Annotated in this window: 54 protein-coding genes (2 of these 54 only partly in view); 30 read left to right on the plus strand and 24 right to left on the minus strand. The window is 64.0% G+C overall.

Translation table 11 applies throughout. The features are described 5' to 3' along the window. On the minus strand, positions 1 to 26 hold the 5' end (the start) of the coding sequence (gene msrP / locus JHX87_RS11350) for a protein-methionine-sulfoxide reductase catalytic subunit MsrP (protein WP_271886651.1). 871 nt of this gene lie to the left of the window's left edge; the window shows 26 of its 897 coding nt (coding positions 1–26); the start codon lies at positions 24 to 26; its stop codon lies off the left edge, out of view. 206 nt (positions 27 to 232) lie between these two features. Next, a complete protein-coding gene (gene hmpA, locus JHX87_RS11355; protein ID WP_271886650.1) occupies positions 233 to 1,423 on the minus strand; it encodes an NO-inducible flavohemoprotein in 1,191 nt (396 codons plus the stop codon). A 236-nt stretch (positions 1,424 to 1,659) separates the two neighbouring features. On the opposite strand from hmpA, the gene JHX87_RS11360 reads away from it, so the two are divergent. Further along, positions 1,660 to 2,085, plus strand: a complete 426-nt coding sequence (locus JHX87_RS11360; protein WP_271886649.1) for an RrF2 family transcriptional regulator — start codon at positions 1,660 to 1,662, stop codon at positions 2,083 to 2,085. Here the strand turns inward: JHX87_RS11360 and recQ are convergent. Both recQ and JHX87_RS11370 read right to left on the minus strand, forming a co-directional pair. Beyond that, positions 2,082 to 4,115: a DNA helicase RecQ gene (gene recQ, locus JHX87_RS11365; protein WP_271886648.1), complete on the minus strand. Its 2,034-nt coding sequence runs from the start codon at positions 4,113 to 4,115 to the stop codon at positions 2,082 to 2,084. The genes JHX87_RS11360 and recQ overlap by 4 nt on opposite strands. Beyond that, the gene (locus JHX87_RS11370) at positions 4,115 to 4,408 is read right to left on the minus strand and encodes a YggT family protein (RefSeq protein WP_271886647.1); all 294 of its coding nucleotides are present in this window, start codon (positions 4,406 to 4,408) and stop codon (positions 4,115 to 4,117) included. Before JHX87_RS11370 ends, recQ begins: the two co-directional genes overlap by 1 nt. 135 nt (positions 4,409 to 4,543) lie before the next feature. Here JHX87_RS11370 and JHX87_RS11375 point away from each other — a divergent pair, with 135 nt between their 5' ends. The 5 genes from JHX87_RS11375 to JHX87_RS11395 all read left to right on the plus strand — a co-directional run bounded on the left by JHX87_RS11375 (position 4,544) and on the right by JHX87_RS11395 (position 8,962). Continuing rightward, positions 4,544 to 5,104, plus strand: coding sequence for an acyl-CoA thioesterase (locus tag JHX87_RS11375; RefSeq protein WP_271886646.1), 561 nt, complete (start codon positions 4,544 to 4,546; stop codon positions 5,102 to 5,104). Positions 5,105 to 5,149: 45 nt separating this feature from the next. Then, positions 5,150 to 6,523, plus strand: coding sequence for an MFS transporter (locus tag JHX87_RS11380; RefSeq protein ID WP_271886645.1), 1,374 nt, complete (start codon positions 5,150 to 5,152; stop codon positions 6,521 to 6,523). Beyond that, positions 6,520 to 7,383, plus strand: a complete 864-nt coding sequence (gene mepA, locus JHX87_RS11385) for a penicillin-insensitive murein endopeptidase (protein WP_271886644.1) — start codon at positions 6,520 to 6,522, stop codon at positions 7,381 to 7,383. Before JHX87_RS11380 ends, mepA begins: the two co-directional genes overlap by 4 nt. Continuing rightward, positions 7,356 to 8,255, plus strand: a complete 900-nt coding sequence (locus JHX87_RS11390) for an esterase-like activity of phytase family protein (protein WP_271886643.1) — start codon at positions 7,356 to 7,358, stop codon at positions 8,253 to 8,255. The genes mepA and JHX87_RS11390 overlap by 28 nt, the downstream gene beginning before the upstream one ends. Positions 8,256 to 8,359: 104 nt before the next feature. Further along, entirely contained in the window at positions 8,360 to 8,962 is a 603-nt protein-coding gene (locus JHX87_RS11395) for a VUT family protein (protein WP_271886642.1), read from the plus strand. Between the two features lie 325 nt (positions 8,963 to 9,287). Here JHX87_RS11395 and JHX87_RS11400 read toward each other — a convergent pair whose 3' ends face one another. Then, positions 9,288 to 11,036 carry an L-lactate permease gene (locus tag JHX87_RS11400; RefSeq protein ID WP_271886641.1) on the minus strand — a complete coding sequence of 583 codons (1,749 nt, stop codon included), beginning with the start codon at positions 11,034 to 11,036 and terminating at the stop codon, positions 9,288 to 9,290. 160 nt (positions 11,037 to 11,196) lie between these two features. Further along, positions 11,197 to 12,378: an acetyl-CoA C-acyltransferase family protein gene (locus tag JHX87_RS11405; RefSeq protein WP_271886640.1), complete on the minus strand. Its 1,182-nt coding sequence runs from the start codon at positions 12,376 to 12,378 to the stop codon at positions 11,197 to 11,199. 165 nt (positions 12,379 to 12,543) lie between these two features. Between JHX87_RS11405 and JHX87_RS11410 the strand changes: the two genes are divergently transcribed. Continuing rightward, the gene (locus JHX87_RS11410; RefSeq protein ID WP_271886639.1) at positions 12,544 to 12,897 is read left to right on the plus strand and encodes a winged helix-turn-helix domain-containing protein; all 354 of its coding nucleotides are present in this window, start codon (positions 12,544 to 12,546) and stop codon (positions 12,895 to 12,897) included. On the opposite strand, the gene JHX87_RS11415 is transcribed toward JHX87_RS11410, so the two are convergent. After that, on the minus strand, positions 12,846 to 13,655 hold the full coding sequence (locus JHX87_RS11415) for a DeoR/GlpR family DNA-binding transcription regulator (RefSeq protein WP_271886638.1): 810 nt from the start codon (positions 13,653 to 13,655) through the stop codon (positions 12,846 to 12,848). The two genes, JHX87_RS11410 and JHX87_RS11415, sit on opposite strands and share 52 nt — an antisense overlap. A 122-nt stretch (positions 13,656 to 13,777) precedes the next feature. Here JHX87_RS11415 and glpD point away from each other — a divergent pair, with 122 nt between their 5' ends. From glpD to JHX87_RS11440, 5 genes are all read left to right on the plus strand, one after another. Then, positions 13,778 to 15,319, plus strand: coding sequence for a glycerol-3-phosphate dehydrogenase (glpD, locus tag JHX87_RS11420; protein WP_271886637.1), 1,542 nt, complete (start codon positions 13,778 to 13,780; stop codon positions 15,317 to 15,319). Positions 15,320 to 15,358: 39 nt separating this feature from the next. Further along, the gene (glpK, locus tag JHX87_RS11425; RefSeq protein WP_271886636.1) at positions 15,359 to 16,834 is read left to right on the plus strand and encodes a glycerol kinase GlpK; all 1,476 of its coding nucleotides are present in this window, start codon (positions 15,359 to 15,361) and stop codon (positions 16,832 to 16,834) included. A gap of 86 nt (positions 16,835 to 16,920) precedes the next feature. Continuing rightward, a complete protein-coding gene (locus JHX87_RS11430; protein ID WP_271886635.1) occupies positions 16,921 to 17,499 on the plus strand; it encodes a transglycosylase SLT domain-containing protein in 579 nt (192 codons plus the stop codon). 61 nt (positions 17,500 to 17,560) lie between these two features. After that, positions 17,561 to 17,971, plus strand: a complete 411-nt coding sequence (locus JHX87_RS11435; RefSeq protein ID WP_271886634.1) for a PaaI family thioesterase — start codon at positions 17,561 to 17,563, stop codon at positions 17,969 to 17,971. 114 nt (positions 17,972 to 18,085) lie between these two features. Beyond that, entirely contained in the window at positions 18,086 to 18,673 is a 588-nt protein-coding gene (locus JHX87_RS11440; protein WP_271886633.1) for a glutathione S-transferase family protein, read from the plus strand. Between the two features lie 3 nt (positions 18,674 to 18,676). Here JHX87_RS11440 and JHX87_RS11445 read toward each other — a convergent pair whose 3' ends face one another. From JHX87_RS11445 to JHX87_RS11465, 5 genes are all read right to left on the minus strand, one after another. After that, the gene (locus JHX87_RS11445; RefSeq protein ID WP_377776064.1) at positions 18,677 to 19,804 is read right to left on the minus strand and encodes a TIGR03862 family flavoprotein; all 1,128 of its coding nucleotides are present in this window, start codon (positions 19,802 to 19,804) and stop codon (positions 18,677 to 18,679) included. Between the two features lie 44 nt (positions 19,805 to 19,848). After that, positions 19,849 to 20,877: a DNA polymerase III subunit delta gene (gene holA, locus JHX87_RS11450; RefSeq protein ID WP_271886631.1), complete on the minus strand. Its 1,029-nt coding sequence runs from the start codon at positions 20,875 to 20,877 to the stop codon at positions 19,849 to 19,851. After that, the gene (gene lptE, locus JHX87_RS11455) at positions 20,874 to 21,365 is read right to left on the minus strand and encodes an LPS assembly lipoprotein LptE (protein WP_271886630.1); all 492 of its coding nucleotides are present in this window, start codon (positions 21,363 to 21,365) and stop codon (positions 20,874 to 20,876) included. Before lptE ends, holA begins: the two co-directional genes overlap by 4 nt. Further along, positions 21,352 to 23,904 (minus strand): leucine--tRNA ligase, encoded by a 2,553-nt coding sequence (gene leuS, locus JHX87_RS11460; RefSeq protein WP_271886629.1) that lies wholly within the window; start codon positions 23,902 to 23,904, stop codon positions 21,352 to 21,354. The genes lptE and leuS overlap by 14 nt, the downstream gene beginning before the upstream one ends. Before the next feature lie 140 nt (positions 23,905 to 24,044). Beyond that, positions 24,045 to 24,515 carry a DUF3576 domain-containing protein gene (locus JHX87_RS11465; protein WP_271886628.1) on the minus strand — a complete coding sequence of 157 codons (471 nt, stop codon included), beginning with the start codon at positions 24,513 to 24,515 and terminating at the stop codon, positions 24,045 to 24,047. A 267-nt stretch (positions 24,516 to 24,782) separates the two neighbouring features. Between JHX87_RS11465 and JHX87_RS11470 the strand changes: the two genes are divergently transcribed. Together JHX87_RS11470 and JHX87_RS11475 are read left to right on the plus strand one after the other, a co-directional pair. Next, positions 24,783 to 25,832, plus strand: coding sequence for a porin (locus JHX87_RS11470; RefSeq protein WP_271886627.1), 1,050 nt, complete (start codon positions 24,783 to 24,785; stop codon positions 25,830 to 25,832). 71 nt (positions 25,833 to 25,903) lie between these two features. Next, positions 25,904 to 26,557 (plus strand): YggS family pyridoxal phosphate-dependent enzyme, encoded by a 654-nt coding sequence (locus tag JHX87_RS11475; protein ID WP_271886626.1) that lies wholly within the window; start codon positions 25,904 to 25,906, stop codon positions 26,555 to 26,557. Positions 26,558 to 26,566: 9 nt separating this feature from the next. On the opposite strand, the gene JHX87_RS11480 is transcribed toward JHX87_RS11475, so the two are convergent. After that, a complete protein-coding gene (locus tag JHX87_RS11480; protein ID WP_271886625.1) occupies positions 26,567 to 27,082 on the minus strand; it encodes a L,D-transpeptidase family protein in 516 nt (171 codons plus the stop codon). Then, entirely contained in the window at positions 27,079 to 28,137 is a 1,059-nt protein-coding gene (ribA, locus tag JHX87_RS11485) for a GTP cyclohydrolase II (protein ID WP_271886624.1), read from the minus strand. Before ribA ends, JHX87_RS11480 begins: the two co-directional genes overlap by 4 nt. Positions 28,138 to 28,281: 144 nt before the next feature. On the opposite strand from ribA, the gene JHX87_RS11490 reads away from it, so the two are divergent. Next, positions 28,282 to 28,968, plus strand: a complete 687-nt coding sequence (locus JHX87_RS11490; RefSeq protein ID WP_271886623.1) for a response regulator transcription factor — start codon at positions 28,282 to 28,284, stop codon at positions 28,966 to 28,968. A gap of 160 nt (positions 28,969 to 29,128) precedes the next feature. Beyond that, a complete protein-coding gene (locus tag JHX87_RS11495) occupies positions 29,129 to 30,094 on the plus strand; it encodes a Hint domain-containing protein (RefSeq protein WP_271886622.1) in 966 nt (321 codons plus the stop codon). Positions 30,095 to 30,249: 155 nt separating this feature from the next. Here JHX87_RS11495 and JHX87_RS11500 read toward each other — a convergent pair whose 3' ends face one another. Beyond that, positions 30,250 to 31,224 (minus strand): glutathione S-transferase family protein, encoded by a 975-nt coding sequence (locus tag JHX87_RS11500; RefSeq protein ID WP_271886621.1) that lies wholly within the window; start codon positions 31,222 to 31,224, stop codon positions 30,250 to 30,252. 99 nt (positions 31,225 to 31,323) lie between these two features. Beyond that, a complete protein-coding gene (locus JHX87_RS11505) occupies positions 31,324 to 32,640 on the minus strand; it encodes an MFS transporter (protein ID WP_271886620.1) in 1,317 nt (438 codons plus the stop codon). Positions 32,641 to 32,839: 199 nt separating this feature from the next. On the opposite strand from JHX87_RS11505, the gene JHX87_RS11510 reads away from it, so the two are divergent. The 5 genes from JHX87_RS11510 (at position 32,840) to JHX87_RS11530 (ending at position 36,138) form a co-directional block, all read left to right on the plus strand. Then, on the plus strand, positions 32,840 to 33,625 hold the full coding sequence (locus JHX87_RS11510) for an exodeoxyribonuclease III (RefSeq protein WP_271886619.1): 786 nt from the start codon (positions 32,840 to 32,842) through the stop codon (positions 33,623 to 33,625). Positions 33,626 to 33,736: 111 nt separating this feature from the next. Further along, positions 33,737 to 34,645 (plus strand): thioredoxin, encoded by a 909-nt coding sequence (trxA, locus tag JHX87_RS11515; RefSeq protein ID WP_377776063.1) that lies wholly within the window; start codon positions 33,737 to 33,739, stop codon positions 34,643 to 34,645. 15 nt (positions 34,646 to 34,660) lie between these two features. Beyond that, positions 34,661 to 35,287, plus strand: a complete 627-nt coding sequence (locus tag JHX87_RS11520; RefSeq protein ID WP_271886617.1) for an LON peptidase substrate-binding domain-containing protein — start codon at positions 34,661 to 34,663, stop codon at positions 35,285 to 35,287. Then, entirely contained in the window at positions 35,284 to 35,481 is a 198-nt protein-coding gene (locus JHX87_RS11525) for a Trm112 family protein (protein ID WP_271886616.1), read from the plus strand. The genes JHX87_RS11520 and JHX87_RS11525 overlap by 4 nt, the downstream gene beginning before the upstream one ends. Continuing rightward, positions 35,482 to 36,138 (plus strand): rhomboid family intramembrane serine protease, encoded by a 657-nt coding sequence (locus JHX87_RS11530; protein ID WP_271886615.1) that lies wholly within the window; start codon positions 35,482 to 35,484, stop codon positions 36,136 to 36,138. It abuts the gene before it with no gap. Here JHX87_RS11530 and JHX87_RS11535 read toward each other — a convergent pair whose 3' ends face one another. From JHX87_RS11535 to JHX87_RS11555, 5 genes are all read right to left on the minus strand, one after another. Then, positions 36,139 to 36,843 carry a DUF2268 domain-containing putative Zn-dependent protease gene (locus tag JHX87_RS11535; RefSeq protein ID WP_271886614.1) on the minus strand — a complete coding sequence of 235 codons (705 nt, stop codon included), beginning with the start codon at positions 36,841 to 36,843 and terminating at the stop codon, positions 36,139 to 36,141. A 93-nt stretch (positions 36,844 to 36,936) separates the two neighbouring features. Next, positions 36,937 to 39,585, minus strand: a complete 2,649-nt coding sequence (locus JHX87_RS11540) for a DNA translocase FtsK (RefSeq protein ID WP_271886613.1) — start codon at positions 39,583 to 39,585, stop codon at positions 36,937 to 36,939. Between the two features lie 4 nt (positions 39,586 to 39,589). Further along, positions 39,590 to 40,795, minus strand: a complete 1,206-nt coding sequence (locus JHX87_RS11545) for an aminotransferase class I/II-fold pyridoxal phosphate-dependent enzyme (protein ID WP_271886612.1) — start codon at positions 40,793 to 40,795, stop codon at positions 39,590 to 39,592. A gap of 113 nt (positions 40,796 to 40,908) precedes the next feature. Next, a complete protein-coding gene (locus JHX87_RS11550) occupies positions 40,909 to 42,249 on the minus strand; it encodes an amidase (RefSeq protein WP_271886611.1) in 1,341 nt (446 codons plus the stop codon). Then, the gene (locus tag JHX87_RS11555) at positions 42,249 to 42,425 is read right to left on the minus strand and encodes a DUF1674 domain-containing protein (RefSeq protein WP_271886610.1); all 177 of its coding nucleotides are present in this window, start codon (positions 42,423 to 42,425) and stop codon (positions 42,249 to 42,251) included. The genes JHX87_RS11550 and JHX87_RS11555 overlap by 1 nt, the downstream gene beginning before the upstream one ends. 70 nt (positions 42,426 to 42,495) lie before the next feature. Between JHX87_RS11555 and JHX87_RS11560 the strand changes: the two genes are divergently transcribed. The 8 genes from JHX87_RS11560 (at position 42,496) to mutL (ending at position 52,679) form a co-directional block, all read left to right on the plus strand. Beyond that, positions 42,496 to 43,749 carry an RsmB/NOP family class I SAM-dependent RNA methyltransferase gene (locus JHX87_RS11560; RefSeq protein WP_271886609.1) on the plus strand — a complete coding sequence of 418 codons (1,254 nt, stop codon included), beginning with the start codon at positions 42,496 to 42,498 and terminating at the stop codon, positions 43,747 to 43,749. 62 nt (positions 43,750 to 43,811) lie between these two features. Continuing rightward, on the plus strand, positions 43,812 to 45,401 hold the full coding sequence (purH, locus tag JHX87_RS11565; protein ID WP_271886608.1) for a bifunctional phosphoribosylaminoimidazolecarboxamide formyltransferase/IMP cyclohydrolase: 1,590 nt from the start codon (positions 43,812 to 43,814) through the stop codon (positions 45,399 to 45,401). Beyond that, positions 45,401 to 46,072: a signal peptidase II gene (gene lspA, locus JHX87_RS11570; protein WP_271886607.1), complete on the plus strand. Its 672-nt coding sequence runs from the start codon at positions 45,401 to 45,403 to the stop codon at positions 46,070 to 46,072. Before purH ends, lspA begins: the two co-directional genes overlap by 1 nt. 31 nt (positions 46,073 to 46,103) lie before the next feature. After that, positions 46,104 to 46,625 (plus strand): DUF3035 domain-containing protein, encoded by a 522-nt coding sequence (locus JHX87_RS11575; protein ID WP_271886606.1) that lies wholly within the window; start codon positions 46,104 to 46,106, stop codon positions 46,623 to 46,625. Further along, on the plus strand, positions 46,571 to 47,836 hold the full coding sequence (locus JHX87_RS11580; protein ID WP_271886605.1) for a cytochrome P450: 1,266 nt from the start codon (positions 46,571 to 46,573) through the stop codon (positions 47,834 to 47,836). The genes JHX87_RS11575 and JHX87_RS11580 overlap by 55 nt, the downstream gene beginning before the upstream one ends. Before the next feature lie 94 nt (positions 47,837 to 47,930). Beyond that, entirely contained in the window at positions 47,931 to 49,358 is a 1,428-nt protein-coding gene (locus JHX87_RS11585) for a M16 family metallopeptidase (protein ID WP_271886604.1), read from the plus strand. Further along, the gene (locus JHX87_RS11590; protein ID WP_271886603.1) at positions 49,355 to 50,773 is read left to right on the plus strand and encodes a M16 family metallopeptidase; all 1,419 of its coding nucleotides are present in this window, start codon (positions 49,355 to 49,357) and stop codon (positions 50,771 to 50,773) included. Before JHX87_RS11585 ends, JHX87_RS11590 begins: the two co-directional genes overlap by 4 nt. 67 nt (positions 50,774 to 50,840) lie before the next feature. Further along, the gene (mutL, locus tag JHX87_RS11595) at positions 50,841 to 52,679 is read left to right on the plus strand and encodes a DNA mismatch repair endonuclease MutL (RefSeq protein ID WP_271886602.1); all 1,839 of its coding nucleotides are present in this window, start codon (positions 50,841 to 50,843) and stop codon (positions 52,677 to 52,679) included. 9 nt (positions 52,680 to 52,688) lie between these two features. Here mutL and JHX87_RS11600 read toward each other — a convergent pair whose 3' ends face one another. Next, complete coding sequence (locus tag JHX87_RS11600) at positions 52,689 to 53,888, minus strand: PQQ-dependent sugar dehydrogenase (RefSeq protein WP_271886601.1); 1,200 nt, start codon at positions 53,886 to 53,888, stop codon at positions 52,689 to 52,691. Positions 53,889 to 53,969: 81 nt separating this feature from the next. Then, complete coding sequence (locus tag JHX87_RS11605; protein ID WP_271886600.1) at positions 53,970 to 55,025, minus strand: saccharopine dehydrogenase; 1,056 nt, start codon at positions 55,023 to 55,025, stop codon at positions 53,970 to 53,972. Positions 55,026 to 55,170: 145 nt separating this feature from the next. Here JHX87_RS11605 and JHX87_RS11610 point away from each other — a divergent pair, with 145 nt between their 5' ends. Beyond that, a complete protein-coding gene (locus JHX87_RS11610; protein WP_271886599.1) occupies positions 55,171 to 55,950 on the plus strand; it encodes an MBL fold metallo-hydrolase in 780 nt (259 codons plus the stop codon). Positions 55,951 to 55,977: 27 nt separating this feature from the next. On the opposite strand, the gene JHX87_RS11615 is transcribed toward JHX87_RS11610, so the two are convergent. Beyond that, positions 55,978 to 56,425, minus strand: partial view of an RluA family pseudouridine synthase gene (locus JHX87_RS11615; protein WP_271886598.1) — the 3' portion only. It continues 209 nt past the right edge of the window; 448 of the gene's 657 nt are visible here — the last part of the coding sequence; its start codon lies beyond the right edge, outside the window — the gene reads right to left on this strand; the stop codon is at positions 55,978 to 55,980.

Below are 56,425 nucleotides of genomic sequence, written 5' to 3' on the forward strand. Positions count from 1 at the left end.
GTTACATCGGACCAGTTCAGTTTCATCAGCTTTCTCCGCTCAGCGCATGATTTCCGGGCAATACATACCTACATAGACGTAACCAGCGGCGAAAAGGTTACTTCACATTCCTATTACCCGGTGCCCGGAACCAAAAAGCCCCGCCGGTAAGGCGGGGCAAATACAGGTAACCGAAATACTGGCTAAACAGGGGACGAGGTGCTTACAGAGAACAGGGCACTCACAAAAACATTCACTTCAGTTCGGCCGCCGCGGGACCAAAGAACTCGTAATGAATGCGATCCGGGCTGACATTCGCGGCCTTTAGCCCGTTGATCATCTGGCGCATGAAGGCTTCCGGACCGCAGATATAGTAGTCCGCGATATCGGCGCGGGTATTCTTGGCCAACCAGGTAGGGTCGATCCTGCCGGGACCGGTATAATCGCGACCCTCGACATCGTCGGCGCCCGGCGCTTCGTAGAAAATGAAGCTCTTGTCGGCCAGCTTTTCATGCTCTGACCGCATGGCGTGCTTGCGCCCGTTCTGCGTGGCATGAACATAAAGCATCTGCGGCGATTTGCTGCCGCGCCGCGATTCCAGCATCGAGATCATCGGCGTCAGCCCGACGCCCCCCGACAACAGCACCACCTGCTGCTTGCCAGCCAGGTCCAGGAAGAAGTCACCGGCCGGCGGGGCGACCTGCAACGTGGTGCCGATCCGGGTGGTATCGTGCAGCCAGCCGGAGGCCTTGCCCTGCGCTTCGCGCTTGACGGTGATGCGGTAATCCCTGCCATTCGGGGCGGAAGAGATCGAGTAGTTGCGGCGAAGCTCTTCACCATCGGGCAGCACGATCCGGAAGGACAGGTACTGGCCGGGGCGATGCATCTTGACCGCCGCGCCATCGGCGGGCCGCAGGGTGAAGGACATGATGTCATCCGCCTCGGCCTGCTTGTCGACGATGGCAAAGTCGCGCCAGCCGCGCCAGCCGCCATCTTCGGCCTCGGCCCCGGAATAGATCTCTTCTTCGCGGTCGATCAGGATATTGGCCAGATACCAATAGGCGGCGCCCCAGGCTTCCAGCACCTCATCCGTCGCGGCGTCGCCCAGCACCTCTTTGACGGCGGTCAACAGGGCTTCGGCGACATAGGGGTAATGTTCGGGCAGGATCTGAAGCCCGGCATGTTTCTGGGCGATCCGCTCGATCCCCGCGCCAAGCATCTGCGGATTGCGGATATGGGTGGCATAGGCGACCAGCGCATTCGCCAGCGCCTTGTGCTGCGGCGATCCGCCATCCTGATGTGTCATGTTGAACAGCACCCGGATCTTGGGATCGGCCAGCAGGTGACGATACATGGCAGGGACGATCGCTTCAATATTGGCGGCGACAGCCGGTGCGGTCGCCTCGACGATATCAACGTGCACTTTTGAAAGAACGTTCGGCATTGGGGGACCTTCTTTTGTGACTTCATAAAAGAAATATTATTGTTATATCTATTAGTGAGGCCCCGAGCGCAACCGTTAATTTGCACAATTTGTGCGCGAAAAGATGTCAATTTCTTCACCGCAACATTTCAGTCGGCCCTGCAGCGGCGCAGAGGGGTTGCGGGCGGCGAGGTCGCCCGTATAACGCAGGGCAACAAAGGGCATGTGATGCACATGACAGAAAAGGAAGGCGTCTGATGCGCCTCACAGACAGCACCGATCTCGCGATGAGAGTGTTGATTTACGCGGCCTCGACGGGCGGCAGGCTGTTCACGATAGACGATATCGTGACGACCTTCGGGCAATCGCGCGGCACGGTCATGAAGGTCGTCAACATGCTGACCCGGGCCGAGTTCCTGACGGGGCATCGCGGGCGCAATGGCGGGCTGAGCCTGGCCAAACCGGCCGAAGACATCCGCGTCAGCGAGATCGTTCTGGAGACAGAGCCGGATATGGGCCTGGTCGAATGCCTGCGGCCGGGCAATATGTGCCGGATCACATCAAGCTGTCTGCTGATCAACCCGCTGCTGCGGGCACGAACGGCCTTTGTGAACACCCTGGCCGAATATACGCTGGCGGATCTTGTGCTGCAGCCGCGCGTTTTCGAGGCGCTGCAGGACTAGTCGGCGGCGATTTCGGACAGGAAGGCGGCGCCGAACCGGTCCAGACGCGGCGCATCCAGATGCCGCGACAGGGTGTCCAGATCGGTGGGGCGCGATTCGGCGATGCGGCGGATCTGCGCGGTCGAACAGGACAGCGGCTTGTCGATCCCGTCCTCGCCCCGCGACAGACGGTTCTGAACCTGAACCAGACGATCGAACAGCTCGCCCGCCGGTCGCCCGGCCAGCGCGCGGCGCATCGGATGCATCTGGGGCTTTTCGCCCGCGATCACGGACAGGAATTCGCGGCCATAGCTTTCCAGCTTTTTCGCGCCGACGCCGCCGACCTGCGCCATCTGGTCCAGATCCTGCGGGCGGCGCTGCACCATCTCGATCAGGGTGCGGTCGGGAAAGATCACATAGGCAGGCACGCGCGCGGCCTCGGCCAGGGCGCGGCGCTTGGCCTTCAGGGCCGAGAGCAGGGGTTCGTCCTCTTCTGCAACCTGCGTTTTCACCACATTCCCGCCCTTGGCCCGCAAGGTGGTGTCGCGGCGAAGGGTGATGCTTTCCTCGCCCCGCAGGACCGGATGGGCGGTGTCTGTCAGAAACAGCGCGCCGTGCCTTTCAGGGTCGGGGCGGCACAGATCCAGCCCCATCATCTGCCGGAAGATCGCCTGCCATTGCGCCCGACCGTAATCGCGACCGACGCCAAAGGTCGGCAGCCTGTCATGGCCGCGCTCTTTTACCTTATCGGTTTCATTTCCGGTGAGAATGTCGATCAGATGGCCGCTGCCGAACCATTCGCCCGTGCGCAGCATGGCCGACAATGCCTTGCGCACCGCCTCGGTCGCGTCGAACAGCTTGGGCGGATGCAGACAGATATCGCAATTGCCGCAATCCTCGGCCAGATCCTCGCCGAAATAGGCCAGCAGCTTGCGGCGGCGACAGCCGGTCGCCTCGGCCAGACCCAGAAGCGCGTTCAGCCGGGCATGATCGGCACCCTTGCGCGCGCCCTCGGCCAGACCCTCATCGATCTGGGTGCGGCGAAAGCGGATATCGTCGGGGCCATATAGCGTCAGCGTCTCGGCCGGATCGCCATCGCGCCCGGCACGACCGATTTCCTGATAATAGCCCTCGATGGATTTCGGCAGATCGGAATGCAGCACCCAGCGAATGTCAGGCTTGTCGATGCCCATGCCAAAGGCAACCGTCGCCACCACGATCAGCCCGTCTTCGCGCTGAAACTGCGCCTCGACCTGCCGACGGCGATCCGCCTCCATCCCGCCGTGATAGGCGACGGCGCTGTGGCCTTCGGCGCTCAGCGCGGCGGCCAGCGTCTCGGTCCGGGCGCGGCTGGCGGAATAGATGATGCCCGACTGCCCCCGACGCGCCGCCACGAAGCCAAGAACCTGCTTGCGCGGGCTGTCTTTGGGCTGAAAGGCCAGCCGGATATTCGGCCGGTCAAAGCCGCGCAGATAGGTGACAGGCTCGGCCCCGTCGAACAGGCGGGTGACAATCTCGGCCCGGGTTTCGGCATCGGCGGTCGCCGTGAAGGCCGCCAGCGGCACATCCAGCGCGCGTTTCAGATCGCCGATCCGCAGATAGTCGGGCCGGAAATCATGGCCCCACTGGCTGACGCAATGCGCCTCGTCCACGGCGATGGCGGTGACGCCCGCCCGGCGCAGCAGGTTGACCGTCCCGCCCGAGGCCAGACGTTCTGGCGCCATGTAAAGCATCTTCAGCTCGCCCCGCGACAGGGCCTGAAACACGGCGTCGGTTTCCTCTTGCGTATTGCCGCTGGTCAGCGCGCCCGCCGCCACCCCGGCCTCGCGCAGCGCCCGGACCTGATCGCGCATCAGCGCAATCAGCGGCGAGATCACCACCGTCACCCCGTCCCGCATCAGCGCGGGCAATTGATAGCACAGCGATTTGCCGCCCCCGGTGGGCATGATCGCCAGCACGTCGCGCCCCTGGGCGACGGTTTCGACGATCTCACGCTGTCCGGGGCGGAATCCGTCGAATCCCCAGACCTGTCGCAGCAGATCCGTTGGCATCACGCCCCGTAGAAGAAGCCCGCATTATTGGCCAGGGCGCTGCGCAGGATGATGATGATGACAAAAACCACCAGCGGCGCCAGATCCAGCCCGCCGGTATTGGGCAGCAGATTGCGGATCGGACGATAGATCGGTTCCAGCAGCCGGTTCAGCCCGTCCCAGATCTGCGCGACCAGCGGCTGACGCAGGTTCAGGACCTGAAAATTGATCAGCCACGACATGATGATGTGGACGATCATGATGAACCACAGGATCTGCAGGATCAGTTGCAAGGCTTGGTACAGGGTGACCATCGTGTCCTCTTGGCAAAAACGTTGCCTCTGTATGCGCATGCGGGACCCTGCGCGCAACCAGTTACCGCCGCGTTCGACTTGACGATCGCGTGGAACGCGGCCACCCAAGCGAAGCAAAGACAAAAGGGACAAGTGATGTATCCATTGATCCGCTTCGCCAAGGAAATGCTGAAATACCGCAATGCGCCTGCGCTGGAGCCGATGGGGGTCCATGTCTCGACCCATATGTGCTGGCCCTGGGACATCGATCCGTGGATCGAGCTGAACAATGGCCGCACGCTGACGCTGTATGATCTGGGGCGGATCCCGCTGGCCAAACGGCTGGGCCTGCTGCCCGCTTTGCGCGAGAATAAATGGGGCATCACGGTGGCGGGCAATTCGACCCGTTATCGCAGGCGGATCCGGATGTTCGACAAATTCACCATGTTTTCGCGCATGGTCGGCTGGGACAACCGCTTTTTCTATATGGAGCAGACCATGTGGAAAAAGGGCGAATGCTGCAATCAGATGCTGCTGCGTACGGCGGTCACCTCGGCCAATGGGATTGTCGACCCGGCCCGCGTGATCGAGGCCCTGGGCCACGACATCCAAAGCCCGCCCCTGCCCGGCTGGGTTCAGGCCTGGATCGAGGCCGATAATCAGCGCCCCTGGCCCCCGGAACTGCCCGATGAGGCAAAAGTACACTTGCCAGCCTGATCTCTATGCGGCCTTATATCGCCCAAAAAGAACCGGCGAGGGGCGATGGACCGGAAAAGAATATGGGGCTGGTGGTTTTTTGACTGGGCAAGCCAGCCTTTTCATACGCTTTTGATCACTTTCATCTTCTCGGTCTATTTCGCCGAAATCGCCCAGCGTTATTTTCTGCAGATCCGTGACAGCATCACCCTTGCCGGGGCGGATGCGCAGGCGCTGTGGGGCTATGGCCTTTCCATATCGGGCATCACCATCGCCATTCTGGCGCCGATCCTTGGCGCGGTGGCCGATACATCGGGGCGGCGCCTGCCCTGGATCTGGGTGTTTTCGGCTATTTACATCGGCGCGGCGGCGGGGCTGTGGTGGGTCGTGCCCGATCAGCCACCGCTGATCTGGGCGGTCACGATGATCGGCCTTGGCCTGATCGCGACGGAATTCGCCACCATCTTCACCAATGCAATGCTGCCCGGCCTTGCCCCAAGGGAAGAGATCGGCCGGATTTCAGGCTCGGGCTTTGCCTTCGGCTATCTGGGCGGTGTCCTGTCATTGCTGCTGATGCTGGCATTGTTTCAGGAAACGCCAAGCGGCAAGACCCTGATCGGGATCGACCCGTTATTCGGGCTGGATCCGGAGCAGCGCGAAGGCACCCGCTTTGTCGGCCCCTTTGTCGCGATCTGGTACATGCTGTTCATGATCCCCTTTTTCCTGTGGGTGAAAGAGCCGCGCGGCACCGGGCGCCCGCCGCAGATCGGGACCGCCCTGCGCGATCTTGCAACGCTGATCCGCAGCCTGCGGCACCGGCCCAGCCTGGCAAGCTGGCTTGCCTCGTCCATGTTTTCGCGCGACGCGCTGAACGGGCTTTACGGATTTGGCGGCGTCTATGCCGCGACGGTGCTGGGCTGGCCCGTCTTTCTGGCCGGGATCTTTGGCATCGTCAGCGCGATTTCGGCCAGCGCGATCAGTTGGCTGGGCGGCCATGCGGATCGCCGGTTCGGCCCGAAGCCGGTCATTATCACGGCGACCCTGACATTGACGGCGGTGTGCCTGATCATCACCGGCATGGATCGCAACAGCCTGTTCGGCGCACCCGTCCCGGCCCAGCCGCTGATCGGCACGCTTCGCCTGCCCGATCTGGTCTTTTTCCTTTGCGGTGCGCTGATCGGCGGCGCGGGCGGTGCCCTGCAGGCCGCCAGCCGCACGATGATGGTGCGCCACACGACCCAGGCCCGCGCGACCGAGGCTTTTGGCCTTTATGCGCTGTCGGGCCGGGCGACGGCCTTTCTGGCGCCGCTGCTGATCGCCGTTGTCACAGATATGACGGGAAATCAGCGCATCGGGGTCGCCCCGCTCATCTTGTTATTCCTTCTGGCACTTGTTCTGTTAGTCTGGGTCAAACCAGAACAGGAAGAGGCTCAGCAGTGATCCACAAGATATTGACCGCCGCCGCGCTTGTCGCCGGACTGGCCCTGCCCGCCGCCGCCGACCCGCTGGCCAAGGACGTTTTCGGCGCATTCCGCAACGCATCGCAAGGACCGGCGGTGTCGATCGGCTATTACTCTCAGGGTTGCGGACAGGGCTTTGCCCAGCTTCCCGAAAGCGGGCCAAGCTGGCAGGCGATGCGCCTGTCGCGCAACCGCAACTGGGGACATCCGGAACTGGTCAGCTTTCTGGTCGGACTGTCGCAGGCCGCCCAGCAGGCCGGATGGCGCGGGCTGTACGTGGGCGATATGAGCCAGCCGCGCGGCGGGCCGATGACATCGGGCCATGCCAGCCACCAGATGGGGCTGGATGCCGATATCTGGATGCTGCCGCCGTCAAGCCTGTCGCTGTCGCCGGGCCAGCGTGAAAGCCTGTCCTCGGTCTCGGTCGTGAATGGCCGGGGCACCGCGCTGTCGGGGAACTGGACGCCCAGCCATATGTCGATCATCCGCGCCGCCGCCCGCGACCGCCGGGTCGAGCGCATCTTTGTCGATCCCGTGGTCAAGGTCGCCATGTGCCAGATGGAGCGCGGCAATCGCAGCTGGCTGCGCAAGGTGCGCCCGCTGAACAACCACACCTATCATTTCCACGTGCGCATGTCCTGTCCGCGCGGCTCGATCTGTCGTCAGCAACCCGCGCCGCCACCCGGCGATGGCTGCGCCGAGGCGGCGGAATGGATCAAGAACCGCATCGATCCCAGCCGCGTGAAACCAAGCCCGCCGGATCCGAACTACCGCCATCCGCGCACTTACAGACTTAGCGAATTGCCCTCTCAATGCAGCACTGTCGCCTCGGCGCCCTGACCCGAACCGTCCTGTCGGCAATCCTGATCGCGGCCGGTGCCCCTGCACCGGCCGCAACGCTGGAACATGTCGGCACCTTCGTCTGGACCGACAAGGCGCCCAGCTTTGGCGGGTTTTCGGGCATCGAGGTCAGCCCCGATGGCCAAAGCTTCCATGCCGTCAGCGACCGTTCCTTCCTCTATTGGGGCCGCTTTCAGCGCGATCCGTCAGGGCGGATCGCCGATATGCAGATCGACGGGCGCGCGCATCTGCGCGACAGCCACGGGGTGCCGCTGAAACCCGGCTATCTGGGTGACAGCGAGGGCCTGGCCATCGCAGCCGACGGCACCATCTGGGTCACGTTCGAGGGGCTGGACAGGATCATCAGCTATGACACCCCGGACTCCGCCGCGACCACGTATCCCCGCCCGCCCGATCTGCCCGGCATGCGGATCAATTCGGGGCTGGAGGCGCTGGCCATCCGCGATGACGGCACGATCTTTGCCATTCCCGAACGATCCGCGAACGAGGCGCGCCCCTTCCCGGTCCTGACCTTCCGCAAGGATGAATGGCGCAAGGTCGGAGAGATCCGCCGCGATCCGCGCTGGCTGGCCGTAGGCGCGGATTTCGGGCCGGATGGCTGGCTGTATCTGCTGGAACGCGACTTCAAGGGCATTCTGGGCTTCACCGCCCGCGTGCGGCGGTTCCAGATCACCGATAACGGCCCCCAGAATGAGGAAATCCTGCTGGAAACCCGACAGATGCAATATGACAATCTGGAAGGGATCGCCGTCTGGCAGGACGATCAGGGGATTCGGCTGACCATGATCTCGGATGATAATTTCCTGATCCTTCAGCGGACCGAACTGGTCGAATACCGCCTGCGCGACTGATCAGGCCGTTGTTGACAGCGCCTGCCCAACCGGCTTAAGGCCGCATTGTCCCGTCACAAGGCGGGGCCGAGTTGTTCCGCGACCTTGTAAAACGGAAATCTTCAATGACCCGCTTTCTGCCCGGCATTCTTGCCATGGCGGCCATCGTGGTGGCCTCTAACATCCTTGTTCAGTTCGTGCTTGGCGACTGGCTGACATGGGGTGCCTTTACCTATCCTTTTGCCTTTCTGGTCACCGATGTGATGAATCGCGTCTATGGTGTGGCCGCCGCGCGCCGTGTCGTGCTGGCAGGCTTTGCCGTTGGCGTCGCCTGTTCGCTGATCGCTGCCGGTCTGGACAAGACAACGCTGCGGATCGCCCTTGCCTCGGGCACGGCCTTTCTGGTCGCTCAGATGCTGGACATCGCCATTTTCGACAAGCTCCGCGATGGCCGCTGGTGGAGCGCGCCGCTGGCCTCATCCCTGATCGGATCGGCCGTCGATACCGCGCTGTTCTTTGGCATCGCCTTTTCCGCAGCCCTGCCCGCAGACGTCAATACAGGCTGGGCGAATGAGGCCGTTCCGCTGCTGGGACAGGGGCAGATCGCACCGCTTTGGGCGTCGCTGGCGCTGGCTGACTGGCTGGTCAAATTGTCGTTGGCACTACTGGCCCTTGTGCCATTCCGTATGATTGTACGCAATTTGTTGGGGCGTCGCGTAGAAAATTGATTGACACACAGTCAATCTGTGGCACCATTTCCCTATAACGGCAACTTTTTGAAAGGAGGTGGTCCAGTGTCGAGAGTGATAGTGGAGAGAGGGGTCGGAACAGTCAGAGGGGCCGTGACCTAGAGGCAGTCCTGTAGGTTGTAAACTCTGATTGGGACCGGACGGATCTTACCATCCCTAACCGGACCATCTCCGTGGAACTCGCGAGCCGTCTGATCTGGGCGGCTCGTTTCCTTTTTGGAGCCCCGGCATAGGCTCGGCGGACTCCGCAGCACAGAAAAAAGGGCGGCCCGGACACCGCCCTTTCGTTGTCGCGACACGTCGATCAGGCGCGGTTCGCCCGCATGCCCATCAGGACGGCCAGCGCCCACAGAACCGCGGCACCCCACCACAGACCGCCATGGATCAGCCCCATGCCGATCAGGCCTGCCTGCACGACATAATAGGCCATCGTGATCAGGGTTTTGCGGATCAGGTCACCTTCGCGATCCGTCAGCCCGACGGTTGCCGAGGCAGCCACCACGTTATGCACGCAGATCATGTTCCCCGCCGCACCGCCGACGGCCTGCAGCGCGACAACGAAGGTCACCCCGACCAGATCCAGCCCGATGCCCTGCGCGGTCGAAAACTGAAACAACGAGAACATCATGTTCGACACGGTGTTCGAGCCCGCGATAAAGGCGCCAAGCGCGCCGACCAGCGGCGCAAAGATCGGCCAGGCCTCACCCGTGGCCGCCGCCATGCCTTCGGCCAGCGTCACCGGCATCGAGGCAATGCCTTCGGATCCCGAATTGATGAACACCTGCACCATCGGCACCGCCAGCAGCAGCGCAGGCGCCGCCGCCAGCATGGTTTTCCCCGAAATCGCCCAGGCTTTGGTGTAATCCGATCCGCGCATCTGGAACAACGCGACCGAGATCAGCGAGGCCAGAATCATGATCGTGCCCGGCGAATACAGGATCTGGGCCGAACTGTTGATGCCGGATCCGAACAGGTTCTGCATCGACAGCGTCGTCGATGGCCCGGTCAGCCAGGCCTTCAGCGGTGCAATCGTCCGCGTCAGCACCAGCAGGACCGCGACGATGACATAGGGCATCCAGGCGGTCAGCAGCGAAATCTCTTTCCGGGCGGCATGTCCGTGGGGCGAGATTTCGGCCTTGGCCAGTTCGGCGTCCAGCGTCCCCTGCCAATCGGCGCCCCAGTCCGCGCGGGGCGGGAATTCGAAGCTGTCCTTGGGCAGGAACAGACCGGCCCGCGCTGCCGGAATGATGATCATCAGCCCCAGAAGGCCGCCGATCAGCGACGGAAATTCCGGTCCCAGGAACCGCGCGACCAGCCAGTAAGGCACCGTAAAGGCAAGCCCGGCGAACAGCGCGAATTTCCAGGCGCGGAAGCCTTCGGCAAAGCTGCGGCTGGCGCCGAAGAACCGGGTCATCATGCCGACCATCAGCAGCGGGATAAGAAAGCCGACCAGCGCGTGGATCAGCGCCACATTGGCCGCGACGACGGGCACATATTGATCCAGCGTGGCGGGCGCGATGGTGTCGGCAACCTCGGTGCTGTTTGACAGACCGGTCTTGATCCCCACAAGCATCGGCGTGCCCACCGCGCCAAAGGAAACGGGCGTGGACTGGATGATCAGCGACACCATCACCGCCGCCATGGCCGGGAAACCGATGGCCACCAGAAGGGGCGCGGCCACTGCGGCAGGCGTCCCAAAGCCCGAGGCACCCTCGATCATCGAACCGAACATCCATGCGATGATGATCGCCTGAATGCGCCGGTCCGGCGAGATATCCATGAAGCCGCGCCGAATCGCCCGGATCGCACCGGATTCCTGCACCGTATACAGCAGCAGGATCGCGCCAAAGACGATGTAAAGCAGCGTCACTGCCGTCACCAGACCATTCACCGTCGCCCCGGCGACCTTGGCAAATGGCGCGTTCCACAACAGCAGCGCCAACAGCGCCGTCACCAGATAAGCCGCCGCCATGGACAGTTTCGCCGAACGTCGCATGACGACAAGCAAGACGAAAACCACCAGCACCGGCAATAATGCTGCAAGAAACATCATTCCCTCCCTATTCCTGCGCACAAGAAACACATGCGCGCGGCAGGAAGGTCAAGACAAGATTGGTTTCAACATCAAACCAATCCATAATCGGCACGGATCTGCGAATGAAAAAGCCCGGCAGGTCGCGTGACCGCCGGGCTTTTCGGGATCGCCGGGAATATCAGATCCGCTCAATCGCCAGGGCGATGCCCTGCCCGCCGCCGATGCACATGGTGATCAGGGCCTTCTTGCCGCCGGTCCGCTCCAGCTCATACAGCGCCTTCACGGTGATGATGGCACCGGTTGCGCCGACCGGATGGCCCAGGGCGATCGCGCCTCCATTCGGGTTCACCTTGGCCGGGTCAAGGCCCAGTTCCTTGCTGACGGCCAGCGCCTGTGCGGCAAAGGCCTCATTCGATTCGATGACGTCGAAATCATCGGCGCTGAGGCCGGTCTTTTTCAGCAATTCCTGCACCGCGGGAACCGGGCCAATGCCCATCACCTCGGGCCGCACACCAGCGACGGCATAGCCCAGAATGCGGGCCTTCGGCGTCAGACCAGCGGCCTTCGCCGCATCCGCGCGGGCCAGCACGATGGCGCCGGCACCGTCATTGATGCCGCTGGCATTGCCCGCCGTCACGGTGCCATCCTTCTGGAACACGGTTTTCAGGCCGGCCAGCTTTTCCAGCGTGGTTTCCTTGGGGTGCTCATCCGTATCAAAGGCCACGACGCCCTTGCGGGTCTTGATCTCGACCGGGACGATCTGATCCTTGAAATGGCCCGCAGCGATCGCCGCCGCCGCGCGCTTTTGCGATTCCAGCGCGAATTCGTCCTGCGCCTCGCGGCTGATCTCATGCTCGGCCGAGACGTTTTCGGCCGTCACGCCCATATGACCCGTGCCCATCGGGCAGGTCAGCGCGCCGGTCATCATGTCGACCAGCTTCTGATCGCCCATCTTTGCCCCGAAACGGGCGGACGGCACGGCATAGGGGGCGCGGCTCATGCTTTCGGCGCCGCCTGCGACGGCGAAATCGGCATCGCCCATGGTCAGCGCCTGCGTGGCCGACACAATCGCCTGCACCCCGGATCCGCAAAGCCGGTTCACATTCATCGCGGGCGTGGTATCGGGCACGCCTGCATTCAGCATCGCCACCCGGCTGAGGTACATGTCGCGCGGCTCGGTATTGATGACATGGCCGAACACGACCTGCCCGATCTTGTCGGGGGTCAGGCCGGCACGCTCGATCGCGGCCTTGGTGACGGTGGTGGCAAGGTCGATGGGCGCAATCGCCGCCAGACTGCCGCCAAAGCTGCCAATCGCCGTGCGCGCGCCGGACAGAATCACGATTTCATTGTCGGACATGGTTCCCCTCCTGAATAAATCTTGGGGGAACCATAAACGCGCCTCGACGCAGGACAAGCGAAAGGGGATGTTTCGTCACGTCCCGCGCCGCGATCAGCGTCATATTGCGATCCGCCGCGCTTTTCGCCCAGAGTGCCAGGGGATCGCCAGCACTGCGGGGGGCATATGTCGCACAGCACAGCACGAATCAAATTGCGGCTGGAGTATGACGCGCCGCTTGTTCTGGGGCCGGGCAAATATCAGCTTCTGGCGCGGATCGAGCGTCTGGGCTCTATCTCGGCCGCCGGGCGGGACATGGGGATGAGCTACAAGCGCGCCTGGTCGCTGATCGAAGAGATGAACGCCGCCTTTGCCCAACCCGTCGTGGACAGCAGCCGTGGCGGGCCGGGGGGCGGCGGCGCCACCGTCACGGCAACCGGGCAAGAGGTCATGCGGCGTTTTCGCGCGTTAGAGAAGCTGCTGACAGATCAGGGCGCCGACGATCTGGCGGCCTTGTCCGCGCTGTTGAGACAGGGCTGATCCGCCACGACCACCCGCGTGTCCCATTCCGCGCAGCGCTGCATCAACGCCTCGGGCAGCGGCTGGTCCACAAAGACCGTATCAAGCTGCGCCATCGAGATGATGCGCACCGGCGCCGAGCGCGTCAGCTTGCTGGTATCGGTCACAAGAAAGGTACGCCGGGCCAGTTCGGCGATGGCGCGGCTGACACGCACCTCTGCCATGTCGAAATCCAGCAGATCGCCGTCGATATCCAGCGCCGAGGTGCCGATCACCGCATAGTCAGGCTTGAACTGCGCCATAAATTCGGTCGTCAGGTCGCCGACCAGCCCGCCATCCGACCGCCGCAGCGCGCCGCCCGCGACCATGATTTCGCAGCTTTCATTGGCCACCAGAATATTCGCGACATTCATATTATTGGTGATGACGGTCAGATTGCGATGGTTCAGCAATTCGCGGGCCACCGCCTCGGTCGTCGTGCCAAGGTTCAGGATCACGCTGCTGTTATCGGGGATTTCGGCGGCGCAGGCGCGGGCAATGGCGGCTTTTCCTTCAGACGCCATCTGCCGGCGCTGTTCATAGCCGATATTGCTGACGCCGCTTCGCACCACGGCACCGCCATGCACGCGGTCCAGAACGCCCTGATCGGCAAGCTCACCCAGATCGCGACGAATCGTCTGCAAGGTCACGTCGAAACGCTCGGCCAATTCCTCGACACCGACCCGGCCCGAGGCCCGCGCAATGTCCAAGATCTCCATCTGCCGAATATTCAAAGCCAAGACTTTCTCCCCTTCTCACCAGATAACGCGCGTTCCTTGCCAATACGAACATTTTCGCACATAAACGAAATAATGCGATAGAAAAACGCCCATGTCATGGCTTATAGCATAATGGAAGCGCGATGACCGAAATTACAGATCTGTTCATCATCGGCGGCGGCGTGAACGGCTGCGGCATTGCACGTGACGCCATCGGACGGGGGCTGTCGGTGCGACTGGCCGAGATGGGCGATCTGGCACAGGCGACCAGTTCGAAATCGACCAAGCTGTTCCATGGCGGGCTGCGCTATCTGGAATATCTGGAAATCCGGCTGGTACGTGAAGCGCTGAAAGAGCGTGAGACCCTGCTGCGCGCCATGCCCCATATCAGCTGGCCCATGCGCTTCGTGCTGCCGCTGGATCCGCAGATGACATTCGAATCGGACACGCCTGTCTCTCGCGTGGTCGGCATGCTGATGCCGTGGAACAAAGGGCATCGACCGAACTTCCTGATCCGTGCTGGATTGTTCATGTATGACAATCTGGGCGGGCGCAAGATCCTGCCGGGCACCCGCAGCCTGTCGCTGCAGGGCACGCCCGAGGGCGCGCCGCTGAAAGATCGCCTGCAAAAAGCCTATGAATACAGCGATTGCTGGGTCGAGGATGCGCGGCTCGTTTCGCTGAACGCCCGCGACGCGGCGAAACGGGGCGCCGATATTCTGGTCGGCACGGCGGTCGAAAGCGCACGGCGTCAGGACGGGCTGTGGGTCATCACGCTGGCCGACGGGCAGGTGTTCAAATCCCGCGCGCTGGTCAATGCGGGCGGGCCCTGGGCGGGCAGGATCATTCAGGATGTCGTGCATCTGGACAGCCGCGAATCGGTGCGTCTGGTCCGGGGCAGCCATATCGTGACGCCGAAACTCTATGACCACGACAAGGCCTATTTCTTTCAGGGCAGCGATGGCCGCATCATCTTTGCGATCCCCTATGAGACCGATTTCACCCTGATCGGCACCACCGACAGCGATTTCGAGGGGAATCCGCTGGATGCCGAATGCAGCCCGGAAGAGGCCGCCTATCTGTGCCGCTTCGCCTCGGAATATTTCGCCAGTCCCGTCACGCCGGATCAGATCGTCTGGTCCTATTCCGGCGTCCGGCCGCTTTATGACGATGGTGCCTCTTCGGCGACCGCGGCAACGCGGGAATATGTGCTGACGCTGGATGAAAACGGGCCGCCCTGTCTGAATGTCTTTGGCGGCAAGATCACCACCTATCGCAAACTGTCCGAACATGCGCTGGAAAAGCTGTTGCCGCATTTCCCGCAGGCGGGACCGAACTGGACGGCGGGCGTGCCCCTGCCCGGCGGCGATTTCGCGGTGGATCAGGTCGGCGCGCAGATCGACCGCCTGAGGACGGATTACCCGTTTCTGGATCGGGGCTGGGCGACGCGCCTGATCCGCGCCTATGGCACCGACGCCCGCATCATGCTGGGACAGGCCGCGACGGCCGCCGATCTGGGCCGTGATTTCGGCGCCACCTTGACCGAGACCGAGATTCGCTGGCTGATGGATCACGAATTCGCCCGGCATGCCGAGGATATCGTCTGGCGCCGCAGCAAGCTGGGCCTGCGCCTGTCAGCCGACCAGATTGCCGCCATCGAGGGTTGGATGGCACAAACACATTAGACCCGCTGCCACCGCGCAGTTCAGGGGGAGGAGACGAAGATGACCATTCTTGCCATGGATCAGGGGACGACCTCGTCCCGGGCGCTGGTGTTCAGCGACGATCTACAGGTTCAGGGCGCAGCGCAGGCCGAATTTCAGCAGCATTTTCCGCAATCGGGATGGGTCGAGCATGACCCCGACGATATCTGGAACACCAGCCTGACCACCGCGCGACAGGCGATCGACAAGGCCGGGGCGGATCGGATCGACGCCATCGGCATCACCAATCAGCGCGAAACCGTGGTCATCTGGGACCGCAAGACCGGCAAGCCGATCCATCGCGCCATTGTCTGGCAGGATCGCCGCACCTCGGATCTGTGCAACAAGCTGCGCGAGGACGGGGCCGAGGATCAGGTGACCGACACCACCGGCCTGCTTCTGGACCCCTATTTCAGCGCCACCAAGATCGCCTGGCTGCTGGACAATATCGACGGCGCCCGCGAACGGGCCGAGGCCGGGGATCTGGCCTTTGGCACCATCGACAGCTTCCTGATCTGGCAACTGACGGGTGGGGCCGCGCATGTGACCGATGCCACCAATGCCAGCCGCACCATGCTGTATGATATCCACAAGGGCGACTGGTCCGAGGATATGCTGAAGCTGTTCGGCGTGCCCCGCGCCCTTCTGCCCGAATTGCGCAGCAGCGCCGATGATTTCGGCACCACCAGCGCCGATCTTCTGGGCGCAAAGATCCCGATTCTGGGCGTGGCGGGCGATCAGCAGGCCGCAACCGTCGGTCAGGCCTGTTTCGAACCCGGCATGCTGAAATCCACCTATGGGACCGGCTGTTTCGCGCTGCTGAATACCGGGGATAAGGCCGTGCGGTCGCAAAACCGCCTGCTGACCACCATTGCCTATCAGTTGGACGGCAAACCCACCTATGCGCTGGAAGGCAGCATCTTCATCGCGGGCGCGGTGGTGCAATGGCTGCGCGACGGACTAAAGCTGATTAAGAAAGCCTCGGAAACGCAGGACTTGGCGGCCAAGGCCGATGACAGCCAGGACATCATCATGGTGCCCGCATTTACCGGCCTTGGCGCCCCCTATTGGGCGCCCGAGGCACGCGGCGCGATCTTTGGCCTGACCCGCAATACCGGCCCGGCGGAATTTGCCCGCGCCGCCCTGCAAAGCGTGGGCTTTCAGACCCGCGACCTGCTGGAGGCGATGCATGCCGACTGGAGCGACGCGGATGAGGCCGTGCTGCGCGTCGATGGCGGCATGACGCAAAGCGAACCGGCGATGCAGTTTCTGGCCGATATTCTGGGCGCGTCGGTGGACAGGCCGCAGAATACGGAAACCACGGCGCAGGGCGCGGCATGGCTGGCGGGCTATCGCGCGGGGATCTGCCCGGCCCCGGATGAATATGCGAAGGCCTGGAAGCTGGACCGCCGTTTCGAACCGGAAATGCCGCAGGATCAGCGCGATAAGCGGTATTCTGCTTGGAAACGCGCGGTCAAGGCGGTGCTCTCGGCCTGATTTCGGGCTTTGTGATTTCACCCCGGACGAAAATTCCGTAAGATCGGAAAAAAATAACCGATCGAGCAGAATTTAAAGAGGGCAGCATGAACAGGCTTCTGAAACTCGCAATCGTCGGGCTGGTCGCCTCTTGCGGGGGTGGCAATTACAAGGCGCCCCGCAATCTGGACAATGCCTGCGCCATCGCTGCCGAGCGTCCGGCCTATATGCGCGCCATGCGCAAGACCGAACGGAAATGGGGCATCCCGATCCATGTGCAGATGGCCGCGATCCATCAGGAATCGAAATTCATCGGCGATGCCCGCACCCCGCATCGCTATGCGCTTGGGGTGATTCCCATCGGCCGCCAAAGCAGCGCCTATGGCTATTCGCAGGCGCTGGACGGCACCTGGGAAGAATATGTCAAGGAAACCGGCAATCGCGGGGCGCGGCGCAACAATATCAAGGACGCCACCGATTTCATGGGCTGGTATATGGACGGCTCGACCCGGCGTCTGGGGATTTCCAAGGCCGACGCGACCTCGCAATATCTGGCCTATCACGAAGGGCGTTCCGGCTTTGCGCGCCAATCCTATCGCGGCAAGCCCTGGCTGATGCGTGTCGCGGCCAATGTTGGTCAGCGCGCCTCGATGTATCGCGCGCAACTGGCAAGCTGCCGGCGCTGACGGCCCTTGCCCTTGGCTGACGGCTGGGGTTGAAATGACGGCGTCAGCAGGGGGACGACAGATGGACGAACGATTGCAGCGCGTGGCCGAGGCGCAGCCGGAATTTGCGCAACATATCGGTGCAACGCTGATCGAGGCCACGCCAGAACGCGTGATCTTTGACATGCCCGTGACCGAGGTTCTGGCCAATCGCAACGGCGTGCTGCATGGCGGTGCCATCATGGGGCTGGCCGATAATGCCGGGGGAACGGCAACCTTTCTGAACCTGCCCGAAGGCCGCAGCACCACCACGCTTGAAAGCAAGACGAATTTCATGCGCCCGATTCGCATTGGCGATGTGGCGCGCGCCACCAGCGAAGCGCTGCATATCGGCAAGACGATCCAGATCTGGCAGACCACCATCACCCGCGGCGACGGCAAGGTTGCCGCCGTCGTCACGCAGACGCAGATGGTGCTGGACTGGCGGGGATAAGCCTTCCTCCTTCGGGCAGCGTCGCCCTCCACGATCCGCGCATCAAATTGACAAGCCCGGCTGGCACCTCATACTGGGATCAGCTGCCCGCAGCATCACTACGAAGGGATCGCCGTGTATACTGTCATCGGCCCGGTGCAAAGCCGCACGTTACGCGTGATCTGGATGCTGGAAGAGCTTGGTCAACCCTATGACCACGTCCCCGCCCTGCCACAAAGCGACAGCGTGGTGCAGATCAATCCGGCGGGCAAGGTTCCTGTGCTGATCTATGACGGCACGCCGATTACCGATTCGACAGCCATCATGACCTTTCTGGCCGACCGTCACGGCAAGATGACCTATCCCGCCGGCACGCTGGAGCGCGCGCGTCAGGACAGTCTGACCCAATTCCTGCTGGACGAATTTGATGCCGCGCTGTGGCTGGCCGCGCGGCACAGCTTTGTCCTGCCCGAGGAATTGCGCCTCTCGGCCATCAAGAACACGCTGCGGTGGGAATTCGAGAAAAGCCAGAAACAGCTGATCCACCGCATGGGTGAGGGCGATTTCGTCATCGGCGATCAGATGACGGTGCCCGATATCATTCTGGCCCATTGCCTGATCTGGGCGCTGACGGCGAAATTCCGGGTGATCGAGCCGCGCCTGTCGAAATTTCTGGCCCAGATGCGCGAACGCCCGGCATTCCGGCGCGCCGTGGCGGAATAGGCGTCAGTGCTGCAACAGCCGCGCCGCCGCCCGCCCGGCATGCCGACCAAGCGCCAGACAGCCGGTCAGCAGATAGCCCCCCGTCGGCGCCTCCCAATCCAGCATCTCGCCCGCGGCGAAGACGCCGGGCAAGGCGCGTAATTCCAGATCCGGCGTGACGGCGGACCATGCCACGCCACCTGCCGAGGAAATCGCCCGATCCAGCGCCATCGGACCGTCATGTCGCAATGGCAGCGCCTTGGCGCGGGTGGCCCAGCCGTCGGCAGAGCCCGGAAGCGGCCGCCCCCATTCCAGCAGCAGCGCGACCTTGACCGGATCGCCCAGAACACGCCGCAGCCAGTTGCCCAGGGACAGCCTACCCCTGGGGCGCGCGAACCGCTGCGCCAGCCTGTCGTGATCCAGATCCGGCGCCAGATCGACCAGCGCCACCGCGCCGTCGCGGATCGCGGCCGCGACCTCATAGACGCCGCCGCCCTCGATCCCCGCATGCGATATCACCCATTCGCCCCGGCTGACCCGGTCGCCCGCGCGGATCGCCACACCTTTCATCGCCTGCCCGATCACCTTCTGCATCGGCGCGGACCATGCGACGCGGAATCCCATATTGGCGGGCCGGAAGGGCGCAATCTGCACCCCGGCATCACGCAACATCGGCACCCATGCCGCGTCCGAACCCAGCCGTGGCCAGCTTGCCCCACCAAGTGCCAGCACCGTGACGTCGGGGCGAAGCAAACTCTCACCCTGCGGGGTGGCAAAGCGAAAGCCGCCCTCAAGACCCGTCCAGCGCCAGCGGCTGCGCAGATCGGCCCCGGCCTGCCGCAACCGCGCCAGCCAGGCCCGCAGCAGGGGCGAGGCTTTCATTCCCACCGGAAACACCCGCCCGGTCGAGCCTGTGAACATCTGCTGACCCAACCCTTCGGCCCATGCCGTCGCCTGCTGCGGGCCAAAACCAAAGGGGGCGAAATCCGGCATGTCAGGACCGGCGAACTGGCCGAAAAACACATCATCCGGCTGTACCTTGGTCAGGTTCAGCCCGGATTTTCCTGCCATCAGGAATTTGCGCGCGGGCGTCGGCATCGCATCGGCGATGATCACGCGATGGCCCGCGCCTGTCAGCGCCTCAGCCGCCATCAGACCTGCGGGGCCGGCCCCGATGATCAGCGCACGGGCCTTGGTCACCGCCTGCCCCGGGGCGTCATGGCCAGCCGGATCAGCGCGCGTTCCACCAGCGGCATCTGCGGGGCGCGGGTTGAACTGCGCAGCGCCAGATCTGTATCCAGCAGGCTGCGTACAGCATCCTCCAGCGGCGCCATGCCCCAGCTTTGCGCCTGTCGCGCCATGCGGTCGCGGCGCGGGCCAAAGACCGGCGGGCGCATCCGCGACAGCGCGGTACCGGGACCGGCGGGATCTGCCGCCGCCAGATGCAGCGCCCGGAAATGGCGCAGCGCCGCGATGCACAGGGTGACGGGTGCGGTGCCCTGCCCCTCGATCCGGCGCATCAGCGGGCCGAACTCTGCCTGCCGCCCTTCGGCAACGACATGGATCAGCTCATCCAGATCGGCCTCGATGGTGGCGGGCGCCATCAGGGCGATCTCATCGACGGTCAGGGGCGCGGGATCGCCATGCTTGTACAGGCCGATCTTTTCGATGGTCTGGCGCAGATCGCCCGGATCCAGCGCCCGGGCCAGCACCATCACCTCGCGCAGGGCGGCAGAGGGCACCTGCGTCAGACCAGCCTCGGCCAGCCAGCGGGACACCTCTTCCTCGCCGGGGGGGTCGTCATAGATGGGCGCGGTAACGGCCTCTTTATGCGGCTCGAACAGTTTGCGCAGGGCCGAGGATTTGGCCAGCCCGCCCGCCGTCACCACAATGACCGCATCGCCGGACTGCCAATCCTGCAGGGCGGCGGCGACCGCAGGGGCGGCATTGTCAGGCGTATCTTCGACCAGCACGACGCGGGGGCCGGGAAAGAAGCCAATCTCCTTGACCGCATCCAGCAATTGCGCGCCATCCTTGCGCAGGGCCGCGCCGGGCATGCGGTTCAGGCGCATTTCCTCTTCGGCATTTTCGCCGACCAGCGCGCGCACCGCCTCGGCCCGTTTCAGCGCCACGCGCATCGCGTCCTGACCATAGATCAGCAGCGCCGGGCGCGAGGGATCGGGCCGCGCCAGATAGCGGGCGATCTCTCCGCCCTTGAGGATCATTCCGGCAACTGGGACGACGCCGCCAGCAGGCGGGTCACCACCTGATCGGCCAGCATCACCGCCAGTCGGCGGCGGGCATCGCCTTCGGCCGACAGCGTGCTGATCGTGGTGCCGGTGGTGGAATAAGAGGTAAAGCTGCTGACCCGCCCCTGCATCAGCACCTGCCCGGCCTGATCCTTCAGCGCGAAATCAGCGGTGCCGTTCAGCGAATAGCGGGTTGTCACCTCGTCCGGGGTGATCGCCTGTGGCACGACGCCGACGCTGATCTGGTAATCCAGATCATAGGTGCCGCCTTCCGGGCCCAGCCTTTCGCCAAGACGCTGATTGAAGGCGAAATCCTGATAGGTGTCGGGATCGCGCGGTCGGACCTTGCCGAACAACCTGCCCCCGCCGCCGCCCGGCCCGTAAACCGGCGTCAGCCCGCAGGCCGACAGGGCAAGCACACCCAACAGGGCGGCGCGGCGGGTCAGGCGGTCAGGCAACGACATTCACGATCCTTCCGGGCACGACGATCAGCTTTTTCGGCGCCGCACCGTCAAGGAAACGCTGCACGGTATCATCGGCCAGAACCAGCGATTCGATCTGATCCTTGGGCGTGTCGCGGGCAACGGTGATTTCCGCGCGGCGCTTGCCATTGATCTGGATCGGCAGCGTCACGGTATCGTCTTCCAGCAATGCGGGATCGGCCTTGGGCCAGGGCGCATCGACGACCAGCCCCTGACCGCCCGACATCGCCCAGACCTCTTCGGCCAGATGCGGCACGAAGGGCGCCATCAACTGCGCCATGATGCGCATCACCTGGGCCCGCGTATCACCGCCTGCCTTGGATTTGCCGATGGCATTGGCCAGTTCGTAAAGCTTCGCCACCGCCTTGTTGAAGGCAAAGCCCTCGATGGATTTCGTGACATCGGCAATGGCGCGATGGGCGGCGCGCAACAGGTCGGGATCCTCGCCCCCCGCCGGGGCCTCATCCGCCAGGCGCCAGACGCGCGACAGGAATTTCGAGGCCGCCTCGGCCCCCGCAGCGGTCCATTCCACGTCACGTTCGGGCGGGCTGTCAGACAGCATGAACCAGCGCGCGGTATCGGCGCCGAAATTGGCGACGATATCGACAGGATCGACGACGTTCTTTTTCGATTTCGACATCTTGGCCGAGGGGATGATCTGCACCTCTCGCCCGTCGCTTTTCAGATAGGCCTTGCCATCGCGCCGTTCGATCTCTTCGGGCAGATGATAGACCGCACGGTCCTTGGCATCGCGGGTCAGATAGATCTCATGCGTGACCATGCCCTGGGTGAACAGCGCCTTGAAGGGTTCGCTGGCACTGTCGGGCAGATGCCCCGTCTTGACCATCGCGCGCGCAAAGAAGCGCGAATAGAGCAGGTGCAGAATCGCATGCTCGATCCCGCCGATATACTGATCGACATTCATCCAGTAATCGGCCTCGGCCCGGTCTGTGGGCGTCGGGGCATGGGGGCTGGTAAAGCGGGCGTAATACCAGGACGAATCGACAAACGTGTCCATCGTGTCGGTTTCGCGCAGGGCCGCGCCGCCACAGGCCGGACAGGTGGTCTGGCGCCATGTCGGATGCCGGTCCAGCGGATTGCCGGGCACGTCGAAGCTGACATCCAGCGGCAACAGCACGGGCAGGTTTTCCTTGGCCTCGGGCACGGTGCCGCAGCTTTCGCAATGCAGGACCGGGATCGGGCAGCCCCAGTAACGCTGCCGCGAAATGCCCCAGTCCCGAAGGCGGAACTTGGTCACGCCCTCGCCCCAGCCCTGCTGTTCAGCGACCGCGATGGCGGCGGGCACGGCCTCTTCGGCGGTCTGGTCGGTCTGGCCCGCGAAGCCCCGCACATAGGTCACGGTTTCGGTCTTGGCAGGCACATAGGGGGCGGTTGCGACCATCGCATCCGCGGCCGCGAGGTCCATCCTCGGTTCCCCGAAGGTCGCGGGGATGGGAAGCCCGTATTTGGTGGCGAATTCATGGTCGCGTTCGTCATGGGCGGGTGAGCCGAAAATGGCGCCGGTGCCGTAATCCATCAGCACGAAATTGGCGATCCAGATCGGCAATTCCCAATCGGCATCCAGCGGGTGCCGTACGGTCAGACCGGTGTCGAAGCCCATCTTGGGCGCGGTTTCGATCGCCTCTTCGGTGGTGCCGATGCGGCGGCATTCCTCGACAAAAGCGGCGATCTCGGGATTGCCCTCGGCCAGGTGCCGGACCAGCGGATGATCCGGGGACAGCGCGACGAAACTGGCGCCGCGCAACGTGTCGGGCCGCGTGGTATAGACCTCGATCTGATCAAAGCCTTCGGGCGCATTCACCGTCTGGAAGCGGAATTGCAGGCCGCGCGACTTGCCGATCCAGTTCGACTGCATCAGCCGCACCTTTTCCGGCCACCCGTCCAGCCCGTCCAGCGCCGCCAGCAGCTCTTCGGAGTAATCGCTGATGCGGAAGAACCACTGGGTCAGTTCCTTCCGCTCGACCGCCGCGCCCGAGCGCCAGCCCTTGCCGTCGATCACCTGTTCATTGGCAAGCACGGTCATATCGACCGGATCCCAGTTCACCTGCGCCGATTTGCGGGTGATCAGGCCCGCGTCCAGCATGTCCAGGAACAGCGCCTGCTGCTGCGCCACGTAATCATCGTCACAGGTGGCGAATTCGCGCGACCAGTCGATGGACAGGCCCAGCGGCTTCAACTGATCCTTCATCGTCGCGATATTGGCATAGGTCCAGTCGCGGGGGTGGCCGCCCTGCTCCATCGCGGCGTTTTCGGCGGGCATGCCAAAGGCGTCCCATCCCATCGGATGCAGCACCGAAAAGCCCTGCGCCCGCTTGAACCGCGCCACGACATCGCCCATCGCGTAATTGCGCACATGCCCCATGTGGATGCGACCCGAGGGATAGGGGAACATCTCCAGCACGTAATATTTCGGGCGTGCGTCGCGCTTGGCATCAAAGCTGCCGGCCTGTGCCCAGGCATCTTGCCACCGGGTTTCGGCACTGGAGGGATCATAGGGCATTGGGGACCTCGGGCGTCATCTGTTGGCCGTGGTTTATACGGCGGCGCATGGCGGGTCCAGAGGCGGGCGGGCATGGCCTGCCGCGCCCCGATCCGGTGCGCCGGTCGCGCACCGCTTATATAGGGGCCGTGCGGGCGGGCTTACAGACGACCGTCCTGAACCCGCAACTGCCGAGCGCGGGTCAGGATCGCATCCTCGACCGCGCGTACGGTCCCCGGCTCGACCGCAGAGCCGCCGGGGCCCTGCAATGACAGCTTGAGGCTGCGCGCATCCAGCGCCGGATCGCTGATCCTGATCGTCGCGCGATAGGACCGGCCACCGCCGGGGGGCGTGCCATAGCCGGTCACGATCACGCCGGTGAAGGGGTCAACCGTCTGGATGGGCAGGAAATTCAGCACATCAAGGCTGGCATTCCACAGGTATTTATTGACGCCGACGGTGTTGTTCGGGTTTTCCGAGCGATCGAACAGATCCCAGATCGTACTGCGGCGCGCATCGGGATTCATATCCGATTCGAGCTGATCATTGGAAGTGCCGCGCCCGCCGCAGGCGGCCAGTCCGACGCATAGCGTCGAGACAAAGATCAGGCGCGCGAAGCGTGCGATTTTCATTCAGTCCCCCGTTCTTCACGTTGTTGGCAGCTTTAGCGCGGAACACCCCCATGCGACAAGCCGTCAAGAAACCCTGCGCGTCCGGCCCCTGGCAAATCCGGTAACGGCTGAACACAAATGTGTGGCTCCGATGCATCACAGATTTGGCTAATGACCTCTATCCCAAAGCGATTCCGTTGCATCGTGAGGTCTAAAGGGGGAAACACAATGCATACCCAAGACGGGACAACCCGGTTGGGCATCAGAGAGACAAGAGGGAACATGACTATGAAAAAGGCACTTATCGCCTCCACCGCGCTGGTTCTGACCGCTGGTGTCGCAGCCGCTGACGTCACCATCTCGGGCTATGGCCGCACCGGTCTGAACTATTACGATGGCCCGCAGGCTGATCGCGTCACCAGCGACGAGTTCGGCAACAGCTGGACCCAGGAAGCCAACAAGACCACCATCCAGTCGCGTCTGCGCCTGAACATCGACGCCTCGACCTCGACCGACACCGGCATCGACTTTGGTGGCCGCATCCGTCTGCAGTGGGACCAGGGCGACGAAGAAACCACCGTTGCACCCGGTTACCTGTACATGAGCACCAGCGGGCTGCGCATGGAAGTCGGTAACTCGAACACCGCGTTCGACTCGGCTGGCCTGCTCTTCGCATCGGAAGTCGGCATCTTCGACCGTTCGTTCGGTAACTCGCGCGGCAACTTCTTTGCCTATAACACCGATGGCTACCCGAGCGCTTCGAACTTCGACGGCGACGACCTGCTGAACGACTACCTGGGCATCTTCGCCAGCTACTCGATCGACAACCTGACCCTGCGCGGCTCGATCGTGAACCCCGACCAGCGTTATTCGCCCAGCTTCAACTTCTCGAAAAAAGAAGTTGGTATCTCGGTTGACTACACCTGGAACGACCGTCTGGAACTGTCGGCTGCCTATGTCAGCAACGGTGCCGGTCTTGACGGCAACGACCAGTGGTTCGTCGGCGCCCGCTACGCTGTCATGGACAATGCCCGCATCGGTCTGAACTACATCGACAACGGTGAGCCGGGTGAGTACGTCTATGACGCAGGCACCAACACCTACAGCTGGGATCAGGACGATCTGGACAAGACCGTCGTTCTCTATGGTGACTACACCATGAACGAGTGGAACTTCGAAGCCTATATCGCCAACAACGGCGACGACGCAAACGAGCGTGACAACGCGTTCGGTCTGGGCGTGAACTACGATCTGGGCGGCGCTCGCGTTTCGGGCGGCATCCAGAGCGACTACAACAAAGACACGCTGGCTGACTTTGGTGTTCGCTTCGACTTCTGATCCTTGGGATCACAGTCTTTCGGAAAGAGCGGGCCTTGCGCCCGCTCTTTTCTTTTTGTCTTGTCGCCATCATGGGACTTGATGATATCAAACGCCGCATTGCGGATGCCGAAGTTGCTGCGGGCCGTGCGCCCGGCAGCGTGACCCTGATCGCCGTCAGCAAGGTGCAGCCCCCCGAGCGGGTCGAGACCGTGCTGCTGAACGGGCAGCGCGTCTTTGGTGAAAACTATGTGCAGGAGGCGCAGGGCAAATGGCCCGGCTGGCGCGACAGGTTCGACGGGGTAGAGCTGCATATGATCGGGCCGTTGCAGTCGAACAAGGCGAAGCAGGCGGTGCAGCTTTTCGATGCGATCCACACGCTGGACCGGATGTCGCTGGCCCGCAAGCTGGCCGCGCAGATCCGCGATCAGGGACGCGACCCCTTGCTTTTCATTCAGGTCAATACCGGGGATGAGCCGCAAAAGGCGGGGATTCTGGCGGATGAACTGCCGGGCTTTCTGGCCTCTTGCCGCGATCTGGGCCTGTCGCCGCAGGGCCTGATGTGCATCCCGCCCGAGGATCAGGATCCGGTGCCGCATTTCCGCCTGCTGCGCGATCTGGCGGCGCAAAACGACCTGCCCCTGCTGTCAATGGGGATGAGCGCGGATTTCGAGGCCGCCATCGCGGAAGGGGCCACGCATATTCGCGTCGGTTCCGCCATTTTCGGCCAGCGTGATTACGGCTGAGCCGTTGCTTTATGGATATTTGGACAAAGAAGAAGGGATGATGACGCCTGTGCCGGGTATGGCGCGGGCGGCGATCCACAAGAGATGCGGGCGGGCGAAGGCGATGCAGCCTTCCGTCCCGAAACGCGGGCGGCGCCATTGATGCAGGAAGATGGCCGATCCGCGCCCCGGCTGGGCATCGGGCCAGTTCCAGTCGGTGGTCAGGATCAGGTCATAAAGCGGATCGGGGCGGCGCAGACGTTCATGGCTGGCTTTTGACGGGGCGCGGACGTGGTGGTTATAGGCGGCATGGTCGGGCGCATCGCACCACAGATCGCCGGGGCCGATCGGGCGCGCCCAAGGCGCCGGTCGAGGCAGGCGGTCGGGGCGATACCACAGGCCGGTGATGGTCAGCCGGCCTGCGGGCGTGGCGCTGTCGCCCTCTGCCTTGCGGCGGGTGACGCCGTTGCGGCCGATGCTGCAGGGGAAGATCCGGCCGTGAAAGCGCAGCCCCCTGGGCGTCAGCACCATATCCTGCGGGGTCACAGCAGATGCCCGGATTTGCTGGATTTCGTGTCCAGATAATCGGTATTGAAGCGGTTGCGCGCGGCGATCAGGGGCACGCGTTCGGCCACCGTGATGCCGTGGCTTTCCAGCATGGCGACCTTGCGCGGGTTATTGGTCATCAGCCGTGTCGAGGTAAAGCCCAGCCGCCGCAGCAGCGCGGCGCCGACGCGGAAGTCGCGCTCATCATCCTCGAACCCCAGGCGGTGATTGGCCTCGACGGTGTCGAAGCCCTGATTTTGCAGATCATAGGCGCGCATCTTGTTGGCCAGCCCGATGCCCCGCCCCTCTTGATTGAGATAGAGCAATACGCCCGATCCGTTCTTGCCCATCGCGGTCAGGGCGCCGTGCAATTGCGGCCCGCAATCGCATTTCAGGCTGCCCAGCACATCGCCGGTGAAACAGGCCGAATGCAGCCGTGCCAGAACGGGCGCGTCGCGGGGCGGGTCGCCGATCTCAATGGCGTAATGTTCGGTTCCCCCGTCATCGGGGCGGAAGATATGCAGGCGGGTGCGCTCTGCCGCGCCAAGGGGCAGGCGCGCGGCCACGACCGGATGCATCGCGGTTTCGCTGGCCAGAAGCGCCAGCAGCGGGCCCGGTTGCAGCGATGTCAGGCCCGGTTGCGGGGCGGCGGGCACCATCAGCATGGCGGGCAGAAGCTGCGCCGATTTGGCAAGCGCCAGCGCGGCCTGATGCGGCTGCACATCGCCGCCGCGTTCGGTAAAGCACGGCCCCTTCATTGGCGTCATCAGATCGCCCGCCGGATCCGACAGCGCGCGCAGCCAGCCCAGATCCGCATCGCCGGGTACCTTCACCCGCGCCAGCCCCGGATCATAGATGCGCGCCTTCAGCGTCTCGGCCCGCCGCGCGGTCAGCACCAATGCCGCCGGGCCAAGCGCCTGCAGATCGGCCAGACGCGCCGCCGACAGCGTCTCGACCGCCGCGGCAAGGTGGCCGCCGATCACCACCGGCAGGCCCATCCGCAGATCGGCCCGCGCCCGGGCGGCGGTTTCGGCAAGGGTCGGTATCAGGCTCATCTGCGCTTTGCCATCCTGCGGTTTTGAAACATTCTGAAACATAATGGCACTCTCCGACAACTCCATGTGAGATTTCTGACATGATGCTGGACGGCAAGCGCCGCGATCCCCACTCATTTGCGCAATGATTTCCAAGGAGGCAACATGCCCGGACTGAAAAAAATCCTGCTGGTCGACGATGAGGAAGACCTTCGCGAAGCGCTGGCCGAGCAGTTGGTCGCCACGGATGAATTCGACGTCGCAGAGGCCGGCACCGGCGCCGAGGCGGTCGAGGCCACCAAGGGCGCGATCTATGATCTGGTCGTGCTGGATGTCGGCCTGCCCGACACGGACGGGCGCGAGCTGTGCAAGAAGCTGCGCAAGCTGAACGTCAAATGCCCCATCGTGATGCTGACCGGCCATGATACCGATGCCGATACGATCCTGGGTCTGGATTCGGGGGCGAATGATTACATCACCAAGCCGTTCAAGTTCCCAGTCCTGCTGGCCCGACTGCGGGCGCAGCTGCGTACCCATGAACAGTCGGAAGATGCCATATTCCAGCTTGGCCCCTATACCTTCAAGCCCGCGATGAAGATGCTGATCGACCAGAAGGACCGCAAGATCCGCCTGACCGAGAAGGAAACCAATATCCTGAAATTCCTGTACCGGGCGCAGGATGGCGTGGTGCCGCGCGATGTGCTGCTGCACGAGGTCTGGGGCTATAATGCCGGGGTGACCACGCATACGCTGGAAACCCATATCTACCGCCTGCGCCAGAAGATCGAGCCCGACCCCTCGAACGCACGGTTGCTGGTGACGGAATCGGGCGGCTATCGACTGGTCGCCTGAACCCCGAAACAGGTGTCAGACAGGCCCGGCAGGAATGTCGGGCCTTTGTCATGACCGGGGATTGCACAGGTCCTGCTGGAAAAAACAGTTTACTCTGGCAGGAAAATCGCGGATAGCCGGATATATACATATATTTATTTTATTTAGATTTGGTTTTCCTGTGGCCACTTACATTATCAATGCAAATACCTTCGGCGCTTTTTACAGGTCGGTGGGTCAGACCGGGCAGAATGACCGGGTCGATATCAATGTCGGCAGCAATTTTTCGGGAACGATCACGGTCGATTCCGTCCCCGCGGATGGTGAGATCGAGACGGTCAACCTGAACCTTCCGGATGGCTGGAGCGTCGTCCTGCAGTCGCAGACAAACTATAGAAGCGAAAACCCGCCCTATGTGGATTACGCCTATACGATTGTGCGCGGCAACGGCACGCAGGTCGGAACACTGACGATGCGCGGCAATGTCCAGATGGGCGATTTCTTTCCCTGTTTCGCCGCCGGAACCCTGATCGCGCTGGCCGATGGCAGCCGCCGCGCCTGCGAGGATCTGCGGGTCGGCGACATGGTCGCGACGCTGGATCATGGCGCCCAGCCGGTTCGCTGGATCGGCAAGCGCCATCTTGGCCCGCTGGATCTGGCGCGATCCGGCAATCTGCGCCCGATCCGCATTCGTGCCGGCGTGCTGATGCGCGACCTGCCTGATCAGGATCTTCTGGTCTCGCCGCAGCATCGGGTTCTGGTCTCTTCGGCCTATGCGGCCCAGATGTTCGGCGCGCGGGAAACGCTGATCGCGGCGAAGCATCTGACCGCGATTGACGGCATCGAGATCGCGCATGATCTGGTCAGTGTCAGCTATTACCACCTGCTGTTTGACCGGCATGAGGTCATCTTTTCCAACGGCGCGGCGACCGAATCGCTGTTTACCGGCGAACAGGCGCTGAAAGGCGTTGGCGAGGCCGCCCGGGCCGAGATCATGGACCTGTTCCCGGAACTGTCCGACGGATCGGCCATGTCCGCCGCCCGGCCCTTCGTCACGGGTCGGCAGGGACGCGCCCTGGCGGATTACCATCTGAAATCCGCGCTTCCCCTGTCACGGCAGGGCGCATCTGCGCCGCATCACCGCTGAGAAAAGCGCCTGCCCGATGGAACCTCGGCAGGCGCTGGCAGTTGAGTGCCCGAAGCCCAGTGGTCGGAGGATACGGCCACACCCCTTCCTCTCTGATGCCCCGGCGTTCCCCCGCCGGGGTTTTCGTTTTTCAGGGGTGGCGGGATGCCCGTGTCTCAGCCCCGACCATGCGGGGCGGACCAGTCCGGTTCCGGCCCGATGGGGATGATCTGGTTCGGATTGATCATGTCGTGGCTGTAATAATAATGCCGGTCGAAATGATCGCGGCGGACCGTTTCAGCCACGCCGGGCCATTGATACATCTCTCGTGCCCAGGCCCAGAGGTTCGGATATTGGACGATCTGGCGGCGGTTGCATTTGAAATGCGTGTGATAGACGGAATCGAAGCGGCAGATGGTGGTGAACAGGCGCCAATCGGCCTCGGTCACGCGATCACCTGCCAGATAGCGGTTGCGCGACAGAAGGTCCTCGATCCAGTCCAGACTGTCGAACAGCGGCCCGACGCCCTTGTCATAGGCCTGCTGAGAGGTCGCGAAACCGGCCTTGTAGACGCCGTTATTGACCGTATCATAGATGCGGCTGTTCAGCTCCTCGCAGCGGTCGCGCAGATCGTCGGGCAGGTAATTGTCGCCGTTTCCGGTGATCCCGTCGAAAGCACTGTTGAACATGCGGATGATGTCGGCGCTTTCATTGGACACGATGGTGTCCTGCTGCTTGTCCCACAGAACCGGCACCGTCACCCGGCCCGAAGCCTGCGGGTTGGCGCGCAGATAGATGTCGCGCATATATTTGCTGCCGAACAGCTTGTCGCCGGTCGCACCCGGAAAATCGCTGCGAAATTCCCAGCCCTCGCCCAGCATCTCGGGATGCACGACCGAGACGTCGATATGATCCTCCAACCCCTTCAGCGCCCGAAAGATCAGCGTGCGATGCGCCCAGGGACAGGCATATGAGACATACAGGTGATAGCGCCCGCTTTCGGCGGCAAAGCCGCCCTCGCCGGTGGGGCCGGGGGCGCCATCTGGCGTGACCCAGTTGCGATATTTCGACGTGTCACGGACGAATTCGCCGCCCTGACTTTCGGTGTCGTACCATTCGTCCTTCCAGACGCCATTGACCAACTGCCCCATGACAGCCTCCCTGCTTGCTTGTCTTTGGCAGCATATGGCGATGGCGGGACGGGATTGGTCAACCGAAACCCGCCCGAAAGCGGGTTTCGGAAATTCAGATCAGGCGATGGCCTGGTCGCGGGTTTCGGCTTTCACCGTCATCAGCGCCACAGCCGCCAGCAGCAGCAGCAAGGCAAAGATGCCGATGGCAAAGCCAAAGCCCTTGGCAAAGACCAGTGCCAGCAGGCTGGGCGCCAGTATGCCGCCCAGTCGCGCCATCGCGCTGGCCGTGCCCATGCCGGTGCCGCGCAGATGGGTGGGATAAAGCTCGGGGGTAAAGGCATAAAGCGCGCCCCAGGTGCCCAGCAAGGCAAAGCTCATCAGGATCAGCGCAAAGGCAACCATGCCCGGATTATCGGCCAGCGCGAACAGCGCACAGCCCGCCGCGCTGAGCAGCAGGAAGCCGATCAGCGTGTTGCGGCGGCCAATCGCCTCGACCCCCCAGGCGGCCAGCGCATAGCCGGGGATCTGCGCCAGCGCCAGGATCACCAGAAAGCCATAGCCGCGCACGAAGCCAAAGCCCTCGGTCGCCAATTGTCCGGGCACCCAGACAAAGACGCCGTAATAGGACAGCGAGACCAGGAACCAGACCGCCAGAACGCCAAAGGTCCGGCCCCGCAGCAGATCCGAAAAGATCGAGGTGTCGGCCCCCGCAGGCACATCCGCCGCGACCAGTTCGACATCGGCGGGCAGTTCCTTGACGCCATTCGCCGACAGCACGCGGTTCACCACCTCTTTGGCCTTCTCGGGCTGTCCCTTGCGCACCAGATACATCGGCGATTCCGGCACCCACAGGCGCAGGAACACCCCGATCACCGCCGGGATTGCCGCCACGGCAAAGATCCAGCGCCAGGGCGCTTCGGCCCCTTGCGAGGCCGCGATCCATGCGGTCAGCGCAACGACGATCGTGCCGATGGCCCAGAAGCCTTCCAGCCAGACCAGCCAGCGCCCGCGATTCTTGGGGGGCAGAAATTCCGCCATCATCGCATAATCGACCGGAAGCGTGCCGCCCACGGCCACCCCGGTCAGGAAACGCAGCACCAGAAGCACGGTGAAATCCTGCGCAAAAACCGACGCCATGCCAAAGACCGCGTCCATCAGCACGGTCAGCATAAGGATATTGCGCCGCCCGATCCGGTCCGCGATCCGGCCAAAGGCGAAAGCGCCCACGAACATGCCCAGAAAGAACAGCGTCCCGATCTGGAATGCCGTGACACGTTCGATCCCGAAGGTCGCGGCCACAGATGGCGCCGCAAAGCCCACCGCGATGACCTGCATCGCATCGGCGGCCCAGACCAACCCGAAAATTCCCAGCAATCGCCACTGAAACCGTCCGGCACCGCCCCTCGCCAGTGCCTCATCAACCGTCATCTGCATCGATATTGCCCTCTTCTTGCAGATAATTTGGCGATATGCTTAGCGCGCGATCCCTCAATCACCAAGCTGTGATTTCGCAATCGCAGCATTTTCTGCGGATTGGTGCTGCGCCTGCCAAGGGAAGCGGCAGAAAATCCCGCCGCTTCATGGACAGCCGCCGGCCCAATGTTTAGGTTCCCCGCGACAAAGGAGAGCCTGCATGTTCACGATCGCCACATGGAACATCAATTCGGTCCGTCTGCGCGAAGGGCTGGTCGCGCGGCTGTTGCGCGAAGAAAGCCCCGACATCCTGTGCCTGCAGGAATGCAAGTCGCCGGTCGAGAAGATCCCGATGCAGGCCTTCCGCGAGCTTGGCTACACCCATATCGTCGCGCGCGGGCAAAAGGGCTATAACGGCGTCGCGATCCTGTCGCGTCTGCCGCTGGAAGATGCCGGTGATCGGGATTACGCCGGTCTTGGCCATGCCCGCCATGTCGCGGCGCGGCTGGAAAACGGGGTCACGATCCATAACTTCTATGTGCCGGCAGGCGGCGATATCCCTGATCGCGAACAGAATATCAAATTCGGCCAGAAGCTGGATTTCCTGACCGAGATGCGCGACGCCTTTCACGCCGACAACCCGGAAAAGTCCATTCTCGTCGGCGATCTGAACATCGCCCCGCGCGAAGACGATGTCTGGTCGCATAAGCAATTGCTGAAGATCGTCAGCCATACCCCCATCGAGGTCGAACATCTGGGCGCGGCGCAGGATGCCGGGAAATGGGTCGATATCACCCGCAAGGACATCCCCGAAGGGCTGCTTTATTCATGGTGGAGCTATCGCGCCCGTGACTGGGATGCCGCCGACAAGGGGCGCAGGCTGGATCATGTCTGGGCCACGCCCGACATTGCCAATGCCGCCCATGGCAGCCGCATTCTGCGTCCGGTGCGCGGCTGGGAAAAGCCCAGCGACCATGTGCCGGTTTTCGCCACATTCGACCTGTAAGGGACCGCCCCTGAACAACTCTGTTCATATGGCCCCCTTTCGCTTGGGACACGAACGTCCCATATTAGCCAGAACATCAATTGGAACCGCGATTCCGGGGACGACATGACCATGCTATTCGATGGCGCGCAGAACGCGCCCCAGACCAGTGATTTCATCAAGGACGTGACCGAGGCCGATTTCATGGCCGAGGTTGTCGAAAAGTCGATGGAAACCCCGGTCATCGTTGACTTCTGGGCGCCCTGGTGCGGCCCCTGCAAGACGCTTGGCCCGCAGCTTGAGGCCGAGGTCGCCCGCCACAAGGGCCGGGTGCGCATGGCCAAGGTCAATGTCGATGAAAACCAGATGATCGCCTCGCAATTGCGCGTGCAGTCGATCCCCACCGTCTATGCCTTCTTCAAGGGCCAGCCCGTCGATGCCTTTCAGGGCGCCCTGCCGCAAAGCGAAATCAAGCAATTCGTGGACAAGCTGATCGCCCTTGGCGGCGATGATGGCGGATTGGGCGAGGCCATCGAGGCCGCCGAGGCGATGCTGGAAGAAGGCGCCGTAGACGACGCGATCGAAACCTTTGCCGCCATCACCGAAGAAGATCCCGACAGCGCCGAGGCCTGGGCCGGTCTGATCCGCGCCCATCTGGCCAAGGGCGATGCAGATGGCGCCCTGCAGGCGCTGGACCGCGCTCCCGAAACCCCCGCGAAATCCCCGCAGGTCGAGGCCGCGCGCGCCGCGCTGCAATTGGCGAAACAGGCTGAAAATGCCGGTCCGCTGGGCGAATTGCAAGCCAGGGTCGAGGCCGATCCCGCCGATCAGCAGGCGCGGCTGGACTATGCCCAGGCGCTGCATGCCGCCGGTCAGGTCGAAGAGGCCATCGACGTGCTGCTGGACAGTTTCCGCCGCGACCGCGACTGGAACGAGGGCGCGGCCAAGCAGCAATTGCTGACCATTTTCGACAGTCTGAAGCCCAATGACCCGCTGGGCCAGAAGGGGCGGCGGCGGCTTTCATCCATGATCTTTGCCTGATCCAGAAACGGACCAATGCCGATCCATTTTGACCTGCCCGGACGCATTCCCCTGTTCCCCCTGTCGGGGGCCGTGCTGATGCCCCGGTCACGTCTGCCGCTGCATATTTTCGAACCGCGCTATCTGCAGTTGCTGGACGACACGCTGAAAACCGACCACCGGATGATCGGCATGATCCAGCCGGATGGCGACAAATTCGCCGCCATCGGCTGCGCGGGTCGGGTGATTGCCTTTTCCGAAACCGATGATGGCCGGATGATGATCTCGCTCAAGGCGATTTCGCGGTTCCGGCTGATCGACGCCGATCAGGGCTTTCACCCCTATCTGTGCGCGCAACCCGACTGGAGCGCCTTTGCCCGCGACCTGAACGGGCCGGAACGCGATCCCGGGCTGGACCGGGATGCGCTTCTGTGTCTGCTGCGGCGCTTCATGCAGGCGCATGACCTGTCCAGCGATCTGGGCAGCGCCGCGACCGCCGATGACGAATTGCTGATCAACTCGCTTGCGATGATGCTGCCCTTCTCGGTCGGTGATAAACAGGCGCTGCTGGAATCGCCGACTTTGGCGGACCGCCGCGAATTGCTGTTCGGCCTGATCGAATTCGCATTGCGCAATGGCGATAACGAGGAAACCCTGCAATGAGCGACACCCCCGCCCCGGCCTTTGACCGGCATATGCTGGAGGCTCTGGTCTGCCCGGTGACACATACCACGCTGTCCTATGATGCCGACCGGCAAGAGCTGATCTCTAAGGCGGCAGGTCTGGCCTTTCCGATCCGCGCGGGCATTCCGATCATGCTGATCGACGAAGCCCGCCAGATCAAAGCGGATCGCTAAGTGCAGGACCGCCCCTACGACGCCCGCCCGGCCACGACCGGGATCCGGCGGCAATTGCCCGTCTGGGTCATTGCCGTCATTGCGATCTGCTGTCTGGTCGAACTGGGGCTGATCATCGGTGAGATGGTCTATGGCGCACAGCTTCGCACCATGTCGCTGTTCGTTGGTGGCTTCTGGTCGCATCTCTTCTGGGTGAACCGGGGCATCTATCCGGGGCAGCCGATCATCATGTTCTTCACCTATGGTCTGATGCATTCGGGACTGATGCATCTGGGGATGAACATGATCTCGCTGGCGGTGCTGGCGCGGGAACTGACGCGGATGATCAGCCCCGGACGCATGTTTCTGATCTATGCGGTCAGCCAGATCGCCGCCGCGCTGCTGTTTGCGCTGATGGCGCCCACGGCGGGGCCGATGGTCGGGGCGTCGGGCGCGATTTTCGGGCTGGCAGGGGCGCTGGTCAGCTATGCCGCCGTGATCGGCTATCGCAAGAAACGCCCGCTTGGGCCGCTCTGGCGCGGCGTGCTGTGGCTGCTGGTGCTGAACGTGGCGCTGACGATTCTGATGCCCTCGATCGCGTGGGAGGCGCATCTGGGTGGCGGCATCGCCGGGGTGCTGATGGGCATTGCCATGGCCCTTATGCCCGCGCGGCGCTGATCAGCCTTCGCCCACAGACGCCGCCGGTTCCGTCGGGCGATCCGCTTCGGGATCGTCCTGCGGGGCCGGTCCGTCCTCATTGACCAGTTTGCGCATGGTGGGCCGGAACGCATCCGCGCGCAGGCCAGCCAAGGATACCGCATCCTGACCCGGATCCATCGCCAGATGCTGCGCGATCAGCTTGTGCCCCAGCGCATAGCCGCCCCATTTGCGGATATCGCCCTTGCCCAGAAACCAGCGTGGCTGATCGAAATCCGGGCGCGACCATTCGTTCATCGCCTTGCGCGCCACGCCCGAGGTCAGCGTCGTCCGGTCCCAGGGGTCGGGCTGACCGCCCAGAACCTGCAGCACGAAATGCCCGGCCAGACCTTCGCTGACCAGCGCATCGCCAAGCGAACGATCCTGACCGACCAGATCGCGGCGGATCACCTGATGCAGCTTGCGCGTCAGGCTGCGGATCACCAGCGCCTCATCAAAGCGTTCGGGGTTGAGGGTCAGATGGATCACGCCCGCGGCGGGCAGATCTGCCGACATGCCCCAATCCGGGGCCACATCGCGTCCGGCCCTGACGACCAGATCGAAACGCGGCAATTCGGCATGCTGACGGACGCCCGCGACGGCCTTGCGCGCAGCCGCGCGACATTCGCTCATCACATCGACAAGCTCGTTCCGCGCGCTGAGGAAATGGATGTTCCACACTGTCATGCGGCGCATAATCTCAGGTTCCGCGAGACGGTTCCAGTGGAAAGCAAAGCCCCGCCCCCGCAATCGGCGGAAGCGGGCGCCTGACGTGCCGCCTCAGACCTCGGGGACCAGCACCTCGCGCTTGCCCACGTGGTTCGCGGCGCTGACCACGCCCTGCTCTTCCATCTGTTCGACAAGCCGGGCAGCCTTGTTATAGCCGATGGCCAGCTTGCGCTGGATATAGCTGGTCGAGCATTTGCGGTCGCGGGCCACGATCATCACCGCCTGATCGTAAAGCTGATCGTCGCCGCCCTCGCCGCTGCCCAGCCCCAGAACCGCGTCGATATCGGATGCGACCTCATCATCCGGACCTTCGACGACGCCGGATTTATAGCTGGGCGGGCCAAAGGATTTCAGATGGGTGACGACCTCTTCCACCTCTTCATCGCTGACGAAGGGGCCGTGGATCCGGGTGATGCGGGCACCATTGCCCATATACAGCATGTCGCCCTGTCCCAGAAGCTGTTCGGCCCCCTGTTCGCCCAGGATGGTGCGGCTGTCGATTTTCGAGGTGACCTGGAAACTGATCCGGGTCGGGAAATTCGCCTTGATCGTGCCGGTGATGACATCGACCGAAGGCCGCTGCGTGGCCATGATCAGATGGATGCCGCTGGCCCGGGCCATCTGGGCCAGACGCTGGATGCAGGCCTCGATTTCCTTGCCCGCGACCATCATCAGATCGGCCATCTCATCGACGATGACCACGATATAGGGGAAGGTCTCGGGCTGGAATTCCTCGGTCTCGAAGATCGGCTCTCCGGTGTCCTCGTCAAAGCCGGTCTGGACGGTGCGCTTGAACATCTCGTTCTTGGCCAGCGCCTCGCGGACGCGGCCATTATAGCCTTCGATATTGCGCACGCCCATCTTGGACATCTTGCGGTAACGTTCTTCCATCTCGCCCACGACCCATTTCAGGGCGACGACGGCCTTTTTCGGGTCCGTCACGACGGGCGACAGCAGATGCGGGATGCCGTCATAAACCGACAGTTCCAGCATCTTCGGGTCGATCATGATCAGGCGGCATTCATCCGGCGTCAGCTTGTAGAGCAGCGACAGGATCATGGTGTTGATCGCCACCGATTTCCCCGACCCCGTTGTCCCCGCGATCAGCAGGTGGGGCATCTTGGCAAGGTTCGCGATGATCGGGTCGCCGCCGATATCCTTGCCCAAAGCCAGCGGCAGCGGATGCGTGCCATCGCCAAAGGCGCGCGCGGCCAGGATTTCGCGCAGCACCACCTTTTCGCGGCGCTGATTGGGCAATTCGATCCCGATCACGCTGCGGCCAGGCACGGTGCTGACACGCGCGGACAGGGCCGACATCGACCGGGCGATATCATCGGCCAGCCCGATCACGCGGCTGGCCTTCAGCCCCGGTGCAGGCTCCAGTTCATAGAGGGTGACGACAGGGCCGGGACGCACCTCGGTGATCTGGCCCTTGACGCCGTAATCGTCCAGCACCGCCTCCAGCATGCGGGCATTTTCGGTCAGCGCCTCTTGCGAGATCTGGCTGCGATCCGACTGGACCGGCGCGCTCAGCAAGGCCAGCGGCGGGCGTTCGTAATTGCTGGCGCTTTCATCGAAGCGCAATTCCGGCTCTGCCTCCTTGCGGGCCTGCTGCGAGGTGGTGGCCGCCGCCTTGCGTAGGGGCGGCACGACCACGCGCTGCGTGTCGGCGCCGAAGGGTGTCGGCTCGACAGGGGCCTCGGCAATCTCGGGCTGCGGCGGCACATCGCGGGCACCGTCGCGGGCCAGCCGCGCGGCCACCGCCGCCAGAACCGAAGGCTTGGCCGAACGCTCGCGGATGGCATCGCTGATGCGTCCCTTGACCTCATCGGCAGAGGGTGCCTCGCCATCATAGGTCGCGTCACGCTCGATCAGTTCAGGCTCGGGCAGTTCCTCTTCCAGCTCAAGATAATCCGGCGCGGCGGGTTGCGGCTTCAGCCGGGGCAGGATGCCGGAACGGGGCTGCTCTGCCTCGGCGGGGGCGGCGGCGCGGCGGCTGGCCTGCGCCTCGCGACGGGCCTTGGCCCGCTGCGCGACAGTGGCCGAGGCGGCGGCACCGCGCCCGGCCAGACGCAGCCCCATATCGAAGGCGGTGACCAGCCCGATCACAAAGCGGCGCCACAGCTGACGCAATTCGTCGCGTTCAAAGCCCAGCACGAAGGCGGTGACGGCCAGAAAGCCCATTGCGACCAGCAGACCGGCCAGGCGAATGCCGATCTGTGCCTTCAGCGGGATCACATTCAGGATCGCGCCCATCATCATGTCGCCAAAATGGCCGCCCAGACCGTAGCTTTGTTCCCATTCGGGGCCCGGCGTCAGCGTGCTGCAATAGACCGACAGCAAGGCGATGGAAAAGGGCAGGAAGATCGCCCGCATGAAGCGTTCCTCGCCCCGGTGCAGCATCAGCCGCAGGCCCCAGACAACAGCCGCGATCACGATCATCCAGGATCCATAGCCCGCGATCATCATCAGGGGCGAGGCCAGATAGGCGCCGAAACTGCCCAGCATGTTTTCCGCCGGCTGATCGGTGGCCGAGAGGAAGCTGGGGTCATTCGCGCTCCAGCTGCCCAGAACCATGGCGACCACGATACCAAGGATGACCAGACCCGCGCCCAGCAATTCCTTGCCCCGCCGTTCCAGCGCCGCCTGTGTGTTCTGATCGAAAAGTGGATCGCGACGTTTCGCCTGCCAGCTTGCCATTACCTCACCCCTCTCCGTCACCGTCTTCGTAAATTACGTCACGCAGCCTCTGAAGGGCCGCTTCGGTCTGTTCCGCATCGGCGACCATCGCCACGCGGATATAGCCCTTGCCCGGGTTCACCCCGTCCACCTCGCGCGAGAGATAGGCCCCCGGCAGCACCTGAATGCCCGCCTGCGCCCACAGCTTTTTCGCGGCCTCCTCGCCATCCTCGACCGGCAGCCACAGGAAAAAGCCGCCTTCGATGGGGCGATAGCCGGGCACATTGCCAAAGATGCGATCCGCGATCAGGTATTTCTGCCGGTAGAGGTCGCGATTGCGGGTGACGTAATCCTCATCCGCCCAGGCGCGTTCGCTGACACGCTGCGCGGGCAGGGGCACCGGCGCGCCGGTATAGCTGCGCAATTGCCGGATCAGCCGGGTATTTTCAACGCTGGCCACCACGAAGCCCGACCGTAGACCGGGCAGGCTGGAGCGTTTGGACAGCGAATTGAAGACCACGACGCGATCGGCCAGACCCATATCGGTCGCCACCTGCAGCGCGCCGGGCGCGGGTTCGTCGCGATAGATTTCCGAATAGCATTCATCGGCGAAGATCAGGAAATCATGTTTTTCCGCCAGCGCAATCAGATCGCGCAGATAGTCCGCCCCCGCAATCGCGCCCTGCGGATTGGCGGGCGAACACAGATAGGCAATCGCCGTCCGGTCCAGCACCGCATCGGGCAGGCCCGCGAAGTCAGGCAGATGGCCGGTATCGGCCGTTGCCGGGACAAAGACCTGATCGGCCTCGACCGCGGCGGCGGCAACGGCATAGACCTGATAGAAGGGGTTCGGGATCAAGATCGCAGGCCGCTGACCGTTCTTCTGTTCCGGGCACAGTGCCAGTGCAGCATTGAACAACCCCTCGCGCGAGCCGTTCAGCGAGGTGATGCGATCGGTCGCCACATCCACGCCATAGCGACGCTGCAGCCAGTCGCGGATCGCCGCCAGCAATTCCGGCGCGCCTTCGTTCGGCGGATATTTCCCGAATTCGGCCAGCGCCCCCTGCAGGACCGGGCCGACATAATCCGGCATGGCATGCTTCGGCTCTCCGATGGTCAGGACCACCGGGGATTCCCCGTCCTTCAGACCGGGTTCGATACCGCGTAACAGCGCCCGCAGTCGCGGAAACGCGTAATCCGGCAGGTTCGAAAACCGCTCGGGTATTGCCATGTCTGCCTCGCTCTCGGGGTCTTTGCCCCGTTTATTAGCCGGAAGTTTAGCGCGACAATGCGGATGCGTCCAGCCAAAGCAGGCGGTTAGGGCAAGGTTGTGGCGTGAAACGCTCAGCCGACGGCCAGTGCCGCCTCGGCGCCGGCGGCAACGCGCAGCAGATGGCGGTCGCGACCGCTGTGGCCCATGACCGAGATCCCGCAGCCGGGCTGGCCGGTCGGCAGCGTCACCGTGGGCAGGTTCAGCAGGTTGCCGATGCGTGTATTGCGGAGGGTCAGCAGGTTGGCGCGGACGAAATAGGCCTCATCCTCCATCAGCCGCTGGGCATTGGGCGGCAGGATCGGCACGGTCGGCACCAGCACGGCATCAAAGGCCGCCATCACCTCGCGGAACCATTTCCGGCGGATGCGGGTCAGGCTTTCCCAGGCCATGACATAATCGGGCGCGCTGACATCGGCCCCGCCCCGGAAGCGGTCCAGAATGGGTTTCCACATCAGTTCGGGCGCATCCTCGATCTGCGCCTTCCAGATGCCATAGGCTTCGGGCGCGAACAGCGCGGGCGACAGCGGCATCGCCTTGGCCACCCAGTCCGAGGACATGCGCTCGATCCGCGCCCCGGCCCGTCCCAGACGATCCACGGCATCCTCGAAGGCGGCGACCGGCCCGTCCTCGGCATCCTCGAAGGCGACGCCTTCCAGCACCAGCAGGCGGCGGCCCTGCATGTCGGCCCCGGCCAGATCGACGGCGCGATCCTCGGCCATGACGGCGAACAGCTCGGCGCAATCCTCGACCGTGCGGGCAATCGGGCCCACGGTGTCGAATTTCCGGCACAGCGGCACCACGCCCTTTTCGGGCAGCAGACCATGGGTCGGCTTGAAGCCCACCAGCCCGTTCCAGGCCGCAGGCACGCGGATGGATCCGCCGGTATCCGAGCCGATGGCCGCCGCCGCAAGGCCCATGGCCACCGACACCGCCGCGCCCGAGGATGATCCGCCCGGCGCCAGATCGGGATCCAGCGCATTGGGCGGCGTCGCGGTATTGGGGTTCAGGCCCAGCCCCGAAAAGGCCAGTTCGGTCATATGCGTCTTGCCCAGACACAGCACGCCTTCGCGCGCAGCACGGGCCAGAACGGTCGCGTCCTTGCGCGGCACCCGGCCCTCAAGCAGCTTCGATCCGGCCTCGGTCACCGTGCCGCCGCTGTCGATGTTGTCTTTCCAGCTGATCGCCACGCCGTCCAGAATGCCGTGGCGCAGTTCCGCCTTGGCGCGATCATGCGAGGCGATGGCGCCCGAGCGCGCCCGCACGGCCGTCATCCGCGCATAGATGCGCTGGCAATAGGGATGTTCGCGGGCGGCGGCCAGATAGGCTTCGGTCTGGTCGATCGGGTCCAGAAGGCCCGCCATGATTGCCCGGCCCTGTTCCGTGGCCGAGGCCCGCAGCCAGTCCTTGCCCATCAGAAATCCACCGCGATGCCGTTCTTTTCGTAATCGCCATAGCGCACCGGCTCTGGCCCGTCACGGCCGCCAAGCTCGGTCGGCAGGGGCGTTTTCGCCGCATTTTCGCGGCGGCGCGCCTCGGCTTCGGCAAGGGCGCGCTGCGCGGCGGGGGGCAATTCGGGTCGATCACTCATGGAAACATCCCTCGACAGGGCTTATGGGTCCGGTTCAGTCTTGAACAAGACTTAGGCGAAGGAAAGCGATTTGGCAAAGCCCGGTAAAGATTTGGCCCGTCAGGGGGCCTTGCGTCTGTTGCAAGGGGTCCGCGAGGGCCTGTCACTTTCGGACCAGTCCGGGGGTCTGAAACGCCTGTTGCCCGCCGATCAGGCCCGCGCCGGACGGCTGGCGGCCGAGACGTTGCGCCATATGGACCGGGCTGACGAGGTGCTGCAGCAATATGTCAATCGCAAGCCCAGCCCGCAGGTGCTGGATGTGCTGCGGCTGGCCACGGTGGAACTGCTGGAACTGGGCGGCGCGGCGCATGGCGTCGTGGATGCGGCCGTGAACCTGACGCGGGCGCAGGGCAAAAAGGGGCAGGCGGCGGCGGGCATGGTCAATGCCGTGCTGCGCAAGGTCTCGCAGCATCAGGGCTGGGCGCAGATCACGCCGCAGGAACTGCCCGACTGGCTGCGCGATGCCGTCACCGACGCCTATGGGGAAGAGGCGACATTGGCGATCGAAGCCGCCCATCAGGCGGGCGCGCCACTGGATCTGACATTGAAATCCGCCGGTCAGGTTCCGGGGGCTGATCCGCTGCCGACCGGATCGCTGCGGATCAGCGGCCCGGTGCAGGTCTCGGCCCTGCCGGGATTTGGGCAGGGCGAGTGGTGGGTGCAGGATGCCGCCGCCGCGCTGCCCGCGCGGCTGCTGGATCCGCAGCCCGGCGAAAACATCGTCGATCTGTGCGCCGCGCCGGGCGGCAAGACGCTGCAACTGGCCGCTGCCGGGGCACAGGTGACGGCGGTCGATATCAGCCAGGCGCGGATGGGCCGGGTCGCCGATAATCTGGCCCGCTGCCAGTTGCAGGCCGATCTGGTGGTCGCCGACGCGCTGGACTGGCGCCCCAAGGTCACGCCCGACGCGATCCTGCTGGACGCGCCCTGTTCGGCGACCGGCACGATTCGCCGCCATCCCGATCTGCCCTATCTGCGTGATGGCAGCGGCATTCCGGCGCTGGTCAAGTTGCAGGCGCAGATGATCGATCACGCGCTTGCCCTGCTGCCGCCGGGCGGGCGCATGGTCTATGCCGTCTGCTCGCTGCTGCCGGAAGAGGGCGAGGCGCAGATCAGCGCCGCCCTGTCCCGCCATCCGGGCCTGAGCGTGGACAGGCCGGATCTGCCGGGACAGGAGCCCGGCTGGATCACGGCCGAGGGCGGCCTCCGCCTGCGCCCGGATTACTGGTCGGCGCGCGGCGGCATGGACGGCTTCTACATGGCGCGGCTGCGAAAGCCGGCATGACGCTGGACCTTCGGGCCAAGTGAGGCTAGTTGACCGGGCAAAGCCAGATGCGAGGCCCTGCCATGACCCGTCCCGTCGCCCTTCGGCGTGCTTTGATTTCCGTTTCGGACAAAACCGGATTGATCGACTTCGCCCGAAAACTCTCGGCGCGCGGGGTTGATATCCTGTCCACCGGCGGCAGCGCCAAGGCGCTGCGCGAGGCCGGTGTCACCGTCACCGATGTCGCGGATGTGACAGGATTTCCCGAAATGATGGATGGCCGCGTCAAGACCCTGCATCCCGTCGTGCATGGCGGATTGCTGGCGCTGCGCGACAACCAGGAACATCAGGCCGCCGCGCAGGCGCATCAGATCGAGATGATCGACCTGCTGGTGGTGAACCTCTACCCGTTCGAGGAAACCGTCGCCAAAGGTGCCGGTTATGACGACTGTATCGAGAATATCGATATTGGCGGCCCGGCCATGATCCGCGCGGCGGCCAAGAACCACGCCTTCGTCACCACCATTGTCGATGTTCAGGATTACGACGCCCTGCTGGCGGAACTGGACGCCAATGACGATCACACCACGCTGGAATTCCGCCAGCGTCAGGCGCAGATCGCCTATGCGCGCACGGCGGCCTACGATGCGGCGGTGTCGGGCTGGATGGCCGGGGCCATCGGTCAACAGACACCCCGACGCCGCGCCTTTGCCGGCACGCTGGCGCAATCGCTGCGCTACGGGGAAAACCCGCATCAAAGCGCCGCCTTCTACACCACGGATGACGCCCGCCCCGGCGTCGCGACCGCGACCCAGTGGCAGGGCAAGGAACTGTCCTATAACAATATCAATGACACCGATGCGGCCTTCGAGTTGGTCGCGGAGTTCGATCCGTCGCAAGGCCCCGCCTGCGCGATCATCAAACATGCCAATCCCTGCGGCGTCGCGCGCGGCGACAGCGCCATCGCGGCCTATAAGCGGGCTTTTGACTGCGACAGCACCTCGGCCTTTGGCGGCATCGTGGCATTGAATCAGCCGCTGGACGGCGCCACCGCGGAAGAGATCGTGAAAATCTTTACCGAGGTGGTCATCGCGCCCGATGCCGATGAGGATGCCAAGCGCATCTTCGCCGCCAAGAAGAACCTGCGCCTGCTGACGACGGGCGGGCTGCCCGATCCGATGGCAGGCGGTCTGACCTTCCGTCAGGTGGCGGGCGGCTTTCTGGTGCAGGGGCGCGATAACGGCCATGTCGGGCGCGACGATCTGAAGATCGTGACCGAACGCCAGCCCTCGGCCGCTGAACTGGACGATCTGCTCTTCGCCTGGACGGTGGCCAAGCATGTGAAATCCAACGCCATCGTCTATGCCAAGGATCTGGCTACGGTGGGCATTGGCGCGGGCCAGATGAGCCGGGTCGATTCCACCCGAATCGGGCGCCGCAAATCCGAGGATATGGCCGAGGTTCTGGGCCTGTCCGAACCGCTGACCAATGGCGCCGCCGTGGCCTCGGACGCGTTCTTCCCCTTTGCCGACGGGATCGAGGCGCTGGCGCAGGCCGGTGCCCGCGCGGTGATCCAGCCCGGCGGGTCCATGCGCGACGAAGAGGTCATCGCAGCGGCCAACCGTCTGGGTCTGGCCATGGTCTTTACCGGTCAAAGGCATTTCCGTCACTGATGCAGCAAGAGCTTCCCTTCGATCAGGCCGACCAGGCTGCCGCAAAACCCAAGGCGAAAAAGCCCCGCGCGCCGCGCAAGCCGAAACCGCCTGTCCGCACCGATATGCGGCTGGTGATCTGGATTTCGGCGGCGATCATCCTGCTGGACCAGGTGCTGAAATATTACGTGGTCCATATCCTGCGGCTGGACCTTCTGCGCGAAATCGACGTGCTGCCGCCCTGGCTGAACCTGCGCATGGCCTGGAATCAGGGCATGAATTTCGGGCTGATGGCGTCCGAGAACAACTCGGCCCGCTGGATGCTGATCGCGGTGGCGGCGATCATCGTGGTCTGGGTCTGGATCTGGATCTGGCGCAGCAATGCCAGCAGGCTGGCGCAGATCTTTGCCGGTCTGCTGATCGGCGGCGCGATTGGCAATGTCATCGATCGGATCCTTTATGGTGCGGTCGCCGACTTCCTGAACATGTCGCTGCCCAACTGGACCAATCCCTACAGCTTCAACGTGGCCGATATCTCGATCTTCGCGGGGGCGATCGGGCTGGTGATGCTGCCGCAGAAGCCGCAGGATCCGGCGAAATCCAGACGCAAGACCGCCGCGAAAGGCAGCGGTAAGGCGCCCGGATCAGCGGTCCGCGACAACACCCGTGACGGGGCGGATAATTCGCGCTAGAACGGGCGGGATAAAAGACAAGGGGCAGGTGATGCGGGCAATTTGGCTGGTTTTGGGAATGGCAGGGATCGCCATGCTGGGCGCATGCACAAGCGATCGCAGCCTGATGAATATCGAGACCGGACAGAACTCGCCCGACGAATTCGCGATCATCCCCTCGAAACAGCTGTCCATGCCGCCCGATCTGGCACTGTTGCCGACGCCGACGCCGGGCGGTGCGAACCTGACCGACCCGACGCCCCATGCCGATGCCGTCGCCGCTCTGGGCGGCAATCCGGCGCGGCTGGAAAATCGCGGCATCGGGGCGGCGGATCAGGCGCTGGTCGCGGCGGCCAGCCGCAATGGCAGCGACCCGGCCATCCGCGCCACGCTGGCGCAGGCCGATGCCCGCTATCGGTCTAACAACCGCCGCCGTCCGCTGGAAATCCTGTTCGGCACCTCGGTCTATCAGCGTGCCTATCGTGCGCAGGCGCTGGATTCGCGTGAGGCACAGGTGCAATGGCAGCGCGCAGGCGCGATCACCCAGACCTCGCCGATTCCCGTCGCGGAATGATCCCCGGCTTCGATCCCGACTGCCCGGATTTCGCCGAAAACCCCTGGCCCGCCTATGCCGCGTTGCGGGCGCTGCCGGGCCTGCCGCTGATGCCGGGATTTGACGGTCATATTGCCAGCCGCTTTGCCGATGTGCGCGCCATCGCCATGGATCGCCGCATGGTGCGCAGCGCCGCGGCCTTTGCCCCGCCCGACGAGGTTCGCCGCCTGCAGATCGCCGGAAATTTCCACGACATGCCCTTTCACGAGCGTTTCGTGCAGACCTCGATGCTGGAAATTGACGGGCCGGACCACGACCGGCTCCGCAAGGCGGTGTTTCCCTTCTTTACCAAGACCCGGCTTGAAAGCCTGCGCGGCTTTATCACCGGCTGGGTGGGCGACGCGCTGGACCGGCTGATCCCGCAGGGGCGGATCGACTTCATCGCAGATCTGGCCGCGCATCTGCCCGGTCAGGTGATCGGCCATCTGATCGGCACCGATCCCGCCATGGCGCCGCAGATGACCATCTGGTCGGATGAGGTCGTCAGCTATTTCGACATCAACCGCACCGCCGCCAAGAAGGCCCGCGCCGAAGAGGCGACGCGCCTGTTCCACGATCTGCTGCAGGATCTTTACACCGCGCGGAAGGCCCAGCCCCGCGATGATCTGATGAGCGTGATGATCGGCGCGGAAAGCGAGGGGCTGCTGACCCATGATGAGCTGATCTCGACCATCATGCAGATCCTTCATGCGGGGCATGGTTCGACCATCGACGTGCTGGGCAGCGGGCTTCATGCGCTGCTGGTGAACCCGGATCAGATGGCGCTGCTGCGGGCCGATCCCGCGCTGATGCCGACTGCGGTGCAGGAAATGTTCCGCTTTGCCGCGCCGCTGCCGTTTTTCCACCGCTATGCCGCGCAGGATCTGACGATCTGCGGGCAGGACTGGCCGAAGGGCACGAAGTTCGGCCTGCTTTACGCCAGCGCCAATCGCGATCCGCAGGCCTTTGACGCGCCCGACCGCTTTGACATCACCCGCAAACCCAATGTGCATCTGGCCTTTGGCACCGGGCCGCATGTCTGTCTGGGCAATAATCTGGCACGGCTGAACATGGAGATCCTGTTCACCGCCCTGCTGCAGCGCTGCACCGATATCGCGCTGGACGGGCCGGTGATCTGGAAGACCGGATTGCAGGCACATGGCCCGACCAGCCTGCCGATCCGCCTCGGCTAACTTTTTCTATCCACACAAAGCCGAGAGCGTGGGTTGCGCAGACCGCCTTGCCGGGTCAAATTTCCGGGCAAGATTAAAGGAGCTTGCCCCCCAGATGCGCCGCCCTATCCTGTCCGCAGCTTTCGCCCTGTCCCTGGGCGTGCTGCCCGCGCTGGCCGAGATGCCCGAAGGCGTCAGCCATTTCACCCTAGAGAATGGGCTGGAGGCCGTGCTGATCGAAGATCACCGCGCCCCCATCGTCGTGCAGATGCTGTGGTACAAGATCGGTTCCGCCGATGAAGAGCCGGGCAAGACCGGGCTGGCCCATTATCTGGAACATCTGATGTTCAAGGGCACGGACACCGTCGAGGCGGGCGAATTTTCCAAAACCGTCACGGCGAATGGCGGCATGGACAATGCCTTCACCTCTTACGACTATACCACCTATTTCCAGCGCATCGCGGCGGACCGCCTGCCGATGATCATGGAGATGGAGGCCGATCGCATGGCCAATCTGCAGATCGGCGAGGATGACTGGCAGGCCGAACGTCAGGTGGTGCTGGAAGAGCGTGCCCAGCGGACCGACAGCGACCCTTCGGCCCTGTTTGGCGAAGAACGGCAGGCGACGCTGTATTACAACCACCCCTACGGTCGCCCCGTCATCGGCTGGCGCGATGAGATGGAGGGGCTGACCCGCGAGGATGCGATCGGCTGGTACAATCAGCATTATTCGCCCGATCAGGCGGTCCTGATCATCGCGGGCGATGTGACCCCCGAACGCGCCCGCGAACTGGCGCAGCGATATTACGGGGCAATCCCCGCCAAGGGCGAGGCCGGACCTCGCATGCGCCCGCAGGAACCCGTGCAGCGATCCCCCCGCCGGATGGAAATGCAGGATCCCCGCGTGCCACAGCCGGTGCTGACCCGCAGCTTCATCGCGCCGGAACGCAATGCCGGCGATCAGGATCAGGCCGCCGCGCTGACCGTTCTGGCCGAATTGCTGGGCGGTTCGATGCAGACCTCTTATCTGGGGCGCGAACTGGCTTTGCCGGGCAAGGCGCTGTGGGTGAATGCGGGCTATGACGGGCTGGCCGTCGATCCGACGAATTTCTCGATCCTGATGGTGCCCGCCGAGGGCATGGACCGAAACAAGGCCGAGGCAGAGCTGGACAAGGCGCTGGCCGCCTTTGTCGAAAAGGGCCCGGATGCCCGCGATCTGGAACGGGTCAAGACCCGGATCCGCGCCGCCCGCATCTATGCCCGCGATTCGGCCCATGGCCGCGCCTATGATTACGGTCAGGGTCTGGCCACCGGCCTGACCATCGAGGATGTGAATGACTGGCCAGATATCCTGTCGCAGGTCACGGCCGAGGATGTGACGGCTGCGGCGCGCGAATTGCTGAACAGCAAGGCCGTCGTGACCGGCTGGCTGCTGCCCGCCGATCCCGAAACAGCCGAGGCGCAGCCCGTCCGCGCAGAAGAAATCGCCCGCCCGCCGGGACGCCCCGACCGCGCCGCCGAAACCAATGAGGTGCAAAAATGATCCGCGCCGCCATCGCCCTGTTCCTTGCCGTTCTGGCGGTTCCTGCCCATGCGATCGAGATTGAAGAGGTCACCTCACCCGGCGGCATCAAGGCCTGGCTGGTTCGGGATGACTCGATCCCCTTCCTGGCGCTGAATTTCAATTTCGAAGGCGGCGCCAGCCTGGATGCGCCCGACAAGCGGGGCGCCATCAACCTGATGACCGCAACGCTTGAGGAAGGCGCGGGCAAGCTGGATGCCACGGAATTTGCGCAGGCGGTCGAGGATCTGGGGGCAGAGCTGTCCTTTGGCGTCTCGGACGATGCGCTGACGGTCCGCATGCGCTCTCTGACCGAAAACCGCGATGCCGCTGCCGATCTGCTGGCCAAGGCGCTGTCGCAGCCGCGCTTCGATAATGATGCGGTCGAACGTGTGCGCGGTCAGGTGATGTCGGTGATCCGCGCCGAACAGACCGACCCGAACAGCATCGCCATCAAGGAAATGGCGCGTCAGGCCTGGGGCGATCACCCCTATGCGACCTCGATCAACGGGACGGCGGAATCCGTCAAGCTGCTGACGCGTCAGGATCTGGTCGCGGCAAAGAACCGCGTTCTGGCCCGTGACCGCGTGGTCGTCGGGGCTGCAGGCGACATCACAGCAGAAGAGCTTGGACCGCTTGTGGACAAGATCCTTGGCGTTCTGCCGCCCACCGGCACCGCCCCCCTGCCCCAGGACGCGCCCTTGCAGCTGACCGGCGGGCTGACCGTGATCGACTGGAACAGCCCCCAGACCGTGGTCAGCTTTGCCGGTCCGGGCCTGTCGATCGAGGATCCCGATTACTTCGCCGCCGTCGTGGCCAACCATATCCTGGGCGGCGGCGGCTTCAGCTCGCGCCTGATGGATGAGATCCGCGAAAAGCGCGGGCTCAGCTATGGCGTCTCGACCGCGCTGGCTGCGGGGCTATACGGGCAGACCTGGCAGGGCGGCATGGCCAGCTCGAACGCCTCGGTCGCAGAGGCCATCGGGCTGGTGTGCCGCGAATGGGACCGCATAGCCGCCGATGGCGTGACGCCGAAGGAACTGGCCGATGCCAAAACCTATATTACCGGCGAATACCCCTTGCGTTTCGATGGCAACAGCAAGATCGCAAGCATATTGGCCGGGATGCAGATGATCGGGCTGCCCCGCGATTACATCAACAATCGCGATGCGCTGGTGCAGTCCGTCACGGCCGAGGACGTGCAGCGCGTCGCACAGCGCCTGCTGCATTCCGACAATCTGCGCTTCGTGCTGGTCGGTCAGCCCGAAGGCGTGACCGATGGCGGCGATATCCCGGTGCCGCAGGATGACGGGGCTGAGGCGCCGGACAGCGCACCGGCGGCCTCGCCGGATGCCAAGCCCGCGCCGCAGCCGGAAGCCGATCAGCCCGTCAATTGATCGGGACGCCGCAACCCGGTCAGGGAATCGCTGGCGAGCGGATGCGGAATTTGCTAGATCTGGGGGCATGAACCAGCATGCCCCCAATATGCGCCCCGTCATTCGCCAGCTTGATGAGGCCACGGCCAATCGCATCGCCGCCGGAGAGGTGGTCGAGCGTCCGGCCTCGGCCGTTAAGGAACTGGTTGAAAATGCGCTGGATGCGGGGGCCTCGCGGATCGAGATCGCCATCGAGGATGGCGGCAAGCGGCTGATCCGGGTGTCGGATGACGGCTGCGGCATGACGCCCGACGATCTGCCACTGGCGCTGTCGCGCCACGCCACCAGCAAGATCGACGGCAGCGACCTCTTGGCGATCAACAGTTTTGGCTTCCGGGGCGAGGCGCTGCCGTCGCTGGGCGCCGTGGGGCGGTTGCGCATCACCTCACGCGCGGATGGGGCAGAGGGGGCCGAGATCACCGTCACCGCAGGCAAGATCGGCCCGACCCGCCCCGCCGCTGCCAATCGCGGCACCGTGGTCGAGTTGCGGGATCTGTTCTTTGCCACGCCCGCGCGGTTGAAATTCATGCGCAGCGACCGGGCCGAGACGCAGGCCGTGGCCGACACCGTACGCAAGCTGGCCATGGCCGAACCCTGGGTCGGCTTTGCCCTGACCGCCGACGGGCGCGAGATCTTTCGCGCCGATGCCGAACAGGGTGAGCTGTTCGGCGCCCTGCAGGCCCGGCTGGCCCGCGTCATGGGCCGCGATTTCATCGACAATACGATTGCGATGGATGCCGAACGCGACGGGCTGACGCTGACGGGCTTTGCCGCCCTGCCCACCTATTCGCGCGGCGCGGCGGTGGCGCAGCATCTGTATGTGAATGGCCGTCCGGTGCGGGACAAACTGCTGACCGGGGCCTTGCGGGCGGGCTATATGGATGTCCTGGCCTCGGGGCGGCACCCGGCGGCGGTGCTGTTTCTGACCTGCGATCCGCAACTGGTCGATGTGAACGTCCATCCCGCCAAGGCCGAGGTCCGGTTCCGCGATCCATCCGCCGCGCGCGGTCTGCTGGTCAGCGCGCTGCGGCACGGGCTGGCCAATGCGGGGCATCGTGCCTCGTCCACCGTGGGCAATGCGACGCTGGCGGCCTTTCAGCCGGAAACCCCTGCGGCAATGGCGCCGCGCAACTATCAGATGGATTACGCCCGCCCCTCGGCCGGCGCGATCCGATCCTCGATTGCCGCGCAAAGCCCCGATACCGCGCCCCTGCCCAGCTTTGACGCGGGCTTTGCCGAAACCCCTTCGGCCCGGTTCGAAGAGATCACCCCCGGCCCGACCGATGCCCCCCTTGGCGCGGCGCGGGCGCAGTTGCATGAAAACTATATCGTCGCCCAAACGCAGGACGGGATGGTGCTGATCGACCAACATGCCGCGCATGAGCGGCTGGTCTATGAGCGGCTGAAGACGCAGGCCGCGGATAAGGGCATTGCGCGTCAGGCCCTGCTGATCCCCGAAATCGTCGAGCTGTCAGAAGCCGACGCCGCCCGGATCCTGTCCATCGCGGATGAACTGGCCGATCTGGGGCTGGTGATCGAGCCCTTCGGTGCGGGCGCCATTGCCGTGCAAGAGGCCCCGGCCATGCTGGACCGGCTGAACGCCGCCGCGCTGATCCGCGATATTCTGGACGATCTGGCGGATCAGGGATCCTCGGACCGATTGCGGGCGCGGATCGATGCGGTGCTGTCCTCGATGGCCTGCCACGGCTCGGTCCGGTCGGGCCGCCGCATGTCGGCCGAAGAAATGAACGCCCTCTTGCGCGAGATGGAGCGGACGCCGCGATCCGGCCAATGCAATCACGGCCGCCCGACATGGGTGAAGCTGAAGCTGTCGGATATCGAGCGGCTGTTCGGGCGCAAGGATTAGTCGCGGGGATCAATCGGCGGCAGGTGTGACGCGGATCATCTGGCCGTCGCTTTCATCGGTCAGGATCATGATAGCCCCATCCTGCGCTACGGCCACGTCACGCACCCGCTGTCCCAGATCCTGCAGATGTCGCGCCTCGGCGGTGACGCGGCCACCCTCGATCTGCAACCGCACGATGGCGCCCGCTTTCAGCCCGGCAATCAGCGCGTCGCCCTGCCAGTCGGGGAACATCTCGCCTTCGTAAAAGGTCATGCCACCCGGCGCGATCACAGGATCCCAGTAATAGACCGGCTGCTCGGTCCCGTCCAATTGGGTCAGCCCCTCACCAATCGGACCGCCGCCGTAATCGATGCCATAGGTGACCCGCGGCCAGCCGTAATTCATCCCGGCCTGCGGGCGGTTCAGCTCATCCCCGCCCTTGGGTCCGTGTTCGATGGTCCACAGCGCGCCATCCGGCCCCATGGCTGCGCCCTGCAGGTTGCGATGGCCCCAGGACCAGATCTCGGGCAGGGCGTCGGGCTGCCCCGGATCGCCCATCGACGCGCCGGTCATCGGGTCGATCCGCACCACCTTGCCCAAAGCCGCCGTCACATCCTGCGCCAGCACCCGCGCATCGCGGACCGAGCGTTCGCCGGTCGTCACGAACAGCCCGCCCTTGCCGTCAAACACCAGGACCGAGCCGTAATGCATGGCCGAATCCCAGGCCGGGTTCTGCTGCCAGATGACGCGGGTATCCTGCAGCGTTGTGCCATCCGCTGACAGCACCCCCGTCGCCACCGAGGTCGAGGTCTTGCCGCCCTCTCGCGGCTGCGCGAAGCTGATCCAGACGCGGCGGGTCTGGGCAAAATCATCGGCAACCGCCACATCCAGCAGCCCGCCCTGACGGCGCGTGTCCAGTTCGGGCAGACCGCCAATCGGATCGGACAGCGCACCATCCGCGCCGACATGGCGCAAACGGCCCGGCTTTTCCGTAACCAGCCAGCCGCCATCGGGCAGTTCTGCCATCGCCCACGGGTTTTCCAGCCCGTCCACCACGACCTGTTGCCGCAGCGGAGTGTCGGGAAGCACCGGCGCGCGGGTCTGCCCCTCGAAAGCCGGGCTTTGTCCGGGCGCATTCGGCGGGGCGTCGTTGAAATCCTGCGCCCATAGCGTGCCTGCCGCCAGCATGGCGACGGGGGCGATCAGTCCAAGGGGGATGTGGCGGGTCATGTCGGGCCTTTCCAATGCATCGGGTCAATGGGAAATCCCCGACTCAACCGGAAAAGCCGCCTTACGTTCCCGCCCGCGCCATCACAGCTTTGCCAGATGCCTGTCAAAGGTCGATCTGGCGCCGGCCCAGGGCTGGCTGTCCATATCGCCCAGCTTGCGCAGGCTTGGCAGCAGTTGCGCCGCATAATCGGTCGAGCTTTCGCGCGGCAGCATGGAGGGCAGATTGTCGATCGCCATTACATCCAGCGGCGGATTGTCTGCGACGCGCAGCACCGGTTCCTGCCATGTTGTCGTGCGGTCATAGACCTTGATCGGGGAAAACTCGCTGTCCGGATCGCAGGCCACATCGCCGATCACCGTCAGCTGGCGCAGCGGATTGACCGCCTCGGCCGGGACAAAGACCGGCACGCCCGGCTGCGCCAGAATGGCGTTGACGAACAGGTCATGGCTGAGGATCTGCGGGAACGGTCCACCGCTGGCCGTCTCTTCGACATCCCAGCCGGTCACATGCACGCCCATCGCCTGCAACAGATCGACCGCGCCCGATCCGACGCGCCCCTTGGCGCCGATCACGATGGCCGAGGGGCGGGGCTGCCCGGTGCCGTCCAGCTGCGCGCGCAGCTCCTCGGTCAGCAGGCTCTGGCTGGCATAGGCATGGGCCGGGCCGCTGATCTGCCCGCGACGCTGCGCCACCCAGGCCTTCAGCGACAGCGCCGCACCCACGAAGCCCGCCCAATAGCCAAAGGCGGCGATGCGGCGGCCATCCTGATCCAGCAGATATTCCAGATCCAGCAGCGTGCCGCCGCCCTCGCGAAAGCGCTGCAATAGCACCTGCCCGTCGGGCTGCCCCTTGAAGGCATGGCCGAACATGATGTGGCGGTGACGCAGTGGCGTGCCGTCCTGTGGCAGCTCTTTCAGGCCGAAGATGATCGCATCGTCCGGGGCGTCGGGCCAACTGCCCGCAGGGGCGATGGTGGCACCGGCCCTGGCATATTCTTCGGTGGCGATGACGCGGCTGGTGCTGTCCTCGACCGTGACGGTAAAGCCGTCCGCGATCAGCCTGCCCACACCCTCTGGCGTGATGCCCACCCGGTCCTCATTCGGCCGCGTTTCCGCCCGCACCCATAGATGTGTCATGCCCTCGCCCCCTGCTCTCTCTCATCGCCATCTATAGCCAAGCTGCCCGGCCCTGCCAAGCAGGGCTTAACGCGCGCAGGCCGGAACCTGATCCGCCTCAACGTGGTTTTGTCTGCAACTTATCAGCCAAAACAGGGGTCACATCATGCAGATCACGCGCCGTTCCGGTCTTAAAATGGGCATCGCCGCACTTGGGGCCAGCGCCCTGCCTCGGCTTGTGCTGGCGCAGGATAGCGGGCCTGCCGGTTCCTTTTCCTATCCGGTCGAGGGCGGGCAGGTGGTATTCCATCCGGTCCAGCACGCCTCGATGGTGGCGGAAACGCCGGGTGGCGTGATCTATGTCGATCCGGTCGGCGGCGCCGAGCCCTATTCCGATCTGCCGCAGCCCGCGCTGATCCTGATCACGCATGAGCATGGCGACCATTTCGACCTGCCCACGCTGCAGGCCCTGCCTGCCGTGCGGATCATCACCAATCAGTCGGTCTACGACCAGCTTCCGCCCGAGATGCAAGAGCGTGCCACCCCGATGGCCAATGGCGATCAGGTCGAAGCGCTGGAGATGATGATCGAGGCCGTCCCCGCCCATAACACCACCGAGGACCGGATGCAGTATCACCCGGTCGGCCGCGACAATGGCTATATCCTGACCATCGGCGGCAAGCGTTTCTATATCGCGGGCGATACCGAACCCACGGATGAGATGAAGGCGATGCAGGATATCGAGGTTGCGTTCCTGCCGATGAACCTGCCCTATACCATGACGGTGCAGCAGGCGGCCGAGGCGGTTGCCGCCTTCAAGCCGGTCGTGGTCTTTCCCTATCACCACAGGGGCAGCGACATTCAGGAGTTCGCGAAACTGGTCGAGGCCTCGGATGCGGGCAGCATGGTGATCATCGCCAACTGGTATCCGGGCGGAGAAGGGTAGCGACACCCCCTTGCGCGCTGACCGGCCTCAAAACGGGGCCGGTTGGCTGAAGCTGATCGGTTTGCCGCTTTCGGGATGTTTCAGCCGCAGGTTTTCGGCATGCAGCATCAGCCGCGGATGATCCGCCGCCGCGCCCGAGGCGTAAAGCGGGTCGCCCAGGATCGGGTGCCCCATCTCGGCCATATGGACCCGCAACTGATGGCTGCGGCCGGTCAGCGGGAACAGGCGGACGCGGGTCTCTGCATCATTGGCGCGGACCACGCGCCAGTCGGTTCTGGCGGGTTTGCCCTGTTCATGGTCAACCATCTGCCGGGGCCGGTTCGGCCAGTCCACGATCAGCGGCAGATCCACCGTCCCGGTCCGGGGCTGCAACCGCCCGGCCAGACGCGCGACATAGGTTTTCCTGACCTTGCGATCCTCGAACTGTTTCGACAGATGGCGCTGCGCATGCGGGGTCAGGCCAAAGACCATCACG

The organism is Paracoccus fistulariae (assembly GCF_028553785.1).
Taxonomy (GTDB): Bacteria; Pseudomonadota; Alphaproteobacteria; order Rhodobacterales; family Rhodobacteraceae; genus Paracoccus; species Paracoccus fistulariae.

Excerpts from the sequence above, each read along its gene's own strand:
- hmpA (WP_271886650.1), bottom strand. The coding sequence starts at position 1,423 with ATGCCGAACGTTCTTTCAAAAGTGCACGTTGATATCGTCGAGGCGACC.
- JHX87_RS11360 (WP_271886649.1), top strand. The coding sequence starts at position 1,660 with ATGCGCCTCACAGACAGCACCGATCTCGCGATGAGAGTGTTGATTTAC.
- recQ (WP_271886648.1), bottom strand. The coding sequence starts at position 4,115 with ATGCCAACGGATCTGCTGCGACAGGTCTGGGGATTCGACGGATTCCGC.
- JHX87_RS11370 (WP_271886647.1), bottom strand. The coding sequence starts at position 4,408 with ATGGTCACCCTGTACCAAGCCTTGCAACTGATCCTGCAGATCCTGTGG.
- JHX87_RS11375 (WP_271886646.1), top strand. The coding sequence starts at position 4,544 with ATGTATCCATTGATCCGCTTCGCCAAGGAAATGCTGAAATACCGCAAT.
- JHX87_RS11380 (WP_271886645.1), top strand. The coding sequence starts at position 5,150 with ATGGACCGGAAAAGAATATGGGGCTGGTGGTTTTTTGACTGGGCAAGC.
- JHX87_RS11390 (WP_271886643.1), top strand. The coding sequence starts at position 7,356 with ATGCAGCACTGTCGCCTCGGCGCCCTGACCCGAACCGTCCTGTCGGCA.
- JHX87_RS11395 (WP_271886642.1), top strand. The coding sequence starts at position 8,360 with ATGACCCGCTTTCTGCCCGGCATTCTTGCCATGGCGGCCATCGTGGTG.
- JHX87_RS11400 (WP_271886641.1), bottom strand. The coding sequence starts at position 11,036 with ATGATGTTTCTTGCAGCATTATTGCCGGTGCTGGTGGTTTTCGTCTTG.
- JHX87_RS11405 (WP_271886640.1), bottom strand. The coding sequence starts at position 12,378 with ATGTCCGACAATGAAATCGTGATTCTGTCCGGCGCGCGCACGGCGATT.
- JHX87_RS11410 (WP_271886639.1), top strand. The coding sequence starts at position 12,544 with ATGTCGCACAGCACAGCACGAATCAAATTGCGGCTGGAGTATGACGCG.
- glpD (WP_271886637.1), top strand. The coding sequence starts at position 13,778 with ATGACCGAAATTACAGATCTGTTCATCATCGGCGGCGGCGTGAACGGC.
- glpK (WP_271886636.1), top strand. The coding sequence starts at position 15,359 with ATGACCATTCTTGCCATGGATCAGGGGACGACCTCGTCCCGGGCGCTG.
- JHX87_RS11430 (WP_271886635.1), top strand. The coding sequence starts at position 16,921 with ATGAACAGGCTTCTGAAACTCGCAATCGTCGGGCTGGTCGCCTCTTGC.
- JHX87_RS11435 (WP_271886634.1), top strand. The coding sequence starts at position 17,561 with ATGGACGAACGATTGCAGCGCGTGGCCGAGGCGCAGCCGGAATTTGCG.
- JHX87_RS11445 (WP_377776064.1), bottom strand. The coding sequence starts at position 19,804 with ATGGCGGCTGAGGCGCTGACAGGCGCGGGCCATCGCGTGATCATCGCC.
- holA (WP_271886631.1), bottom strand. The coding sequence starts at position 20,877 with ATGATCCTCAAGGGCGGAGAGATCGCCCGCTATCTGGCGCGGCCCGAT.
- lptE (WP_271886630.1), bottom strand. The coding sequence starts at position 21,365 with ATGTCGTTGCCTGACCGCCTGACCCGCCGCGCCGCCCTGTTGGGTGTG.
- leuS (WP_271886629.1), bottom strand. The coding sequence starts at position 23,904 with ATGCCCTATGATCCCTCCAGTGCCGAAACCCGGTGGCAAGATGCCTGG.
- JHX87_RS11465 (WP_271886628.1), bottom strand. The coding sequence starts at position 24,515 with ATGAAAATCGCACGCTTCGCGCGCCTGATCTTTGTCTCGACGCTATGC.
- JHX87_RS11470 (WP_271886627.1), top strand. The coding sequence starts at position 24,783 with ATGAAAAAGGCACTTATCGCCTCCACCGCGCTGGTTCTGACCGCTGGT.
- JHX87_RS11475 (WP_271886626.1), top strand. The coding sequence starts at position 25,904 with ATGGGACTTGATGATATCAAACGCCGCATTGCGGATGCCGAAGTTGCT.
- ribA (WP_271886624.1), bottom strand. The coding sequence starts at position 28,137 with ATGAGCCTGATACCGACCCTTGCCGAAACCGCCGCCCGGGCGCGGGCC.
- JHX87_RS11490 (WP_271886623.1), top strand. The coding sequence starts at position 28,282 with ATGCCCGGACTGAAAAAAATCCTGCTGGTCGACGATGAGGAAGACCTT.
- JHX87_RS11500 (WP_271886621.1), bottom strand. The coding sequence starts at position 31,224 with ATGGGGCAGTTGGTCAATGGCGTCTGGAAGGACGAATGGTACGACACC.
- JHX87_RS11505 (WP_271886620.1), bottom strand. The coding sequence starts at position 32,640 with ATGCAGATGACGGTTGATGAGGCACTGGCGAGGGGCGGTGCCGGACGG.
- JHX87_RS11510 (WP_271886619.1), top strand. The coding sequence starts at position 32,840 with ATGTTCACGATCGCCACATGGAACATCAATTCGGTCCGTCTGCGCGAA.
- trxA (WP_377776063.1), top strand. The coding sequence starts at position 33,737 with ATGCTATTCGATGGCGCGCAGAACGCGCCCCAGACCAGTGATTTCATC.
- JHX87_RS11520 (WP_271886617.1), top strand. The coding sequence starts at position 34,661 with ATGCCGATCCATTTTGACCTGCCCGGACGCATTCCCCTGTTCCCCCTG.
- JHX87_RS11525 (WP_271886616.1), top strand. The coding sequence starts at position 35,284 with ATGAGCGACACCCCCGCCCCGGCCTTTGACCGGCATATGCTGGAGGCT.
- JHX87_RS11535 (WP_271886614.1), bottom strand. The coding sequence starts at position 36,843 with ATGACAGTGTGGAACATCCATTTCCTCAGCGCGCGGAACGAGCTTGTC.
- JHX87_RS11540 (WP_271886613.1), bottom strand. The coding sequence starts at position 39,585 with ATGGCAAGCTGGCAGGCGAAACGTCGCGATCCACTTTTCGATCAGAAC.
- JHX87_RS11545 (WP_271886612.1), bottom strand. The coding sequence starts at position 40,795 with ATGGCAATACCCGAGCGGTTTTCGAACCTGCCGGATTACGCGTTTCCG.
- JHX87_RS11550 (WP_271886611.1), bottom strand. The coding sequence starts at position 42,249 with ATGGGCAAGGACTGGCTGCGGGCCTCGGCCACGGAACAGGGCCGGGCA.
- JHX87_RS11555 (WP_271886610.1), bottom strand. The coding sequence starts at position 42,425 with ATGAGTGATCGACCCGAATTGCCCCCCGCCGCGCAGCGCGCCCTTGCC.
- purH (WP_271886608.1), top strand. The coding sequence starts at position 43,812 with ATGACCCGTCCCGTCGCCCTTCGGCGTGCTTTGATTTCCGTTTCGGAC.
- lspA (WP_271886607.1), top strand. The coding sequence starts at position 45,401 with ATGCAGCAAGAGCTTCCCTTCGATCAGGCCGACCAGGCTGCCGCAAAA.
- JHX87_RS11575 (WP_271886606.1), top strand. The coding sequence starts at position 46,104 with ATGCGGGCAATTTGGCTGGTTTTGGGAATGGCAGGGATCGCCATGCTG.
- JHX87_RS11580 (WP_271886605.1), top strand. The coding sequence starts at position 46,571 with ATGGCAGCGCGCAGGCGCGATCACCCAGACCTCGCCGATTCCCGTCGC.
- JHX87_RS11585 (WP_271886604.1), top strand. The coding sequence starts at position 47,931 with ATGCGCCGCCCTATCCTGTCCGCAGCTTTCGCCCTGTCCCTGGGCGTG.
- JHX87_RS11590 (WP_271886603.1), top strand. The coding sequence starts at position 49,355 with ATGATCCGCGCCGCCATCGCCCTGTTCCTTGCCGTTCTGGCGGTTCCT.
- mutL (WP_271886602.1), top strand. The coding sequence starts at position 50,841 with ATGAACCAGCATGCCCCCAATATGCGCCCCGTCATTCGCCAGCTTGAT.
- JHX87_RS11600 (WP_271886601.1), bottom strand. The coding sequence starts at position 53,888 with ATGACCCGCCACATCCCCCTTGGACTGATCGCCCCCGTCGCCATGCTG.
- JHX87_RS11605 (WP_271886600.1), bottom strand. The coding sequence starts at position 55,025 with ATGACACATCTATGGGTGCGGGCGGAAACGCGGCCGAATGAGGACCGG.
- JHX87_RS11610 (WP_271886599.1), top strand. The coding sequence starts at position 55,171 with ATGCAGATCACGCGCCGTTCCGGTCTTAAAATGGGCATCGCCGCACTT.